We start from the raw sequence: 57,428 nt of genomic DNA on the forward strand, positions 1-57,428 counted from the left end.
ATGCCTTGGAAAACGTCCCTGTCTGGTATGGGCTTTAGCCTCCCAGAGGGTAAAAATGTTGACAACGCAAATAGCTCATATTTACAGTAAAGTTTACTTCTTTCCGGGATTGTGCTAAAATAAAACCGCTAAGCCTCCCGCGTATGGGGAAGGGAGACTTTTTAAATGGGGGTTCCCAGGTTGGATTCTCCTGACGAGGAGATCAAAAAATGGCTCAATCACATCGCCCTGATTTGTTTGAGCGAGGAATTTCAGGAACTCAAAAAGGAACTGGAGCAAATTTATCGCCAGTGCCAGGTAGAAAACTACACCCTTGTGGCCTTTGTTGACGCGTTATACGCGTTTGTCGCACAGGAAGAGGATAGCCGGATCTATCAGTCCGGGGTCTTCTAAATACGGTTGGGGACATGCGGATTATCATTACTGAGCACGCCAAAAAGCGCCTCAAGGATTTGCGGCAGGAAGGCATAACCATAGCCGATATTACGGCCGCTGCAACTAACATTCCCGGGCGCATACCAACAGCAACCCGCTTTCGCGGCTTTATTGCCCGGTCGGGCCGGGTTTTCGATATTGTGGCCAAAGATATCCCAGGCGGACGCCTGGTGATTACTATAATCGGGAAATAAATTTCCCGTGAACTGTTGGCTAGGGAACTCGTTTCTCCGGCGGTTAGCTTGGCCAGCAGCGATTACAGTTAAGGAGGAGGTGACTTCTCGGTGGCGCTGACATCTGAAAAGAAACAGGCCCTCATTGCCGAACACAGACTGCATGAAACCGACACCGGGTCTCCAGAAGTGCAGATTGCCATCCTGACCGAACGGATCAACAGTCTGACGGAGCACCTGCGGGTTCATAAGAAGGATCACCATTCCCGGCGCGGTCTGTTAAAAATGGTCGGCCAAAGACGGGCCTTGCTCAACTATCTAAAAGACAGGAATTTCGACCGCTACCGGGCACTGATTGAAAAACTGGGCCTGCGGAAGTAAAAAGGGCGGGGTACCTAACCCGCCCTTTTTCACTATAGGCCCACCGGAGCATTCGAGTCGACGTCGTACCTTTGGGCAGGTTCGCTTACCCTAAAAAGACAGTGGTATTTTTTACTTCGCTAGCAGGAAATAATATTTACTATGTAGAAGAACTATCAGTTATGAAAATTTAGGTAGGTAAACAGGAGGTTGGGTAGCTTTACATGGCAGAGAAACCCATTTTAATTAAAGAAATGGAAGTCGGCGGCCGCAGCCTGCAGCTGGAAACAGGCCGGGTTGCCGGGCAGGCCGGCGGGGCGGTCCTGGTACGCTACGGCGACACGGTGGTGCTGGTCACAGCTACCATGTCCAAAACGGTGCGGGAGGGGATTGATTTCTTCCCCCTCACGGTGGATTACGAGGAAAGGCTATATGCCGTAGGAAAAATCCCCGGCGGTTTCATAAAGCGTGAGGGCCGCCCCAGTGAAAAGGCTATTCTTTCCGGACGGTTGATTGACCGGCCCATACGGCCCCTTTTTCCCAAGGGCTGTCGCAATGAGGTGCAGGTGGTGGCCACCATTTTATCCGTGGATCAGGATAATGCTCCCGAAATTGCCGCCATGATCGGGGCATCCGCTGCCCTGCACATCAGTGAAATTCCCTTTCAAGGTCCCATTGGCGGTGTGATTGTGGGGCTGGTGGATGGGGAATATGTGATCAACCCCACGCTGGCTCAAGCGGAAAAAAGTTTAATGCACCTGGTGGTGGCCGGAACGCGTGACGCGGTGATGATGGTGGAAGCCGGTGCCAGGGAAGTGCCCGAAGACCAGATATTAGGGGGAATTGCCTTTGGGCACGAAAAAGTGAAAGAGATAGTTGAGTTTATCGAAAATTTCCGGGAAGAAGCCCTGGCTCTCGGCCTGGCCAAAGAGAAGATCACCCCCGTCCTGGCCCAGGTGGATCCCCAGGTAGAAGAGGCGGTTAGCGGGCCGGCGACTGAGGAATTGACGGCGGCCGTGCGGCAGTGCATTGAGCGGCGACTGGACAAACAGGCCCGGGAAGCCTTTCTGGATGAAGTGAAGGCTAAACTGGTGGAATCCTTCCGGGAAACCTTCCCCGAGCAGGAGCAATCCATCCTGGCCGTCATTGAGGCGGTAGAGAAAAAGATCGTGCGCCGTTTCATCCTGGAGGAAGGAATTCGCATTGACGGGCGCGCTTTAGATGAAATACGGCCCATCAGTGTAGAGGCGGGGATTCTGCCCCGCACCCACGGCTCAGGACTTTTTACCCGGGGGCAGACGCAGGTGCTTTCGGTGGTCACCCTGGGCGCCATTTCCGATGAACAGATTTTAGACGATCTGGGCATTGAGGAAGCCAAACGGTTTATGCACCATTATAACTTCCCTCCCTACAGCACAGGGGAAACACGGCCCATGCGCTCCCCCGGGCGGCGGGAAATTGGTCACGGCGCCCTGGCAGAACGGGCTTTAGAACCGGTAATTCCCGGAGAGGAGACTTTCCCCTACACCATCCGCCTGGTTTCCGAGGTCCTTTCTTCCAACGGTTCCACGTCCATGGGGAGCGTGTGCGGCAGTTGCGTGGCTCTGATGGATGCCGGAATTCCCATTAAAGCGCCGGTGGCCGGTGTGGCTATGGGACTGGTTAAGGAGGAGGACAAGGTTGCCATCCTCACCGATATTCAGGGCATCGAAGACCATCTGGGAGATATGGATTTCAAGGTGGCCGGAACGGCCAGGGGAATTACCGCCCTGCAGATGGACATCAAAATTCCCGGCATAAATGCGGATATTCTCGAAAAAGCGCTGGCCCAGGCCCGCGAGGGACGCCTGTATATTTTAAATAAGATCCTGGAGGTTATTCCTGCACCCAGACCGGAATTATCACCCTACGCGCCCCGCATTATTCATACCACCATAGATCCGGACAAGATCAGGGAAGTCATCGGCCCGGGCGGCAAGGTGATCAAGAAAATTATCGATGAAACGGGTGTGGAAATCGATATTGAAGACGACGGCCGGGTCTATATTGCAGCCGTAGATCCCGCGGCAGCCAAACGGGCCCTGGAGATCATTGAAAACATCACCAAAGATGTGGTGGTCGGAGAGATTTATACCGGTAAAGTAACCAGGGTCACCGACTTTGGTGCTTTTGTCGAAGTGGTACCCGGTGTATTTGGTATGCCGGGCAAAGAGGGACTGGTGCATATTTCCCATCTGGCCCACCACCGGGTGAACCGGGTGGAAGATGTGGTGAAAGAGGGAGACACCATTGTGGTGAAAGCCATCGGGTTTGACAACCAGGGACGTTTAAAGCTTTCCCGTAAGGAAGCTCTGCCCCCGGAGCCCAGGGAAGCAGCCCCTCATCACCGGCGTTCCAGGGGCCGCCAGGGCCGCCACTAAACCAAAAAATTCTTAACAAACTCCCCTACCATGGTTTACCTCGTGGAGGGGTTTTATTATTATTACTGGTGGGGTGTAGGGTCGTGTGGCGGCGTAATTTTGGGAAAAAAAGAGGCGATATAAAACCCTTTCCCGGCATATAAATGTGGTGATGAACTGGGAAAGGGTGGCAGGGGTGCGCGTTTATTTTTTTAGCCGGCATCGATTAATACGGGGCTTTTGGCTCGTAATGCTGTGTTTTTCCCTCCTGGCCTGGGGATACTGGTATAACCTCTCCTTGCAGGCGTTACCGGCGGTACAGCCGCAACCCATTTACCAGGGCAGCAGCCGGGAAAAGGAAATTGCTCTCACGGTAAATGTGTTTTGGGGCGAAGAGTACCTGCCCCAGATGCTGGATATATTGGAAAAAGAAAAGGTGCAGGCTACCTTTTTTATTGGCGGGCAGTGGGCGGAACAGTTTCCTGGGCTTACCCGGAAGATCCACCAAAAGGGTCACGAAATTGGCAGTCACGGCTATGCCCATCCCCACCCGGACCAGCTTTCCGTAAGCGGTAACCTGCAGGATATCCGCCGGGCGGAGGAGGTGCTGGTTAAAATAACCGGGGAGCGTCCGAAGTTATTTGCTCCTCCTTACGGCGAACACGGCCCGGCAGTGCTCCAGGCAGCCTGGGAAGCGGGATACCGGACCATCCTCTGGAGTGTGGATACCGTGGACTGGCAGCGTCCCGAACCCCAGGTCATCAGCAGCCGGGTGCTGGAAAAGGCCCATAACGGGGCTATTGTGCTTATGCATCCCACGGCTCCCACCGTAGAAGCATTGCCGGTAATTATTAAAGAATTAAAGGCCCGCGGCTACCGGCTGATAACCGTGTCCCATTTGCTGCGCCACCTGGAGGGTGATCAGCAGCCTGGTACGACAAACAAAACATAAACTGTTCCAAAACCGGGAAGTTTAGAGCTTGGACAGACTGGATTTAGAGGTGAAAAAGCTGTGCTTTCCCGGTTGATTTTTTCTTTGCTCCTGCTGTGTTGTTTTGGAGGATTTGGCATTCCAGTTGCACTGGCCGCTCCGTCCCAACCTGCTCTCCCGGTGTTTTTAAATCTAGGGGAATTACCTGTTTCTTCTTTTTCCGGGCAGGATCCTCCCCGGGTGACTGCCGATGCGGCGGTGCTTATGGAAGCCTCCACCGGACAGGTACTCTTCGCTAAAAATGCCCATCAGCCGCGCCCGCCGGCCAGCACCACCAAGATTCTCACTGCCCTGCTGGCTATCGAAGGAGGCCGGCTGGATCAGGTGGTTACAGTCAGCCCCCGGGCGGCGGCGGTGGGGGAGAGCAGCATGCACCTGTTCCCCGGCCAGCGCCTTACCCTGGAGCAGCTCCTGTACGGGGCCCTCTTGCGCTCGGGAAATGATGCCTGTGTGGCTATTGCCGAACATATCGCCGGCAGTGAAGGGAATTTTGTTTTCTTCATGAACCAGAAGGCCCGGGATCTGGGCGCCCGCCATAGCCATTTTTGCAACCCCCATGGCTTACCAGCCCAGGGCCATTTATCATCAGCCTATGATCTGGCCCTGTTGACCAGGTATGCCCTAAAAAATCCCACCTTTAGGGCACTGGTGTCCACCCGTTACCGCGGTTTTTTAAACCCTCCCTGGGGGGAATATCACCTGCACAATACCAATCGCCTGCTGTGGAGCTACCAGGGGGCCGACGGGGTAAAAACCGGCACTACCAGTGAGGCGGGCATGTGCCTGGTTGCCTCGGCCAGCCGGGAAGGCCGGCGGTTAATCAGCGTGGTGTTGCACAGCGATGATCGCTATGGCGATACCATGGCCCTTTTGGATTACGGGTTCACCTGCTTTAAAAACATGACCGTGGCAAAGGCCGGCCAGGCTTGCCGGCGTGTTCAGGTAACCGGTGGTGTTGTTTCTGCAGTACCCCTGGTCAGCGACCGTACCATTGCGGTAGCTGTGCCGGTGCACCGTCCACCGGCCGTGGAAAAGCGTTTTAACGTGCCGGCCGGCTTTACTGCACCGCTTCCTAAAGCCTTACCGGTGGGTAGTTTGGAGGTTTGGGTGGAGGGTGAACCGGTGGCCCGGGCCCGCCTTTTAACCGGTCGTTCCGTGGAAAGGCTGCCCGCTTACAAGCTGTGGTGGAAAAAACTGTGCGTAATGCCCCAAGACGCTCATGCGCAAGACAAGCGGCAGCTATAGAGGGTAAAAATTTGCTTGCGTCAGCCTTAAAGGATTTTAGCTCCAGGTGGCGAAGAGTTACACATGGTATGGCGTGCCAAACCAAGTTGATGTTGGAGGTGCGGCTGGTTGTTTCAAACCGTCAGGCTGGAGAACGGAGTCACTATTCTTACCGAAGATATTCCCCATGTACGCTCAGTAGTCTTGGGGATATGGGTAAATGTGGGTTCCCGGGATGAAAGCCCGGCTGTAGCGGGCATTTCCCATTTTATCGAACACCTGATGTTCAAAGGCACCGAGCGCCGTACGGCCCGGGACATCGCGGAGGCCCTGGATGCCGTGGGGGGGCAGCTAAACGCCTTTACCACCAAAGAATACACCTGTTATTACGCCCGGGTCCTGGATGAGCATTTTGACCTGGCTCTGGATATTTTGCAGGACATGTTGTTTCATTCCCGCTTTGCCGCCGTTGATATTGACCGGGAGCGCAACGTGATTCTGGAAGAGATCAAGATGTATGAAGATGCCCCGGACGAGCTGGTCCATGATGTTTTTGCCACCACCATCTGGCAGGGGCACGATTTGGGGCGGCCGGTTATCGGTACCGCCGAGGTTATTTGCCGGCTTTCCCGGCAAGAAATTCTGGACTACTACCGGCTCCACTACCAGCCGCAGAATCTGGTGGTGGCCGTGGCGGGGAACATTGATCATGACCGGGTCGTGGAAAAGTTGCGACCCATTTTTGAACCGTTAAGGGGAGAGCAGGTAACCCGCAAGCTGGTGCGCCCCGTTCCCCAGCGGCAGATTACCTGCCGGACCAAGGATACGGAACAGGTTCACCTGTGTGTGGGTGTACCCGGGCTGCCTCTAAATAACGAACGGGTCTACGTGTTTCAGGTGGTTAATACCATCCTCGGCGGGGGCATCAGTTCCCGTTTGTTTCAGGAAATAAGGGAACAGCGGGGGCTGGTGTATTCCATTTATTCCTATCACAGTTCCTATCATGATGCGGGGCTGTTTTGTATTTACGCCGGATTGAGCAAGGAAAACGTACCTGCGGTCATGGACATGATCTTCAAGGAAATCAGGGATATCCGGCAAAACGGGGTTAAAAGCGAAGAGCTGCACCGGGCCAAGGAGCAGATTATCGGTAATCTCTGGTTGAGCCTGGAAAGTGTGAGCACCCGGATGAGCAGGCTGGCCAAATCCCAGCTTTACCTGGGTAAAGTGGTGCCGCCGGAGGAAGTAGCTGACCGGGTGAAGAGGGTCGGTCTGGAGGATGTCCGGGAACTAGCCCGTGAAATGCTCAATCCCGAATCCTTTGCCATTGCCACTGTGGGCCCCTGGGAAGACTGCAGTATCCTGGAAGCGGCCGTGAAAAGGGTTGCGTGCTAGAGCTTTTGTCAAACTGCTCCCTGTTCTAAAACATGTCCCACTCCCATATAATGCTAGCGGGGGTGGGATATAATGTTAGTACTGGTCTTTGCGCTCCTGGCCATATTAATCATCCTTTCCATCCGGGAGAGAATGCGTCTGGCCGGCGTAAGAAATAAAGCGTGGGATGTATCTGAAATCAGCACGCCTTCTCCCCTTTCCCAGGCTTTGACCGGTCTGGTGGGCACGGCGGGAGGGATCTATCTTTCTTTAGTTCTGTTATTTACTTTTCTGGGCCTGCAGTTGCCCGAACGGGTTTACCTGGGGGAAGTGCAGATGGAGCCTCTGGCAGCCGTATCTATCGTCCTGGCCATTGTGCAACCGTTCATCATGAAGTTGTTTCAATTAAGACGCAGGATTTAAAAGGGGTGAGGTATAATGAGATTAAGCGAACTGGCCGGCAAGGAAATAGTAAATATTTATGACGGCGCCCGTTTGGGCATAGTGGGGGAAAGCGATGTGGCCATCGATATTGAGACCGGGCAGGTGCAATCCATTATTTTGCCCCGCCGGAGCAATCCCATCAGCTTCTGGTTTGATCGCCAGAGTCTAGTAATTCCCTGGGAGGCCGTGCGCAAAATTGGCAGCGAGGTTATTATCGTCGACCTGGATCAGGCCAACCTCAACCTGCGCCGGTATTCACTGTGAGTTTAAGTCCATTCCCGTTTGGACTTTTTTGTTTTTCATGGTATTTTTTAATGGTATGATCAAGGATCGGGCAGCAGGAAATAGCAAGATTAATGTTCATATTTTGAAGCAGGGATGCAAGACCATCTTGTAGAAAGGAAAATAAGGGCATGGTGACCGTTTGTAGAAGAACCGGGTCATTTGTACAATTATAAGGCAGGTCAACCATTTCATCTTGACATTGGCCAGGTTATATGGTTTAAATTTTAACAAACAACAGGAGGGAGGAAACTGGTTTTGCAGGGATAGGGGATGGGAAGCATCCCCATCCCCCAAAGCGTAAACCGGGTCTAACATTGATTAGAGTTGTCGTTACAGGTGCGTGCGGCCGGATGGGCCGGGAAGTCTTGAAGACCGTTTGGCAGGCTGAGGATATGGTCCTGGTGGGAGCAGTGGATGTGCGGGGGGAAGGCCAGGATGTGGGCCCCCTGTGGGGTGCTCCGGAGGTGGGGGTAACCCTGCAGGCGGATCTGGAAAAGGTGCTGGCGGAAACCCGCCCAGACGTAATGGTTGACTTTACCACCCCCGACGTGGCGGCGGAGAATATCAAAACGGCCCTTCATCACGGCGTGCGTCCGGTGGTGGGTACCACCGGAATGAGCACCAGGGAACTGGAAGAAATCCGTGCCCTGGCCGAAGAACTCAAGTTGGGTTGCGTGATTGCCCCCAACTTTGCCATCGGGGCAGTTTTGATGATCCGTTTTGCCGCTGAAGCGGCCAGGTACCTGCCCCATGTGGAAATCATTGAATTGCACCACGATCAAAAGCTGGATGCCCCTTCGGGTACCGCCATTAAAACTGCCGAAGTGGTGGCGGCTGCGCGGGGAGATTTCCGTCAGGGTTTGCCCACGGAAGTGGAAAAAATCCCCGGTGCCCGTGGCGGCTCCTTTGACGGGGGTATCCGTATCCATAGTGTGCGCCTGCCGGGGCTGGTGGCCCATCAGGAGGTCATCTTCGGCGGCCTGGGGCAAACCTTGAGCATCAGGCATGACTCCATTTCCCGGGAATCCTTTATGCCCGGTGTGCTGTTAGCCATTCGCCGGGTGATGCATCTGGAAGGAGTGGTTTACGGGCTGGAGAACCTGCTTTTCGAATAACCCATGACAAGCACCTCCCCTTTCGGTTCCTCATATATTGGTGGTAAATACGAGAAGCCCAAGGAGGGTTTGCCGGCCATGCAGCCAGATCTGCACGGGGTGACATTGGCCGTACTTGGCGGTGATGCCAGGGAGAAGATCCTGGTTGAACGGCTGGCGGTATTAGGGGCACACCTGAAAGTGGTAGGAGTACCAGTTGAGGGGAAGAATATCACTCCCTGCGGGGGAATCGCCCAGGCACTGGCCGGAGCTGACGCTTTGATTTTGCCCGTGCCCGGGATCGACAACCAGGGTCGTATTCACACGGCATACCTGGACCAGCCACTGGTTTTGTTGGAGGAACATCTAACCTTGTTAGTCCCTGGTTCGCCGGTTTTGGTAGGCATGGCCAGGCCAAAGCTCAGGGAAATGACGGGCCGGGTAAACCTCCGTCTAATTGAGCTAATGGACATAGATGAAGTGGCCATATTAAACTCCATTCCTTCTGCCGAAGGGGCTATCCAGGTGGCCATGGAGAAGCTGCCCATCACTATTCACGGCAGTAACTCCGTAGTGCTGGGTTTTGGGCGTACCGGTACCACTCTGGCCCGCATGTTGCATGCCCTGGGGGCCCGTACCGTGGTGGTAGCCCGTAATCCTGCCCAGCGGGCCAGGGCCTTTGAGATGGGACTGGGAACTGCCGATTTACCTGAACTTCCGGCCATAGCAGCAGAGGCAGACGTTATTTTCAATACCATACCGGCTCTGGTGTTAGATGAGCAGATCCTTTTGCGGGTACGGCCCGGCACTTTAATTCTGGATCTGGCCTCTTCCCCCGGCGGTACCGATTTTGAAGTTGCCCGGCGGCTTGGTATTACTGCTCTTTTGCTTCCCGGATTACCCGGCAGGGTAGCACCGCAGACCGCCGGGGAAATCCTGGCCCGGGTTGTTCCCCGGCTGCTGGCCGAACAATTGGCCCTCTAGCTTTCGGCTCTCCAGCGGAGGTGCTAGTCATGCGCTTGAAAGATGTACGGGTGGGTTTTGCCGTTACCGGTTCCCACTGTACTCTGGATGAAGTTATGGTCCAGGTCGAGAACCTGGTCAAGGAAGGTGCTATTGTTTACCCCGTCATCAGCGCGGTGGTGGATGGCACTGATACCAAATATGGTCCAGCCCAGAAGTGGAAGGATCTTCTTGGAAAAATCACCGGTCATGCGCCCATAAACAGTATTACAGGGGCTGAACCTATCGGGCCGGGCAAGCTTTTAGACGTGCTGGTGGTGGCGCCGTGTACGGGGAATACGCTGGCCAAGCTGGCCAACGGTATTACCGACGGCCCGGTGCTGATGGCCATCAAAGCTCACCTGCGCAACCTGCGTCCAGTAGTTCTGGCCATTTCTACCAACGACGGGCTGGGTATGAACGCCAGGAATCTGGGTTTGCTTTTAAATACCAAGAATATTTACCTGGTTCCTTTTGGCCAGGATAATCCCCTTGAGAAACCCAATTCCCTGAAGGCAAGGATGGACCTCATTGTTGATACAGTTCTTCTTGCTCTGGAGGGAAAGCAGATACAGCCTGTGCTCGTGAATGTGTCGTGATGACTGGTTACGGGGTAGCCAAAAAGAGATTTTTTTACATGAGGCCCGTACCTGAACCGATCGGGCCGGTTTTTTGATTTTAAAGTGGACGTGCCATTTAATGGTGTCAGGTCCATTTATGACGATTTTCTGTGACTGTTTTCGAAAGGAGGAATTTTTCTTTGTACAATGTAGTGGTTGTTGGGGCCTCCGGCGCGGTGGGGCAGGAAATTTTAAAGGTACTGGAAGAAAGAAACTTTCCCGTGGGAGAACTGAAACTGTGTGCCACCAGCCGTTCGGCCGGAAAGCAAATGGTTTTCCGGGGCAGGACTTACACGGTCCAGGAAACCAGGGTTGACTCCTTTGCCGGTATGGATATCGCCCTTTTCGCCGGCGGAGCCGCCAGTAAAGAGTTCGGCCCGGCGGCGGTAGAACAGGGCTGTGTGGTGATTGACAACAGCAGCAATTTCCGGCTGGATCCCCGGGTTCCCCTGGTGGTGCCCGAGGTGAATCCGGAAGATGTAAAGTGGCACCAGGGGATTATTGCCAACCCGAACTGTTCCACTATCATCATGGTAGTTCCTCTAAAGGCAATTAAAGATGTGGCGGGAATCAAGCGTGTAGTGGTTTCCACCTATCAAGCCGTTTCCGGTGCCGGTATGGAGGCCATCGAGGAGCTGACCGCTCAAACCAGGGCCGTACTGGATGGCGTTGATTACCCACCGAAAGTTTTTCCTTATCAAATAGCTTTTAACCTCATTCCCCACATTGATGTATTTCAGGAGATGGACTATACTAAAGAAGAGTGGAAGATGGTAAAGGAAACCCGGAAGATTCTCCATGACGACCAGCTGGCCATTACGGCTACTACTGTACGGGTTCCGGTTTACCGCAGTCATTCCGAATCGGTCAATGTGGAAACCATGGAGAAGCTGACCGCCCAGAAAGCCAGGGAGGTGCTGGCCAGTTTCCCGGGCATTGTGGTCCTGGATAACCCGGCCCGGAAAGAATATCCCATGCCCCTCTTCTGTTCCCACCGGGATGAAATCTTTGTAGGCCGCATCCGGGAGGATAACTCCATCGAGCGGGGGCTTAACCTCTGGGTGGTGGCAGATCAGCTGCGCAAGGGTGCAGCCACCAATGCGGTGCAAATTGCTGAATTGCTGATTAAATACCGTTGTCTTCGGGGGAGGCAGTAAATGAAGTTTTTAGTGCAAAAATTTGGTGGTACATCCGTAGCCACGCCACAAGGGCGGGAGATGGTGGCCGCCAAAGTGGTGGCGGCGAAGGAAGAGGGTTATATGCCGGTAGTGGTGGTCTCGGCCATGGGGCGCAATGGGGATCCCTATGCTACCGATACCCTGATCAATACGGTCAAGCAAATCAACCGGAATGTTTCTCCCCGGGAAATGGATTTGCTGATGTCCTGTGGTGAGATTATTTCCGGTGTGGTAATGGTGGCCACCCTGGAAAAAATGGGTCACCCGGCAGTCTTTCTTACCGGTGCCCAGGCGGGAATTATTACCGATAACAACTTTACCGAGGCAAGAATCCTGCGGGTTAAACCCGAAGCCGTCTTAAAACACGCCCGGGAGGGCAAGATAGTGGTGGTGGCCGGTTTCCAGGGGATCAGCGAGGAAGGTGAGATTACCACCCTGGGCCGGGGGGGCAGTGATACCACCGCTGCAGCCCTGGGAGTGGCCCTTAATGCCGAGTATGTTGATATTTATACCGATGTAGATGGGATTATGACTGCCGATCCCCGCATCGTGAGCGATGCCGTGGCCAGAGAGATGGTCACCTACGACGAAATCTGCCAGCTGGCCCATGAAGGGGCCAAAGTGGTGCATCCCCGGGCGGTGGAAATAGTGATGCAAAAAAATATCCCTTTACGAGTGAAATCTACTTTTAGCGATGCCCCCGGTACACTGGTGACCAGTTCCGGTGAAGTGTATAAGGGAACTATTGATATCACCAGGGACCGGACGATTACGGGCATCACCCAGATTCCCAACGTAGTCCAGTTTAAAGTAAATACAAACGGAGGGGAAGGTTTAAAACAGCAGCGCCGGTTGTTTAAGGGCTTGGCCCTGGCGGGCATCAGCCTTGATTTTATCAACGTTTATCCTGACCAGGTGGTGTTTACCGTTAAGGAGGAGGTGGCCGAGAAAGCCACCCAGGTGCTGGAAAATACGGGATTTGTAGCGGAAATTATACCGGGTTGTGCTAAAGTAGCAGCTGTGGGTGCTGGTATGACCGGTGTTCCCGGAGTGATGGCCTCAATCGTGGATGCCCTGGCCAAAGAAAATATTCCCATTTTGCAGTCCAGTGATTCCCACACTACCATCTGGGTACTGGTCAGGCAGGAGGATATGGAAAGGGCTGTGCGGGCACTGCATCGTCAGTTTATCAGTGGCGCATAGGTAGTGGGTAAAGCGGTACGCCTTAATACGGAAGAAGGAAGGTGAATATTTTGGCCGTTGATTTTGGGCGTGTGCTCACCGCCATGGTAACGCCCTTTGGTAAGGATCTGGCGGTGGATTTCCAGCAAGCCAGAAAGCTGGCCCGTTTTCTGGTACAATCCGGTTCCGATGGATTGGTAGTCTGCGGTACTACCGGTGAATCTCCCACCCTGACCAGGGACGAAAAGATCGAGCTCTTCCGGGTGGTGGTGGAAGAGGTTGGCGGGCAGGCTACGGTAATTGCCGGAACCGGGAGCTACAACACTGCCGAGAGTATCACCCTCACCCAGATGGCCGAAAAGGTGGGCGTGGACGGCGTAATGCTCGTGGCGCCTTATTACAACAAGCCGTCCCAGGACGGGTTATATGAACATTTTAAGGCCGTTGCCAACAGTACCAATCTTCCAGTAATGCTTTACAACATTCCCGGCCGGACCGGGGTCAACGTTCTGCCGGCAACGGTGGCCCGGCTGGCCCAAATCGAGAACATTGTAGCGATCAAAGAAGCATCCGGCAGCCTGGATCAGGTCAGTGAATTGCGCCGGTCTCTACCCGATGATTTTGCCATTTACAGCGGCGATGATTCCCTGACCCTGCCCATGATGGCTTTAGGGGCTAGGGGTGTGGTCAGCGTTTGCTCCCATGTGGTGGGGCCGCGGATTAAGGAGATGGTCAATGCTTTTACGGCCGGGAACACGACCCTGGCTACGCAGATTCACCTGGAACTTTTCCCGGTGTTCAAGACCATGTTCATCACTACCAGCCCGGTGCCCATAAAAGCCGCCCTCAATTTGCTGGGTTATCAGGTGGGCGCACCCCGTTTGCCCCTGGTCGAAGCCACGGCCCAGGAAAAGGAAATCATTAAAAACGTGCTGGCCAGCTTGAAGTTGATTTAACTCTCCTGCCGGGACGTCTCTCGCGTTAGAGCGGGCGGAGGCGGTGCAGGGGATTGCCAGGAGGGCGGTCGTCGCTAAGGAGCATGGAGCGACCCAGCACTCACTAGAACAACGGCTCGTTAAAATAGCTATTAAGCATATGTGACTAATGTACTCAAAAGAACTACCTTACCAGTGAGTGCTGGGCCGCCCAACTGGTTATGCGACAGTATCTATTAAAGAGCGTTTATGGGGAAAGTCATGCCCCATTTTTTTTATCGGGTTTATGGGGCAGGCTTTCTGGCAATTATTTTATTAGAGACGGCAGCGGCCCTTGTATAGCGGGAGGGAATCCAGTATAATTAGCATCGGGAACAATTGAGTTATCAGCAAGGCATACGTTAACAACGGAATATTTTCCCCGCCTTCTCCTGTTTTTTCTCACCGGAACTTGAGACTCAGTGATTTTTTGAAAAACAGGTTAGGAGGTGCGTTTTTGGCCAAGGAACCAAAACTGGCTCTGATCCCCCTCGGGGGACTTGGTGAGATCGGGAAAAACATGATGGCGGTGAGATTCGGGGAAAATATTCTGGTTATAGACTGCGGTTTAATGTTTCCGGAGGAAGAGATGTTGGGGATCGACGTGGTGATCCCCGATATCACTTATCTCCTGGAAAATAAAGATGCTGTGCGCGGTATAGTGCTTACCCACGGACACGAGGATCACATCGGTGCCCTGCCTTATGTACTTAAGCAGTTGAACGTGCCCATCTATGGGACCAGGCTTACCCTGGGTTTGCTCCAGGGTAAGCTAAAGGAGCAAGAAGTGGCCGGCGAGGCAAATTTGCAGGTGGTTAAGCCCCGGGATACGGTGACGATCGGTCCTTTTAAAGTAGAATTTATCCGGGTGTCCCACAGTATCCCCGATGCGGTAGCCGTGGCCGTTCACACGCCGGTGGGAGTTATTGTGCACACCGGGGATTTTAAAATCGATCAAACCCCCGTGGACGGAGAGGTTACCGACTTTTATCGTTTCGCCCAATTAGGGGAACGGGGCGTGCTGGTGTTGCTTTCCGACAGCACCAACGTGGAGCGGCCCGGCTATACCATGTCGGAACGGGTTGTTGGGGCCACCTTTGATGAGACCTTCCGGCAGGCTAAAGAGCGCATTATTGTAGCCTCCTTTGCTTCCAATGTGCACCGCTTGCAGCAGGCCATTACCACCGCCCACCGTTACGACCGTAAGGTGGCGGTGATTGGCCGCAGCATGATTAATGTGATCAATATAGCTCACGAACTGGGTTATCTTCATATTCCCGAAGGAACCCTGGTAGAACTGGAAGAGGCCAACCGTCTACCGAAAAATAAAGTGGTCTTCTTGTGTACGGGTAGCCAGGGTGAGCCCATGTCGGCCCTTACCAGGATGGCCCTGGGGGACCACCGGCAGGTGGAAATTCTTCCCGGTGATACCATCATTATTTCCGCCATTCCCATTCCAGGCAACGAAAAGCTGGTGGCGCGGATTATCGATCAACTGTTCAAACAGGGTGCCCATGTTATCTATGAGGCGGTTTCAGGCATTCATGTGAGCGGCCACCCCAGCCAGGAAGAACTTAAACTGATGATCAACCTGGTCAAGCCCCGGTTTTTCGTGCCGGTGCATGGTGAGTACCGCATGTTGATCAAACATGCGGATCTGGCCCGCAGTATGGGTATTCCAGCGGAGAATATTTTTGTGGCTGAAAACGGCCAGGTACTGGAGTTTACCCGTCGTTCCGGGCGTATTGCCGGGCGGGTAACGGCCGGGCGCGTGCTGGTGGACGGTTTGGGCGTGGGTGATGTGGGTAACATTGTACTGCGGGACCGCAGGCAGCTTTCCCAGGACGGGATCCTGATCGTGGTCGTAACCATCAATCGCGAACTGGGGCAGGTTATGGCCGGGCCAGATATTGTTTCCAGGGGCTTTGTTTATGTACGGGAGTCAGAGCAATTGATGGAAGAAGCCCGGCAAAGGGTAAAGGAGGCCCTGGAAAAATGCAACGATCGGGGTCTTTCTGAATGGGCGTCAATTAAAGCACAGGTAAGAGACGTGTTAGGGAAGTTCCTCTATGAAAAAACAAGGAGAAGGCCCATGATTTTACCCATCATCATGGAAGTATGATCACCGAATACCAAAAAGAGCCGGAAAGCCATGGATAAAGGCCTTCCGGCTTATTTTGTTTGCATGCGCGGGGCCTGCCTGGTGAAAACATGCTCCGCTTCACGCATAAAGTGGCAAGTTGTTTGGAAGCGAACCCCGCGTGGATTATCACGCGGGTTTTTCGTCCGTGTCAAGATCCAGTAGGCATCTCCACAAAATTTTTCCCGTTATGGATGTTCTGTGTAGATCTTATATTTTATTCGTAACATAGCCATACTAGAGAAGAGAAAAAACTAACGAGAGGATGGATAAAAGTGTCTGGTGATCAGAATATATGGGGTCACGAGGGAGAATATCCCTGCACGCCTCCGGACCCCCCCCCGGGAGAGCCCAATACAACCCCTCAGCGGGAACCCGGTAACCCCGGGTCTACCCCAACACCCCACCGGGTACAGGGGCGTACTAAAGAAAGCATGGAATCCATCAAAGAGCTGGGAGCCAGTCCCGTGCCCGAAGTTAAAAGCAACATTCACTGTTTAACTATTGTCGGCCAAATTGAAGGCCACCTGGTGTTGCCCCCCCAGAACAAGACCACCAAGTATGAACACCTCATTCCGCAGTTGGTTGCCCTGGAGCAGAGCCCGGAGGTGGAAGGGGTGCTGGTAGTCTTAAACACGGTAGGGGGAGATGTGGAAGCCGGCCTGGCTATTGCAGAAATGATTGCCAGCCTCTCCAAACCCACGGTATCCATCGTACTGGGCGGGGGACACAGCATCGGAGTGCCGATAGTACCCATGTCGCTACCCCAAATTTTAACCCGTTTTTGAAAGAGACGGAAGATGTTTTTAGCTTTTTTTTACGAGCAAACGCCCCATGGGAGATAGCTGCAACTGGTTGACCAGGTGGCGGCGCAATCTTTAGCAGCGCTATAAGTGTTCCGGCTTGTTGAGACAATATCCTGTCAGCGTGAGCGATGACGAGCGGTGGGCCGAAAGCCACCGCTTTTTTATTGGGAGGTGACGTATTGTGAAAGAAACGATTCCATTGATGTCTGCCCGGAATAATGGAGCTTTTCCAGGCCGGGGGAAATTGGTTGAAGTAACGGGGCGTTCAGACACTGATCATTTCGGACCCCATTTAAAAAAATGTGTTAACTTCACAACTTTTAAAAGGAAAAACTTGCTTGACGGAGAAATCTCTCATTTTGAGTATCAAAAGGTTTATGTCCATCAAACCCTTGATTTTTCACTTTCGTTTGACATGCGTTCCAAGAATGAGGATGTGGTCGGGTACGGGGGTGTTACATTGAAAATACTGGCCGGTGGAAAACCCCCATTGACTTTTGAAGAAGAATTTACCGCGGTGGATCTTTATTGCGGTTGCGGGGGGGTGACCGAGGGACTGAAGCAATCCGGTTTCCGCGTCGTTGCCGCAGTGGACAATGACCCGGTTGCGTGTAAAACCTATAGGAAAAACCATCCCGAGGTCAACCTGTATGAAAGCGACATAGAAAATGTCGACCCAATGATCATAAGAAGGGAAGACTTGAAAGGTTGTGACGTGGACCTGTTGGTGGTATGCGCCCCGTGTCAACCATTCAGCAGCTTGAATAGAAACAAGGGGAGGGATGGGAGGGCCGACTTGATTCTTCAGACGGTTAGGTTCGCCCGGGTTCTTCGTCCCGCGGTCATATTTTTGGAGAATGTCCCCGGGTTGACGCGTTACGATGAAATTATCAGCAAATTGAAAGAAGAATTGAGGGAATTGGGCTATCGCGTTGGAGGTCCCCACAAAATCAACGCGGCGGATTACATGGTTCCCCAAAGACGAACCAGATGCATTTTAATGGTTACAAGACTGATTGATCCTCCGCAACCGCCGCCGCCGCTCACCCCGGAGGGTTCGAGGATTACCGTGAGAGCGACAATAGGAAAGTTGCGTCCCCTTAAGTCGGGGGAGAAAGATCCGTGCGATCCCCTCCACGCCGCACGAAAACACAATGAACTCACGATTAAAAGATTGTCTCATATTCCGAAAGACGGAGGAAGCAGAAGCTCCCTGCCGTCCGAACTTCAGCTGAAGTGTCACAAGGGCCATGACGGACATCCGGACGTCTACGGCAGGATGGCATGGGACTCGTTAGCCCCGACTTTGACGACGGGTTGCACGGATGTAACCAAGGGACGGTTCGCCCATCCCGAGCAGGACAGGGCCATCACCTTGAGGGAGGCGGCCCTGCTTCAGACGTTTCCGAAGACTTACGAGTTCGCGGGGGGACCCACCGCCATAGCAAGGCAGATAGGAAACGCCGTTCCGGTTGAAATGGTCAAGGCGTTGGCTCCGACTTTTAAAAAGAGCATAAGGGAGATCAGGGAGAGGGAGAAAAGTGAGGTATACCGAGAAGCAGTTGGAGGCTATCAATCACAGAGGGGGCAATCTCCTGATCCTGGCCTGCGCGGGTAGCGGCAAAACCGAAGTCATTGCCAGAAGGATCGCCATGCTCGTGAGCGAGGGGGTGCCTCGGGATTCGATCGTGGCCTTCACCTTCACGGAAAGGGCCGCCGGTGAGTTGAAGGCCCGCATCAGAAGGCATCTCGACGAGCTTCGCCGTGAAGGACGGCTGGACGATGCCGCTTTGGGATCGATGTACGTGGGCACCATTCATAGTTTCTGTTTGCAACTATTGAAAGAGATGGACCCCCGATACCGTAATTTCGAAATTTTGGATGATGTAAAGCAGGTCGCCTTTATAGTGTCCAATTACCTCGATTACGGAGGACGCGGTTTGGGTTTGGAACGCCTGGAAAACGGAAGGAGCAGAATAGAGACGGTGGAGGCGTTCTTGAACACCCTCAACAGGATGTACATCGAAAATATACCCGTGGCTTCCGTTCGAAACCCGGTTTTAAGGGATGTCTTGATCCGGTATCACAACTTGACCAGAAGCAGGCCCAACTACTTTTTGGATTTCGATTCCATCATCGCGGAAACCTTGGAGTTCCTCCACTCCAATCCTTCCGTCAGGAAGGAGGTGCAGGAAAAATTCCGGCACATCGTTGTCGACGAATACCAGGACGTGGACCCGCGACAGGAGGAACTGATCCGGTTGCTTTCCACGGACGGAACCGGTGCCGAAGTATGTGTAGTGGGCGACGACGACCAGTCGATATACGCCTGGAGGGGGGCCGACATATCAAACATTCTAACATTTGAGGAACGCTATCCCCGCGTCAAAAAAATAGAACTGACGGACAACTTTCGTTCCACCCACTGTATTGTGGAGATTGCAAATCGCGCGGTAAGGGGTGATTCCAGACGCGGCCATGCGGTACGGGGGCTTTCAAGGCGTCTCGACAAGGATATGCGCGCCCGTAAATACGATCCGGAGTCGGATCGGTTCGTGGAAACAATGGCCGAACTCGGCGACGTGCACAGACTGGTTTTCGGATCCGAGGAAGAGGAGGCGTCGTTCATAGCCGCGGAGATAGAGAGACTCCGCGGGTTGCAAATCGAGGACAGGGACGGCGTCAGGGGATTGGACTACGGTGACATCGCGGTTCTATACAGGAGTGTAAAAAACGGTGTCCGCACATTGATGCGGGAGTTGGACGCCAAGGGCATACCATATGTGGTGCGCGGGACCACGGGACTGTTCGATCACTCGGAAGTCCGCCTGTTCCAAGCAGCTTTTTGTTTTCTGGCGAGGATGAGATGCAGCTTCAGAGATTCCGAAACCGGCGAAGTAACAAACTTGAACGAAGCAGATATCAGAGATTTTATCAGAAAAACCGTTGAAGAAATGCGGGACAGGGGAATCATGCCCCACGCCAACCCCGCTATTTTCCTGGAGTGGCTGGCGTCGAAGAGACGCGAGCTCGGATTGAGTGCTCTTCCCAGAGGACGCAGACCCCGGGGGGTCGGACGACGCATCTATCCCCAGGATTTGTTCCAGGAAATGCTTGAAATACTGGGGGCCAACAGAGGACCGGAACCGTGGCCCGACAATGTATTGTATAATTTGGGCAGGTTCAGCGATCTGATTACGAGGTTTGAATCGGTGCACCAGTGGGTGACGCCGCAGGACTTGTGGGATCTCAACTATTTTTTGGGGACCTGGGCCTCCAGGAAGTCGGAGGAGGGGGGGCTGGACGACCCCAGTCTTCAAAATGCGGTTCAGATCATGACCGTTCACCAATCGAAGGGGTTGGAATGGCCGGTGGTGTTTTTGCCGGGGCTGACAAGCCGGCGTTTTCCCTCACAGAAGCGCTATTCAGGTCAGGAAGTCCTGTTGGAGGATGACGAATATATCGGAAGGAGAAGCCTGGGAAAAAATGACCCCGATCGTATTTTGAGGGACGACGAGGAGAGAAGACTTTGGTATGTGGCGGTGACCAGGTGCAGGAAATTCCTTTATTTGACCTGCTTTACCAGAAGAGGTACGGGGCCCTCGCCTTACTTCGCGGAAATAGAACACGACTATGTTCTCGATGAGAACACCGATCCTTCCTCGCCCCGTCCTCGTACGGTACCGCGCCGTCCCGCGAATACCGAACTGCTCCCCACGACCTACAGCGACCTCAACTATTACTGGGCCTGCCCCTACGATTACAAACTGCGCAGGCTGATGGGGTTCAGTCCGGGCGTCAGGGAGGATTACGGTTACGGCCAGCAGATACACAATCTGCTGGCGTTGATACACGAAAGGGCGAAAAAGGGCGGGGTCGACGAGGAATGGGTCAAGGAAGAGGTGGGAAGGAGATTCAATCTGAGGTACACCACGGGAGATCCCTTTGAAAAAATGAAAAACGCGGCCGAGAGAACTTTGGTCAGGTATGTAACAGAATTCCCCGACATTGAACATTATGTTTTCGAAGCGGAAAAACCATTCGAGTTCATCATGGGGGACGCCATGATAAGCGGTACCATAGATTTGCTCAACCGTGTGGAAAACGTGGATCAAAACGAAGAAAGTTCCAGAACACCCGTTGAAGTGGTCGATTTCAAGACCAAGAGGAACGGTGACGATCTCCCGTTGGAGGACAGACTGAAAGACGCTTCAATGCAGGTTGTCCTTTATGCCATAGCCGCTGAGGAGTCGCTGGGTTACGATGCAAGGGAGGGGTCGGTCCACTTCCTTTACGCCGACAGGCCCCAGGACAGGGTGTCGGTGGATATTTCCGAAACGGCCCGGAACAAGGTGCGGGAAGCCGTGGCAAATGCGGTAAACGGCATCAAGGAGGGGCGGTTTCCGAGAACCGGGATTGAAACAGGCCGGTGCAAGGAATGTGATTATAAAAGTTTGTGTCCCGGTTCGGCGGCTTGCGGGAAGAACGAGGGCGAGAAAGGGTAAAAAGTGTAGTGTCGTGTTCGCGGGGACATGCAACCGTGAGCGATTTGCAGGCGAGTGCCGGTATAGGGGTGGCGGTTTTAATGGTGGACGTGTTCGATCGGGCAAAGAGATCGGAAGTGATGTCCAAGGTCAAATCCAAGGATACAAAGCCGGAAATGACCTTGAGGAAGGCATTGTACAAGGCCGGTCTCCGGGGATACAGGGTCAAAACCAAATTGCCGGGGTCCCCCGATATCGTTTTCACCCGGGTGAAGGTGGCCGTTTTCGTGGACGGTTGCTTCTGGCACGGTTGTCCGGAGTGCTATTCGGAGCCGGGGACCAATGTAACGTTTTGGCGAAAAAAATTGGCCGAGAACCGGGAGAGGGATGCCAGGGTGAACAAAATGCTGGCGGATATGGGTTGGAAAGTGCTTCGTCTTTGGGAACATCAAATAGAGAAGGATTTGAACGGTTGCATAGATGCGATCAAAGCGTCGATTTCCGGGGACGGGCATGTCCCCTCCGAGTACAACGCCGGTTCGAGTGGGGAAAACGCCAAGTCATTGACCAAAACGGGGCGACAAGGCCGGCGGACGGTGTTGTCGGTCGAACCGTCGAGCGGGGGTGATTTTGGTGGATGACAGGTTGGTTATGCAGGTGCAGATGACTGTGATAGATCATTTGGGAATACAGCTTTATTCCCATTTGGCTCCGGTTATCTGTGAACTGATCGCCAACAGTTGGGATGCCGACGCCAACAACGTATGGGTATCCGTTCCCGAAGTTGCGGTGGACGAGAGTTCCGAGATCGTAATCCGGGACGACGGGGAAGGTATGACGTTTCAAGAAATAAACGAATACTATCTGCAGATAGGTAGAAATCGTAGAAAAAATTTGGGCAAGGACAGGACAAAAGGCGGACGCAAGGTTATCGGCAGAAAGGGACTCGGGAAGCTGTCCGCGTTCGGTGTCGCCGACGAGGTCATGGTGGAAACAGTCAAAGAGGGTCGGCGGGTGGCTTTTGTTTTAAACATTCACGACATACGGCGTTCCGAGGGACTTTACGAACCTCCCGTGTTGGTTGACGAACCGACCGACGACCCCCCGGGTACCACCGTGACACTAAGAAAGCTGAAACGGAAAAGGCCCGTAGACATCGAGAGTTTGAGACGGCAGATTGCAAGGCGTTTTACAATATTGGGCCAAAGTTTCAATGTTTATCTGAACAATGTCGAAATAACCCTCGATGACCGCGGTTACAAGCTCCAGTACAAATGGGAAATAGATGAATGGGTGGATCCGGGCAAACAACGACGAATCAAGGGTTGGATAGGTACGCTGGAGAAACCGGTGCGGGAGGATTTCGGCAAGGGAATAGTTGTAACGGCCCGGGGGAAGTTGATTCACGAGCCGACTTTTTTCGGTGCGAGCGGCGGCAAGCAGGTCGCATATTCGTATATGGTCGGTGTTTTGGAGGCGGATTACCTGGATGATGATCCGGACAAAGACCTGGTTTCCACTGACAGGTCGAGTATTATAACGGACTCGGAGGAAGCTCAGGAACTATTCGAGTGGGCACGAAAGAAAATTGCGGAGATATCGGAGGAATGGTCCGATAAACGAGCCAGGGAGAGGGAGCAGGTTATAAAGAGTCTGGAAATAGTGGACAGCTGGTACCGGAAACTCGGAACCCACGAAAAAAGACTTGCCGACAGGGTTTTTCGCGCAATTGCGTCCGTTCCCGATCTTCCGGATGAGAAAGCGCAGGAGTTCATCGAGTACGTGATAGACTCCATAGACCACCGGGCCTTTAAAGATTTGATCGCCGATTTCAAGGGCACGGAGGACGAATTGAAACTCCTTGAGTTGTTCAGGGAATGGGAAGTGCTCGAGGCAAAGGAAATGTTGCGCGTCATGGAGGGACGTTTCGCGACCATTGAGAAATTTGAAACCTTGGTAAGGGAAAATGCAAAGGAGGTACCCACTCTTCACAATTTTTTCAAGGAATTTCCGTGGATGCTGGACCCGCGATGGACCGTTTGGAAGGACGAGGCCACTTATTCCAATCTGCTGAAGGAACGTTTTCCGGAAGGTGACGATGTTCCGGAGGAAAACAGGCGCATTGATTTTCTGGCCGTCGGTTTCGGGCACACCCTTAACATAATCGAACTGAAGAGACCCCGCGCAAAAGCGGGGAAGAAGGAGTTCAGCCAGGTCCAGGAATATCTGGAGTTTATACAGACGTATGTACGTGAAGAGGGACGGTTTTCCGATGTTATCGCCTATTTGGTTTGCGGGGGGATAGTGGATAAGGCCGAAGTCAGAACCAAACGCGACATTGCGAGAAGAGTGGGGATACATGTTTTGTTCTATTCGGAGCTTATGGACAGGGCCAAGGCATTGCACCAGGAACTGATTGAAAAGTACCAATCGTTGAAAGAGCGGAAGAAGACGGCCGAACAGGTCGGTGAGACCAGGAGTCTTGTGGCGGTGGGCAAATCCGGCGATTGATATTTCTTCAATAACATTGACGGCGGAGGTGCCGGGCCTGGTTACAGGTGTGATCATGGGACATTTGCAATGAGTTTGTCCCTTACAAAATTCGTTAACATCAGAAAAGAATAATTCGGGAATTATGCCATAACCAGAGGACTTCGTTTTAAAAGCCAATCCCGCGTGACAAATCACGCGGGTTTTTTTTGTGGGCTTCCGGGAGGGAGGTTCAAAACAAAAATGCCATGCGCTCATGCAAGCGAATGGCAAAAGAAAGGAGTTCTTAAGGCTATGATAGTGGAAACCCCGGGCGTTGTCAAGCAGGAAAATGGAAATCCAAACCGTTTTTACGAACTTTACGGCAGGACAATTGCCGAGCAGGGTGTGGCTCCCATTCCCACCGCTTTGTTCCGTTATCAGAGGGAATTGGGACTTTCCTTCCAGGAGGTGGCTTTTATCTGCCACCTTTTGAGCTACCGGTGGACCGTTAAGGATCCTTATCCCTCCATCAGGGAACTCAGCAAGTTAACCGGCGTGAGTGAAAAGACCCTGCATTCCTATAAAAAAAGCCTGGTTGAAAAGGGACTGATCATTGTCCGCAACAGGTACGATTCCAGCAACGGCCAGCTGAGCAATGAATATGACCTGGCGCCTGTCTTTGAAAAACTGCAGCAGATTATTCAAAACGAGGGGGAAGAAACCCCTGATTCCGGACAGGGGTGTGTAAAAAATACAGACCCCCCTCTTACCCGGGTGGATCATGCCGGGGGGTGTGAAAAAATTTCATACCCCCCACTTTCCGAATTTCAGAGGGGGGTCTGTAAAAATTTCACCCCCCCTCTTACCATGGGTTCAGACGAATTAAATAATAATTTTGTTGTTGTTGATGTTGATGTTGATCGTGACATCGTTGATTACCAAAAACCGGGAGAGAATATGCCCGCAGACAACCGCGGCGAAACGCCGGACGAACCTGTAACGAGCGCCCATCCCTGCCTTAACACCGCTGTTTTGGGGGAGTTGCAGGCGGCGGTGCTGGTGGCCACCGGCGCCCGGGTGCCTTCAGAGTTCCTGGAGGAACTCCTGCTGGAATTTCCAAAAGAAAAGATCAGGGAAAAAATCAAACTTATCAGTGAAATGGGCAGCGGTACGGAAATCAGGAACGTCCCCGGCCTGCTGGTTGCCGCTCTCAGGGAGGATTACAGGCACGAACCCGGGCGGCCGCAGGGCCGGGTCGAGAAGAATAAATCAAAAACAAAGAAAGCGGAAAGTAAAACGGATTCTGAGGAACACGAGAAGCTGAAAAAACGGGAATTGCTGAAATCCCTTTATCTCTCTTGAGTTATCAGGCTTTTTCGTCAGTTTCTGGATTTTTCCGTGTGCTACCATAACTTTTCACCCCCATGGTAACATTTCCCTTGCATCAGAACGGGTTTTGTTTTATAATCCCTTAAAACATATGTTTGGGGGTGCGCGAAATGGCAAGAGCGGAGAAAGATAAGCCGGCCACCAGGGAGGAAGTGCTTGAAAACGCTTTAAAGGGGATCAGGCAGAAATATGGTGATGGATCCATCATGCGTCTCGGTGAAAACCCGAGAATGAACGTGGAAGCGATACCCACCGGGATACTGTCTTTGGATATTGCAACCGGCATTGGTGGCCTGCCGCGCGGACGCATTGTTGAATTGTTCGGACCGGAGTCCTCGGGTAAGACCACCGTTGCCCTGCATGCCATAGCCGAAGCGCAGAAAGCGGGAGGTACCGCGGTATTTATAGACGCGGAACATTCGCTTGACCCGCTGTACGCCAGGAAACTCGGGGTGGACATTGAGAACTTGCTCGTTTCACAGCCCGATTATGGGGAGCAGGCTCTGAACATTTGCGAGGATCTCATCGAAAGCGGCGCGATAGACGTGATAGCGATAGATTCCGTGGCGGCCCTGGTGCCAAAGGCGGAAATAGAAGGGGAAATGGGTGAACTCCAGGTCGGCCTGCAAGCCCGTCTGATGTCTCAGGCATTGCGCAAACTCGCCGCCATTGTCAACAAGACAAGGACTTTGGTTATATTCATCAATCAGTTGCGGGAAAAAGTGGGCGGGGGACACGGCAACTTCAACTCCATTCAGGAGACGACACCAGGCGGCAGGGCGCTCAAATTTTACGCCTCCATGCGCCTGGAGGTGAGGAAGAAGGAAAACATCAAAGACAAGGAAGGAATAATCGGGAGCAGAACCTTGATCAGGGTGGTCAAAAACAAACTTGCGCCGCCATTTAAGGAAACGACCGTAAGCATGATCCATGGTGAAGGGATTTCCAGGGAGTGGGATGTGCTGGAAATGGCGGAAAAGTTGCACATCATACAAAAATCCGGCACGTGGTACTCTTTCAACGGCGAGCAACTGGGCCAGGGCATGGAGAACGCGAGGAAGTTCTTAAAATCGTACCCGGAAGTAACGGCCCAGATAGTTGAAAAAATAAAAGCCGCTATTGTCGGCGGTAATGAAATGAAGCCTTTAGAAAACAAGGTTATCCCGTTGGTAAAAGACCCGGAGTAGCTCCGGGTTCCTTTTTACGGTTCAAACTCCACTTTTATCACCCTTCCGAGTATTCGTACCTCATCAATCCTGTATATCTGCGGCTGATATTTGGGATTATCCGGGTAAAGAATGACGGCTTCCTCAAGAAACTTTACCCGCTTAAGGGTGGCTTCCTCATCATTCACAAGGACAACGGCTATCTGGCCGTTGTCCACCGTTTCCTGGCGGCGTACAAGCACTATGTCTCCGGGATAGATGCGGCTGCCGATCATGCTGTCACCTTTAACCCGGAGATAAAAATATTCCCCGTTTTTTACTTCTTCGGCCGGCACTTCCACCCAGTCGATAATGTTCTCGTCGGCGTATATGGGCTCCCCGGCCCGGATTACGCCGAGGATGGGTATTGATACCGTAGGGCCACGAGGCCAGCCATCTATGTCTTCGATGATTTTATCCACCGGCCGGGGGTCATTGGTTCTTCCGAGCAAGTAATCAATAGATACACCGAAAAAATCGGCCATCTGTCTTAGGGTCTGTTGACTGGGCTGCTTTCGCCCTGCTTCGTAATGAGCGATCATACTTTGGCTTAAATGAAAAAGCTTTCCTAATGCTTCTTGAGAAAGGTTTTTTTTCTCTCGAAGCTCTCTTAACCTCTTACCAAAAATGGTCACAATAATCACCTATACAAATTCTAGTATTACCATTCGTCATGGTAAAGTCATATTACCATTAGAAATATTATTGTAAAAAGGCATTGACTAAATTACCCAAGGTAATTATAATTTAGACCAAGAGGGTATTACCTTGAGTCATAACAAAGGCAGGTGAAAAGATTTTGAAAAATGAACGATTGATAGATTTAAGAGTAAAAGCTGGTCTCACACAAGAACAAGTGGCTGAAGCGATAGGCATTTCTCAAAGTATGATTGCTCACATTGAGGCCGGAAGACGGGAACCAAGGAAACATATCAAAATTAGACTGGCAAAATTTTTCGGAGTGTCCGTGGAATGGCTTTTTTATGAGCAGTTTGATTACCTTAAGTCATGTTCAACGGGCACGTAAATAATACTTCTGTGAAAACATGGAATAACCTTCCAGAGAGCAAAGAAATATAGTCTCCTGTCCCCGGCCGCTGTAAAGATGGCGGCAAGGGAGAGGGGATTACCCTGACCCAGGAGCGCAGTGCAACGCAGTTAACCAGTTAACTAGACCCGGCGGAGGGAAAACGCCGGGAGGATGCACCAGCTAAAAATTATCGCTGAGGAGCCTAAACAACCTGCATCGCAGTGAATAAGAGGTGGACATGACCGGGGTGAATAAGAGGTGGACATGACCGGGCAGGAAACACGCACCTACTTCGCCAGCTTCTCCAGCCTTGCGACCCTGGCAACGAGATAACGGGTGTCTGTTTCGATGCTGTCCAGGCGTTCATCGAGGTGTTTTTGCAGTCGTTCGATCTGGTCGCCCCTCAATGCGAAACCGTCAAAGAGGGCACGCACCTTGTCGATAACTTCGTTTTCGAGGCGAAGCCCTAGCTTGTCCACCTTGTTGTCCACGTTGTCGAGGCGGGTTGCTAGATGGAGCTGGCCCTCTTCAAGAGAATCGAGACGTTTATTAATCTTTCCAAGCTGCTGAAGCACGAGGCTCTGGAATTCCTCATTGGTCATGGCTATTCTCCTTTCGCTTACGATTTGTGGCTTTTGGGGTTGTCAGTCCGGCCAAGCAAGAAATCGATGCTGACGTCAAAGAAGTCGGCGAGGCGGATGGCCGCGTCAAAGCTGATGGGTTGTTTGCAGTTTTCTATGTCACTCAGCGAACTTTTACGCATACCGATGGCTTGACCAACTTGCTCAAGGGTGAGATTGTTAGCTTTCCTTAATTGCCTGAGTCGCGCCGAAAAAACTTTGGAAATCATGGAACAACCTCTTGACAGTTCGGATATCCCGAACTACAATAAAGTTAGGGTGGTTCGGAATATCCGAACTAACTGGAGTGGTACTATGGGACTTCGTCATAATCTCATTAAAGCTAGAACAAATAAAAATCTAAAACAGGTAGATGTAGCAAGATATCTCGGTTTGGCTAAATCAACTTATTGCGAAATCGAGCATGGCCACCATAATCCCTCCTGGGAGGTGGCCCAGCGCCTGGAGAAATTCTTCGGTATTCCCGTCGGCGAGTTGCTGGCGATAAGCCGGGACGAAACCGGACCCGGTGGAGAATGAAACCGACCTATTTGGCCCGCTTTAATTCCTGGATTACAAACTCTTGCTGAGCTGTTTTTCTCACCAGGTAGTTGATGTCCAGAGCTATAGCATCCAGGCGTTCATCGAGGTGTTTCCTTAAGTTCTCAATTTCATCGCCTCTAAGGTTGTAACCGTCGAAGAGGGCGCGGATCTTGTCGGTAATTTCGTTTTCGATAAGGGCTTCCATTCGTTCCATGCGCCCGGAGAGCTCCTGCTGGCCCTGCTCCAGGTCGCCGATGCGCTGCTCCATGTTGCCGACGCGTTGCTCTATATTGCCGACACGCTGATTCAGGGCCTTCAGTTCAACAAGGATTTCTTTCAACAGTTGCTCTGACACGGATTATTCCCCTCCCGTTTGATTTTCTTTCACCATCTCCTTCATGACGGAGATGATCAATTCGCGTTGCAAAGGGGTAAGTTTTCGAGCTACGTCTATCATCTGGCGGATGTCCGGCGGCAGCTCCGGGGCCTGGTCGGCGAAAAACTCGGCCAGGGTGATGCCCAGGGCGGAGCAGATTTTTTCGAGGGTTTCAATAGATGGGACTTTAATTCCGCGTTCTATCTCACTGATGAACGGCTGTGAAAGTCCCGTTTGTTGCGATATGTTAAGTAACTTTTGATTGTTTGCTTTTCTAATCTCCCTGATTCTTCGGCCTATATCCATAAGAATATATTCCCTTCGTTAGCTATGAGCTAATTTTATCAACTCAACGACTCAGAAAGCAAAGAGCTTTTGTTAGCTAATGGTTAAATTTTTATTGACGAAAACTTAGCTGTTAGCTAAACTTATAACAAAGGGAGTGAGCCGCGTGTTAAAAAATGGTATCAGCTTTAAGATAAAAACACTAAGGGAGTCAAGAGGCGTAAGCCAAGTAAAGCTGGCAAGTGACAGCAAAATTACGGCAGCTTACCTCTGTGAGCTAGAAAGTGGTGTCAAGACAAATCCGAGCATTGATGTACTATCCCGGATTGCCGCCGCCCTGGGGGTAACCGTAGCCGAATTGCTGGACGAGCAACAGGCAAAGGCAGCGGGAGAGTGACTCAAAACAATATTTCTGTGAAAACATGGAATAACCTTCCAGAGAGCAAAACAAATTCTTGGCTCTCGAAAGAAGCGTTATCTCCTGTCCCGGACCGCCGGCAATGTGGCGGCGCGGGAGAGGGGATGGTGCGGCTACGATAACTACTTAGCCCTTAATTTTACGATCATATTGGCCAGGGCCTCCACCTGCTCCCGGTTCAGGTCCCGGGCGGCATCAATCAAGGGGCGAAGGTGGGGAGGGATCGGCGTGACGAAAGCACCCTCTGCAAAAAACTCGGGTAAGGTTATCCCCAGAATGGTACAAAATCGTTCAAGGGTTGAAAGGGGAATCTCGTTCTGACCCTTTTCGTAACGGGACACCTGGGCCTGGCTTACGCCAAGCAGTTCGCCGAGCTCACTGGCCGTCAGGCCGTACCTTTTTCGAAGCTCTCTAATCCTTTCTCCTACATTCATGAATTCTACCTCGGGATGATATACGGATTACGTATAATATTATCTCTGAAATATTATCGCCTAATAGTTGAATTTGCAAACACGCAATTCGTATAAAATATGTTGACTAAAATACGTATAACGAATATAATAAATCTGGAGGTTAAAATGCCATGGTCCCGGTAGGAAGCAAAATACGTATGTTGCGCCAAAAAAGCAAGCTGACCCAGGCGGAACTGGCTGCCAAACTGGGCATTTCCCAGGCCGAGGTAAGCCGTATGGAGCGCGGACGTACTGCCGTAACGGTTCAAGACCTTTATAAAATTTCCTCAGCACTTGACGTACCCGTAACCGCCCTGTTGGACGAAGCTGACTTCCATAAAGCTTGATTACTTTTAGTTCTCCCGGTAAACAGATTTTTCCTGCAGACACGAAATTGTAAAGTTATGAGGAAATGTCTCTGTTTTCATTAATTACGCATTATCTCCTGTCCCTGGCCGTCAAGCTCTTGACGGCATGGGAGAGGGGATAATCCGGAAGCCCCTCTGCAAGTCCTGCCGCATCGCCTCCTGATACAGTGGCCCGTAGGGGCGTGGGAGAGTGGTTGCGGCAGTAAAACCAGGGGTGCAGCGCAACGCAGTCCACTTGACCCGGCCGGCGGGGGGTGAAACCGCCGGGAGGACGACGACGGTCCGGGAAACAGTCGTACCCGCCAGCGAGGGTTAAACCTGGGGGAAGGCGGCCGCCCTAAAGAGCCGCGCCCGCGGCGGGGATGGCGTCCCGTCCGGGTAAAGCCCTCCACAGACGTGCAGGCTGGTGCACGAATTCTGTGGCGATGTTCCTTGACATAGCCCTTCCCCCCAGCGGCGGTTCGGCCCTGCCGAGCAGGCACCGCGGCGCAGTCGGTTGCCGCCGGGCCACCGGATCGAAAAACGGGGACCCCTGTGGGGATAACTGGGAGTATTCTGCGCGACGGTGCATCCCGTAACCCTGAAACCAGGGAGCCGTGCGAGGGGGCTGCTTTCCCCATTCCCGTTTGGCGCACCCCGGGCGGGAAAGTGTGAGGGCGGTCTGCTCCACGGTGCGTGAGCTCAGCTCCGGGCAAGGTACCGTACCGGCGCGAATTACCGCTGCCTCCACGTGGCGCGCCGGGGGCGCACGCATGCTCTCTTTCTGCGTGCGGCGAAAAGCGGGAGAAAGGGTGGGTCTTTTGTCTTTGAGCGAACTGAGAAGATATGCCTGGGAATACCGGCGGCAGTCAACCCCGGGAGCCAGGCGAGAAATCATAAGGATTGTGTGGAGACATGAGAAGGCGGAAGGACTGCGGCTGCTGGCCGGGATGCTGGGTGTTACATATGATTCTTTATACAGTGAAGGGGACATAAGGGAATTCAAGAGGCAACGGAATATGGCACGGCGGCAACGATCAGCCAGGAAAACCGGGAACATAAATGCTAAGGACGTTTCAAGACTGGCCGCGGCGGAGGCCGGCGGGGGTACAATCGCGAATTGTGGTGGAAAGCGGACGAAGTGGAAGAACAGCTCCGGCCGCATAAAGAGTGCAGCCGTAGGGCAGGCATGGAACGCAAAGCTGGGGGGACTGGGTTAGGGTATGGCAGATCTTCAATATTAAGATGAGTTAAAATGAGTCAAATTTTTTCAATTAGGAGTCCCCCATGCCGCTAATATGCGGCACCACGAAGGATGAAAATGGTTAGGAAGCGAACTTCTGGTGTACCAGCCCTAGGGTACAAGGTTACTCTGGAGAAGAAAGAGGATGAGACTGCGGCTTAGGGTAAAGTAGATTTTCGAAGGAGGGTTGTACTTTTTCAAAAGGTGCAAAGCAGGTCGCACATGTCGTTGAAGGTAAGGGGTTTCGATGATAACGAATTCCTCTACCTTCTCGATGGATAACTTGCTGTTCCTAAACGTTTCATGGAGTAGAGAAGCAAGAGTTCGATGGTGAATCTCATCTCCATCAAATATGGATAATTGGCCAGTGTATTTAAGGTTCTCGTAAGCCGAAAAGCAAAAGTAACCGCTTTGATCTACCTTCCACATAGCATTTTTCATTTCTTTTAATCCTTCGATGCGATTTGTAGCAAAAAAGAGAAAATATTTTGTTCGGTTATTTTTATCCCGAATTTCAAGAGAACGTACGAATCGAGCACCGGCAATTTCTTTTAATTGGCGGAGATAAAGGTTGGTCAAGAAATCCCTTCGTTTTTCAGACTCATTTATGGAGAGGGCTTTTTTCCATTCATCAGTGTCGAACAAGAGATTAGTCTTAGGTTCGTGTGTTTCACACCATCTGTTAACGGCGTCATACATGAAGTTAAACAAAACTTCACAGCTCTGGTATTGGAGAATTTTAGCTATTAACTCTAAAGGTACGCCGGAAATTCCAAATGGATCAATAAAGACAAATGACGGTGCCAGTCTTTTCCCTTGCTTTTTTAGCTCGGAAAGAACTTGTTCCATGACATTTTCAAAGGAAGTGGGAATCACTTCGTAAAAGATTCTCTTCCTCTTCAATGCTGCACTGGGGAATCTTTCCTGGCATAAACTTTTTAGGAATGTAGCTCTTTCTTTATCGCTTTCAATAAAAAACATTCTGATTTCGGCCTTAAAATTGCGTTGAAGGGAATGTTCGGAGGCTATCCGGAGTGCAATTAATGGAGAACCTTCTTCACCAGTACTGTATAGCCCAGGTCCGGCAAAGCCATCGATATATAGTATCCTGGAAAAAGATTGTCCCAGGATCGGAAACCATGCTTTAAGATATTCCCGAAGCACAGTATGTTTCGCTCTTGAGTGTTCCTTAAGAGGCCAAATAATATTTTTCATTGAAAAACCTCCCCGGTTGATGTTACTGCTAATATTCGTCTTTTTTGGTAAAATCCCTCCTTTATCAAGATAATGTTAAGACTTTTTACTTGCGCCAAACAAGGGGGAACTGTAGTTGGGGCTGGATGGGTTCGTTGAGTACTTGAAGAACCGGAATTGTTCTTCAAAAACCATAACAGCATATACAGGGGCCCTGCGCTGCTTTATGAAATGGCTGGAGGATACGACCGGTTCTCCATTCGACCCGGCTTCCGTTACGCCGCTGGACGTGGCCGACTATCGCCGGTACCTGCTGAACGGGAACCGCAGGCCGGCCACAGTGAACCTTCACCTGGATGCCCTGTCGTCCTTTTTTTCGTGGGCTGCGTCCAGCGGCGTGGTCCCTTCCGACCCGACGGAAGATATCAGGAGGGTGCCGGAGCAGCGCGGGGCTCCCAGGTGGCTCACGAGGCAGGAGTTAGGGGCGCTGGTGAGGGCCGTGCAGAAGTACGGCATTCCCAGGGACCGGGCACTGCTGGCGATTCTGCTTCATACCGGCCTGCGGGTCTCCGAGGCGGTATCACTGCATGTTGAGGACCTGGTGATCCGGGAACGTTCAGGCTGGGTGACGGTCCGTGAGGGCAAGGGTGAAAAACGCAGGGAAGTGCCGTTGAACGTCACGGCCCGGAGAATAATCCAGGAGTGGCTTACCGTCCATCCCGGCGGCGACTGGCTCTTTCCCGGGCGAAAGGGACACATGACTGCCCGGGCTGCCGAAAAGATCCTGGAGAAGTACGCCCGGCTGGCGGGGGTGGAGGTTACGCCTCACCAGTTGAGGCACACCTTCTGCAAGATGTTGGTGGACGCGGGGGAGAGCCTGGACCGGGTGGCGGTTTTAGCGGGTCATTCTAATTTGAACACGACAGCGCGGTACACCAGGCCCGGAGTGCAGGACCTGGAGAAGGCCGTGGAGAAACTGAGCTGGGAGTAGGGGGCGCGTGTCCCCTATTTTTTATGGAAGCTGCCGTTTTCGGGAGGGGCGGCGGGGCGGTTTGACCTCCCGGTTTTGCGGCCCGCGGAAACGCGGGCTTTTGTTGTTGATTATTATCTTGTAAAGCCACCGGAGAGGGTTGCCTTAATGCTGAATGAAGGGATGTTTTCTTCGCGAACCGGGGAATGGGAAACTCCGCAAACCTTCTTTGAGGCGCTGAATGCCGAATTTCGTTTCACCCTGGATGTTTGCGCCCGTCCGGAAAACGCCAAATGTCTGCGATATTTCACGCCCGAACAGAACGGCCTTTTGCAACCATGGGCACCGGAAACCTGTTGGATGAACCCGCCCTATGGCCGCGAAATCGGGCGTTGGGTAGAAAAGGCGTACAACGAAGCCCGGAGAGGCGCTGTCGTAGTGGCCTTGCTTCCGGCCCGGACGGACACGCGGTGGTGGCACCGGTACGTCATGCGGGCTGCGGAGATCAGGTTCGTTAAAGGCCGGTTAAAATTCGGTGGTGCGGAGAACAGCGCACCATTTCCATCGGCGGTGGTGGTGTTTACTCCGGGGAAAACAGCGTCGGATGGGCCGGTTGTGAGAACCATGCGGGTGAAATAGTGTGGCGCTCAACGCGGTAGAAGAAGCGCTGAATAAAATTAAGCAGGCCGGGGACGATGTTGATAAGCTTTACACGGTGGCTGACATGCTCGACCGGGCCATGCACCGGGTGAGATGCGCGATAAACGGGCTTTGGCTTCCTAAGAAGAAGGTGGGGTAAATGCTCTGGCGTACGCGCTTCCTAGTCGGATTTTGTGCGGTTTGCTGGCCTGGTGGGCCGGATAGGGATTTCGCTGGCCCGTTCGCGACGGATAACCGGGGCCTGAAGCCCCGGCCCGGATGGACGGCGGGCCGGCTTCCCCCAAAAATTCCTCCCCTTTCCTTTCGCCCGGCTCAGTGCCGGGCTTTTTTGTACAACCCGGGCGCGGCTGGAAAATCTCCCGGGGAGGAAGGAGGGGACGTTTTCTGTACCCCGTGTCCGGCTGCGCTACAAACAGAAAGGAGCTGTTTTTTGTGAAAAACCCCGGACTTGCGGCGGTGCTGAGTTTTTTGATCTGCGGCCTGGGTCAAATCTACAACGGCCAGGTCGGCAAGGGCATTGCGCTTTTCGTAGCGGCAGGTATTTCCGGCCTGCTCTGCGCGGTGGTAATCGGATTCATTCTGCTACCGGTCGTCTGGCTGTACGGCATCTACGATGCCTACAGGACGGCTGAGAAAGTTAACAAGGGGGCTGGTGAAAATGTTGCCGGGTAAAGCCGGAATCACCCTTCTGCTGGTTGCCATGCTGTTTGTCCTGGCAACACCCGCGATCGCGGACGACCAGCAGGTTCCGGCAGCGGAGTCCGGCGGGATCCAGCCGGTGAGCCCGGACCAGTTTGCGCAGAAGGTCAACACTATGATTGACGGTGCCTACAAAGCGGCCGGTCCCGTGACTGACGCCGTGGCCAAGATCATGCTGGCCGTGGCGGGCGTAGCCGCGCTGCTGGTACTCTTCAGCGGCATGAAACTATTTCAAAAAGTCGTCGGTGCAGTTTTGTCCATAGGTTTCGGTTTGTTGCTCTTCTATGGAGCGCCATACATCGTGGGTCTGGTCAAGGGTCTGGCCCAGTATGTTACAAGATAGAGGAGGGTTGGGTTATGAACTATGTGCGTCCACTGGAAGCTATAAACCGCATTCGCTCGCTGGTTACAAGGCTGGTCGGTATTCCTGTTTTTCTGGGCTCCTGGCTGGCCGCTACTGAAGCCTGGGCCGCCGGGGGTATAGTTGAGCGTACGGCTGAAGATGTGGCTACAAAGCTGGTTAATATCTTCAAAGAAATTCTCATGCCGATTGGTGCCTTCGTTATTTTCATTGCTGTTGCATGGACTGCTTTCCTTATCATCACCACGGCAAACAGGCCCGAGAAACGGGCCGAAGCAATGGGATCCCTGCCCTACATACTGGGCGGCGGCGTCCTCCTTGGTGGATCTATGCTGGTGGCGGGTTTTATCGTCGGCCTTATGGCCAAAGCCGGGCAGTAGAGGGTGGTGTTCATGCGGCGTTACCCCGTGCCCGTACAGATAACCGAGCCGGAACGGATCTTTGGTGGCCTGCTAAGCTTCAAGCAGTTCGTGTACATCGTGGCCGGAGCCTCATTAGGGGGCATGGCGGGGGCGGCAGCGGTATTCTTTCCCGTCCCCGTACGCTTCGCACTCTTTGGATTGGGCTGTGCGGCGGGTATGGCTATAGCTTTCGTAAAGCTGTATCACACTCCCATGGACGTATTCCTGTGGCACTGGTTCTGCTGGAAACGGAGCGGGAGGGCGTTTTACCTTAAGGGGGATGAGTAGAGTGGGAGCCTGGTTTACCGCGACCTTCCTGGTACTTTCGGCTGCCGTGGGCATGCTGGCCTGGTTCTATGCGCGGCCCCGCCGTACAACGGAGTCCCGCGCCGGGGCCGGGCGACCCGCCTCCCCGGGCCCCCGCCGGGCATCAAGTGGCCTGAAAGATTTCTGGGAGGTTAAGGACGTCCGGCGAAGCCTCCTGATCCTGACCGGGGATCGCTACCGCATGGTGTGCCGTATTACAGCGGCGGACTACTGGCTTCTATCCGAGAACGAGCAGAATAACGTCGAGGACGCCCTGCGGGGCGCGCTGCGGCAGCTGAACTATCCGGTGCAGTTCCTGGTTACCTCGGAGGCGGTGGACACCAGGGCCGCCGTGGAGGAACTGCGTGAGATGGCTCCAAGCCTGCCGGGTACACTGGCGGACATGGCCCTGGCCCGTGCCAACTGGTTAACCGGCTTGATGCAGGAGCGTGCGGTATCGGCCCGGCGGGCCTACGTAGTGCTCTCCTATAACACCGTGAAGGGCTTCGACCATGCTCTGGAAGAATTACAGGCCAGGGCAAATACCCTTGCGGTGGCCCTGGCGGGAGCGAAGATACGCCTGGAGCCGCTTTCTTCCGAGGCCCTTGTGGACCTGCTGGCGCACCTGTTGAACAGAGGACGCGCCTGGCGGCCTTCGGAGGCGGTTAAAGCCGGGGTATTGTGCCTGTATCACGTGGGCGAAAGGGATGTGTATGAGGATGCGGTTCCTGCAGCGTAGGCGTAAACAAGAATCGGTGGAGAAAGATCCCCTGACCCGGCACGTCCTGCGGGTGCAGAACCTTTTCAGTCCGTCGGGGCTTATTGATGAGTTCGACTGCCTTGCTTTAGGCGACCGCTGGTGTAAAGTTTACGGCGTATTAGGGCTGCCCCGCGAAGTGACGGTGGGTTTTCTTGATGAAATCTTTTTTGCGGGGGACGTGGATCTGTCCATCCACCTGGAGCCCGTGCCGGACGGGGAAGTATTGAAAAACCTGACCCGCCGCGAGACACAGGCCAGGGCGCAGTACGACCTGGATCGCAAGGCGGGGAGCATTTACCGCCTGCCGGAACTGGAGGCCCAGATCCGGGACTACCGCAGCCTCCGGGAGGCCGTGCAGTTCGGCCAGGACAGGCTATTTCACGGCACACTGTTCATAGCCGTCCATGGCCATACCAAAGATGAGCTCCGCAGGCGCTGCGACCTGGTGGAATCGGTGCTGGCCCGGCGCGGCGTGCTGGCCCACCCCCTGGTGTTGCGGCAGGCGGCGGGGCTGAAGAGCGTTCTGCCCTTTGCTTCCAACCGGGTGGAAGACTTCGCCAGGAACATGACCACCGGCGTGGGGGCCTGCTGCCTCCCCGTAACGGCTTCCGGGAGCGGCCACACGAAAGGCATAATGCTGGGGTTCAACTATTTCACCGGGTCCCCCGTCCTGCTCGACCGGTTTGCCGGGGAAAAAATTATCCCCAACCAGCACCTGTTCATTTCCGGCGAGTCCGGTTCGGGCAAGTCCGTATCGAAACGGCACATCGCCCTCCTGGAAGGCTACCGGGGGGTAAGGACGGCCTTTGTGGACCCGGAAAACGAGTACATTCGCTTCACGGAGGCTTTGGGCGGCCCGGTGGTGCGCTTGAAACCCGGTGTGTTTTCCGGAATGAACCCCCTGGAGCTGGAGCCGGAACAACAGGAAGACGGAACCTGGCGGGTGAATGTACTGGATAAAGTTGCCGACGTGCGAGGTCTTGTAGGGGCCGTTTTCCGGTACTTTTCCGGGGACGGCCTCACGGCGCGGGAGGCGGCCCTGCTGGAAGAAGCCGTGCTGGAGGAATACCGGGCGAGGGGCGTAACGCACGACCCGGGAAGCCTTTACGAAGGCGGCATAAAAAAGCCCATGCCCACCCTTTCGGATATACAGAAACGCCTGGCGGCCAAGCCCGGCGGGGAAAGGGTGGCGGACGGCATGAAACCGCTTCTTTCCGGCGGTTCCCTGGGGATGTTCGACGGCCAGACCACCTTGACCCTTAAGGAAGCGCCATATATATGTTTTGCCCTCAAGGGTCTGGGCGACGACCTGGCGCGCTTCGTGGGCGTATACGCCGTGCTTTCCTGGCTCTGGCAGATGTTCGCCCAGCGGGGCGGCAGGGAGGTGCCCAAGTGCGTGGCCGTGGATGAAGCCTGGATGTTTCTCAGACACCCCGACGCGGCGCTTTACCTGGAAACCCTGGCCCGGAGGGGCCGCAAGCACGGTTGCGCCCTGACCATCGCCACCCAGCGGTTTGAAGAATTCGCCTCCAGGGAGGCGGGCCGGGCGGTGATCGAGTCCTGCGCGACAATTCTGGTGTTGAGGCAGGAGGAGCATGCGGTCAAAGCTGTCATAGAATACTTCCACCTCTCCGAAGGGTGCCGCAAGATTCTCTCGGGGGAACATGCCCGGCCCGGCCTGGGCATCCTGCGGGTTTCCGGGCAGACCTTTGCCGTGCAGGTTACGCCCGCACCGTTCGAGTGGGAATACGTTGAAACGAAGGTGGGGGGATAGCATGCAAGACGACCACGAATACAACCCGGTGACCCCGTTGTTGCCCATGTTCCTGGGTTTGTTTATTGGCCTGGCCGTCACCGTAGTGTCCTATGTGGTCTGGCTCGTTTGGTGCATCTGGCGTGCGAAGAAGCTGAACCGCCAACCCACCGGGTTCCCGGAGGCAATCAAAGCCCGCATGAGGAAGTGGGGGCCATGAAGCGGGCGGCGGCTTTGTTTTTCGCCCTGCTCCTGCTCCTTTTTCCCCTGGCCCCTGCACTGGCGCAGGTTGATTTAATACAAGATCAGCCGGAAGACGCAGCCGGAGACCCGTGGGCGCCGGAGGACCGGGGAGGCACCTTCGAGAAAATCGTGGCCTCCCTGATAACTTTTCCCATTCGGATTTCCGAAGGTGCGCTGAAGGCCGCCGGGTTCAAATCCATAGACCAACTGGTGTTCCTGGAGGGGGTTCCGGACGACCAGAAGCGTTTCGTCCCCTGGGAGACTGAGGGCGAAAGGGGTAACCTGCGAGAATGGTTCGTCGCCTTATGCTCGATAGCCGCTCCTTTTTACCTTATCGTTATAGCGGTCACCGCGTTCAAGTTTTTCTACGCGGCGGCCAACCCGGGGGCCAGGCGGGAGGCAATGGAGTCCATCCAACGCTGGTTTTTGGCCGTCGGTATCATCGTGCTCGCACCCTTCGTCCTGGAAACCTTCATGTGGCTTTCATCGGTCCTGCTGGACGGAGTTGAGGGGGCTTTCCAGTACGTGGTCCAGGGTACGGGCAGAAGTGTGGGCGATTGGGGAGTTAACTTCGGCGGGGTGAACGTCAGTACGGGCTCCGTTCTGGCCACGGCCGTGGTCAAGCTGGCGTTCTTCCTGTTCTTCTGTTACCTGAACGTCATCTACCTGGTGCGCAAGCTGGCCCTGACGGTGTTCTATGTGTTCACCCCCTTGATGGCCCTCATGTGGGCCGGCAACAAAAACGTTACCGCTGCGGCCGTCTGGCTGGGGGAGTTGGCGTCCAACGCTTTCATGCCCGTGGCCCACGCCCTGGTGCTGGGTACCATCCTCATCCTGGCGGACGTAAAAAACCTGGAGGCCTCCTGGCTGGCCGTACTGATATACCTGTACACGGTCGTACCGCTGTCGGAGGTCCTGCGCAATTCCATGATGGGTATTTTCACCAGAGCGGCGGGGTTGAACGAGAAGGCCGTGGCCACCGGCGCGATGGCCGCCCTGGGCCTGGGCGGGGTGGTGTCCCTTGCCCGGCTGGGTGCGGCGACTTTCGCCTCCCGACCCCTCCCGCTGGAAGGGGAAAGCCCCGCTTCCGGCGGAGGCGAAGCACCAGAGGGCCCGCCTCCGGGCGGGTGGGGCGGCACGCCCGGCGGGATTCAACCTGCTCCCCGGCGGCAGGCCGGGTTTACCTCCCCGGATCTGCGCGGCGAAATGCCTGCCGGCTCTTCCGGCAGCCCGCCGGTGGCGGCCAGAGGAATGGGTTCGTCCTACGGGATGTTAGGTACACACTCCGCAGTTGGTCAGACGACGCACCCGGTAACCGGGTCGGAAGTCATTCCGCCCGGGTCACCGCTGAAAGGACGGGTTCAAAACCCGTCAATAACGGGACTTCTGGCGGCAACCGACACCGCCTCGCGGGCCGGTGAGTTCGCCCGCACCGGGGCGAGCATCGCCGGCGGCTTTGTCGGCGGTGTAGTGCCCGGCGGTGAAGCCATTGTGAAAACCGGGGCGTCCCTGGCGGCAGCCATGACCAGGGGCGCTTCTGTGGTAGCCGGCACCACCCTGCAGGCGGCCCGGCGGTCAAAAGAAGAAAAAGTGGGCTTCGGGGAGGCTTTAAAGGCCGAGACCGGGGCGGGCAGCGTCACCGGGGCCGCCGGCAGGGTGCTTTCCACGGCGGCCATGAGCGCCTGGAACCCGGCCCTGGGGCAGCGGCAGGCGAAGCTTTACGCGGCATATGACGCGGCGCAAAGAGGACTGGACGGATTAAGGTATAGGAATTAATGATTACTGCGGGTACCGGAAAGGTGCCCGTTTTTGTTTTTTGAGGTGATTAAACTTTGAGCTACCGCAGAATGGGACGTGGTCTGGCGCAGCAGGCTTTGAAAAGGGCCGCACTAAAGCTGCTCAAAAAGTCCGGGTCGAAGCTGGTGGCCGTAATCATCGGTACGCTGGGACCGCCCCTGATCATCTTTTTTATTGCGGTGGCCCTGGCCCTCTTCCTCTTCGCGGCGGTCTACGCGGCCATGCCGGGGGACCAGCACCTGACCGGCGTGAAGCCGTCCCAAGCGGACGCGGCCATCCGGGACTTCGCGAAGTCGCGGGTGGCGGAAATGAACGTGAAAGAAACCTGGCTCGTCCCCGGTGATGGCGCGTGGTACCCGGGTAAAGGCGAGTACACGTTCGGACGCCTGGTGGACCGCTACGGGCAGGACACGAAGCTGGTCAACGAATGGGGGGACGCCTACGCGCCGGTGCTGTACCGGGCGCTACAAACGGCGGGGACGGACCGTATGGCCGACCGGGCCTGGGTGGAGGCAAAAATCCGGGAAGCGGCGAAGGAATTACGCCCCTGGTTTTATTACAAGGAAAGCAAAGTCACCTACTGCGGCAAGGATGGGTGAACTGCAGAAACGGTTTACCTCCTGGTGGAGGCTTACACGATCAGGGGCCACAATCTTTACCGCTACCGATGGGTGACAAAAACCTACGGTGACGGTGGTTCGGTGACTTACGAAGAACTTGCAGGCATCGAGACCCTGGACAACGGCAGGAAGTACCTGGAGGCTTACTTGGCGAAAGCGCTCGGACTGCCGTCTGGTTCAACAGACATTGAGCTGGCCGGGGACATGGTCTTTAACGCGGGTATAGCCTTCACACAGGCCAGGAAAGAATGGCTGGCCTGGCTGGATCATGCCTTCGGTGTGACCTACGCCTGGGCCTCCGGTGCGGGGATCCCTGCCGAGTTCCGGACATTTCTGGAAGAGGCTGAAAAGCTCACGGGTATACCCGCCTGGTTTCTGGCAGGGTTGATTCAAAAGGAATCAGACTGGAATCCTCTGGCCGTTAACGACAGGACCGGGTGTTTCGGGTTGACCCAGCAGCACCCGGACTACTGGCCTGAACGGGCGCGGGCCGCCGGGTTCGACCCGGAGCGGGATAAGTGGAATCCCAGGGCGCAGATTATCGTCGGTGCGCTGTACCTGGTCTCCCTCTTTGACGCCCGGGGACTGGAATGGGAGGGTGATGGTTGGAAAAATGATTCAGACTTACATGCAGCTCTTGCACGTTATGGTGGTTATGGAGCGGACGTTGTGGGAGCGAAGCCTTATATAGATAAGGTCGTCACGGCGGCGCAAGCCTACCGCACCCCGGCGGTGTGGCCGGTGCCGGGGACGGGCAGGGGCGACATCACCAGTTACTTCGGCATGAGGTACCACCCGACCCTGCATATATGGAGGATGCACAACGGTATTGACATCGCCGCGCCGGAGGGGACACCGGTCGTATCGGTGTCGGGCGGTGTGGTCACGACCGGGTACGACAGTGAATCGGGTAATTTCGTGGTCGTCCGGGACGGCACTTATGAGTACGTCTACTGCCATTTGTCCCGGATATTGGCCGTAGACGGCCAGGCCGTAAGGCCCGGCGACCAGATTGGCCTGGTGGGGGCCACCGGTGAAGCCACCGGTCCGCACCTGCACTTCGGGGTAAAGAAGCTAAATACCAATAGCTGGATAGACCCGTTGTTGGTTTTAAGTTAATATTCTCCCCCGGGCTTGAAGGTCGGGGTATCCGACGCAGAAAGGACGGTGAGCTGTCGTGTTGTCCCTTGCTGTACTTTATGCGGTGGGGTGCCTATTAAATTGCACCTTTTACCTCATCGCCCGTTTGGTGGGAGCACAGCATGTTGCGGACAATCGGGCGCTGGCGTCGGTGTGGTGGATGCTCGGCGCCTGGAGCTGGTTCATACTGGCAATGGTGCTTTTTTAGAAAGGACAGACCTCTCCCACAGCGAATCGGATCAGGAAAACGTCGTTTTGGGAGGGGGTGGGACAAATGGGTTCTCTGTCGGTGTTAGTTTTCGGCTTTTCAATGATTATGATTGGAGTGGTGTCGTTGTTGTTAATGAGGTCGTACTTTTCGAAGCTTTTCAGGCGGATTAAAGAAAGCCATTTGGCGGCTGAAATTAAAGGACCCCTCGACAACTTTGGAGTCGTTGCTGAATTGGTCGGGAACGTAAGAGCTGTCTATTCCCCGGTTGGGGGAGGGCGGTACATTTCGCGAGAAAAGACGGTCCTCCTGAGTTACCCCCCGGGGAGCAAAGGTCTGTGGGCACTTTTGGAAGCAGCTCACGAAGCGGGGCACGCGGCTAAACCGCATCCCCTTACCGAATTGCTGGCATCAACCCCGTTAAGGCTCGCGATCAGCATGGTGGCTCCCGTGGCCATATCTTTTTTTGTGGGCTGGCGGGTGCCGCACCAGGCAATTTCTTTAGCTCTGCTGGCCGTTTTACTGAGCTTTCCTTTAATTGCCCTGGCGGCCATCACGCAGGAGGAGGTTGGAGCCTGCCTTTTTTCGAGGCGCTGGATGTGTTCCTATCTTGATGGGCAGGGCTACGAGACCTATCAGGGTGCTGTTGCTAAAATGATACATGCCGAGGTGGCTTTTGAAATTTTGGACGGGTTTGCCCTGCTTTTGTTTTTCGAGGGTGCAATCGTTTTATTTTGGGGCTTGGGGAGGACGTTAATATGAGCGCAGGCACGCGGTGGATAAAAGAAGAAATGCTGGTTGCCGTTGCGGCGATAAGCGCCCTTTTGTTATTGACGGTAGTCGGGAAAATGTTGTTCCTTTTCTGATTGGATGGGGTGGTGGCAAATCATGCTCGTTCTCCTGGCGCATCCGGATCCAGAAGTCCTGGCAGGCTACCTTCGGGGTGCGGATCACGAAGTCAGGGAGCTGTACGTGAACGACCTGGCCGTTCAGGCAGCCGTGAAGTTTGGTGCTGACGCCGTAATTTACTCCGACAGCCTGGAACCGGTTGTGCCCCACGAGGAGGCACTGAAGGCTCTCCTCGACGCCGGCCTGCGCGTGGTGCTCCTGGCCCGGCGGGATAGCCCTCTGGTACCCTATGCTGGCGCCCTGGGAATCCGGGACTTAGTTTTCCTTCCTGCTTCCCCGGCCCAGGTCCTGTACCGCCTGGAAAACCCCGCATCTCCCCAGGAAGCGGCTGAGTTGGTGAGGGGGCTTATGGTAACCGGAGGCGTAGCGAGTCCGCTGAACCCGGCCACACTGGCCGAGGCGGGCCTGGAGCCCGACGAAGCAGCGGTGGGGGAAGTGGAAGCAGGTGAGGCAAAGAGAAAAAAAGCGGGGCTGCTTGGAAAGCTGAACCAGCTCCGTCCGGTTAGCATCAATCAAGCCGGTAAACCTGAACAGGAAAAAATGCAGGCCGGAAACGACCCGGAGCCGGAAAGATCAACTCCGGGAGGAGAAGACGCCGTAGAGCCGGACTACAAACCCCCGCAGGATACGGGTAGCGGTATTCCTGTTCTAAACAGGGTGGTTTCGGGCACCCCTAAAGTGCTCCTGGGACTTGGCAGCGACCAGCTGGAAGAATGGTTCCAGGGGGTATTTGACGGCGTTCTGGAAGTAATCCACGCTTCCAGGACGCCGGAAGATTTTAAAGAAGCCGTTGAAAACGCCGCCCCGGATATAGCCGTACTGATGCGTCCGGGGCCGGCCGGAGGCATAGCCGACGCTCACAAGCTCGCCGCATGGGCGGTAACCAGGGTGCCGGCCGTTCTGTTCATTGCCGGGGAGCTGGACGATGCAGGCAGGGAAATGGCGGAAGAGGCCGCCAGTGCGGGGGTGCGCCACATACTTACCTGCCCGCCCGGCGGTTTCGTCTCCGGGGAAGAACTGGTCTTCCTGGTCAACTTCCTGATCCGTGAGCTGAAGCCCGGGCAAGCCGGACCGGCGGCGGTGCAAAAGCCCGAGCCGAAAAAGAAACAGAAACCCCGGAAGAGCGGGCGGCCGGAAAAAAAGTTCCGGTTCGTACTGCCCGGGGCATCTGTTAAAGAATCCGTGCCGCTGGAGGAGGTAACCCCGGAAGACGAAGCGGAAAAGGATGTGCCCCTTCATGAGGCACAAGGGAAAAATCCGGCATCCGTAGTCCCCGGGGGACTTCTGGCGGTCGTATCGCCCTGGCGTCCGGGTCTTGCGGGCAGAATCGCCGCTCAGGCGGCGAGGATGTTCGCGGCCACCGGAAACGAAGTGGCCTTTATATGCGCGGCGAAGGAGAGCACGGGTGCGGTCTGGCTGGACGTGAGCGACGAGGAACTCATCATGTGTGACTGGCGTGTGCCCGGGTCGGCCGTTCCCCTGGTGCGTGACAGGCTAAAGCTCTGGCCGGTGGACCCGGCAAAAGACCTGGACTGCGGCAGGGACGGCGTGATCGAGCTCATAAAGCAGGCACGCAGGACTGCCGTCTACACGGTGGTCGACTTCGGCGGTGACGTCAGCCTGGCCGGTAAAGCGGTATTCCTCGGGCGCTCGGTAGTGATGTGCGTCGTCCCCGGCGGGGACCCGGTGGAGCTGAAGACGGCCCTGCTCTGGTTCCGGCAATTGAAAGAGGGGAGGGAAAACGTGGTGGCGGGCATAGACCTCAGGGGGGTGCCGCCGGTCGTGCCGGAACAGCTGAACCCCGTGCTGACCATCCGCCACAACCCGGCGGACGCCCTTTCCGAAGCCCTGGTGCGGGGGGTGGAAGGAGAGTTTTACTGGGAAAGGATGAGGAGCATTGCCAAAAAACAAACTGGTTAACGTTTTAACAGCCCTGGTCCTGGTCGTACTGTCCGGCGCTCTTGTCTGGTACATCATCGGGATTACCGCGCCGACGGTGCCGGTGGTCAAGGCCCAGAAGAAAATACCGGTGGGTACTATTATCACCGGCGACATGGTGAAGGTCCAGCCCATGGCCAGGGTGGACGTACCTCCCGACGCCGTGTCGGACGTCCGGGAGGTAATCGGCAAAACCGTAACCCTCGGCACCCTTCTGCCGGGTGACCCCGTCAGGAAGGCGCACGTAAAGGCGGGAGTGGGGAGCCTGCAGGCCCGTCTCAACGCCCTGGCCCCCGGAAGGGTGGCCGTGGACCTGCCCGCCGAAAGTGGGCTGAAGGGGCTTTCCGCAGGGGATAAAGTGATGGTCTTTGGGGAAGTGCCGGTCGGGGATGCAGCCTCGAAAACGGCGGCCACGGTCGTGGAACTCATAGCCCGTGATGCCGTGGTTCTCGAGGTGCCCGGGGACAGGCCGCAGGGCGAGGGCGTATTCGGCGGCACCGGGGGCGCCAAGGGGCCGGTGGTGGTGGCGGTAACGCCCGAGGAGGCCAAAAAAATCGCCAACTCCATCGTCAGGGGCAAAAGGACGGCGATAGCCCTCCTGCCCCGGGAGGGGGTCAGGTAAATGTTCGGGTTGGGCAGGAAAAAGAAGAAGGATATGCAGGAACCCGGGGAGAGCCTGATCCTGTGGGGGCCTGCAGCGGGAACGGAGCATGCGGAGCAGGAGGAACGGGAACGGGAAAAGGAAAACCCCGGGATGATCGACGGCATTCCGGTCTCCCCCGGGGCCCTGCCGGGGCGGGGGAAGATAGTAACCTTCCACTCTCCCAAGGGTGGGGACGGCGTGAGCACCGTGGCGGCAAACGTAGCCGCCCTGCTGGCCAGGCATGCCGGGACGGTGCTGGTGGACCTCAACGGGGTGGGCGCGGTGAGATCCAGGTTCGGGCTGCCTTCCGACTGTCCGGTGAACATCCTGGACTGGGAGAGTGCTGAAGACAGGCGGCACATATCGGTTTACGAGCACCAGTGCGGGTTGGCCCTGGTGCCCGGCGTGGTGCACTACGACGATCTGGAGCGGGTCAATCCCGCTCTTGTTTTCCGGGTCCTCGGAATCCTGAAAGATGCCTACGAGTACGTGGTGGTGGACGCACCGCCGGTAAACGGGGCCAACCCGGCCTGGGCCGCCGCGGTGGTTTCCGACAGGGTGTTCACCGTCATCACTCCCGACCGGGCAAGCATCGACATGCTCGGGGGTACCGTGAACTACCTGGAAAGGCTCGGGTGCGAAGATCGCTCGGCGGTAATGCTGAACAAGGCCGGTGTGCCCGGGGGTATACGTGTCGCCGACCTGGTGGACAAAAATCCCCTGGGGGTGGAATTCAAGGCTATCCTGCCGTACAGCGATGCGGTGATGGAATATAACAACCGGAGACAGGTGGTAGCGCTCGCCAGACCCAAAGACCCCTTCTCCCGGGCGGTGTCCGCTTTCACGGAGGAGGTGTTTGACTGAATGGATATAGAGCTGATCAGGAAACTGGCCGGTAACTTGAACGAGGTCGTGCCGCTGGAAATTGCCACCGCCGATACTGAACAGGGCCAGGACGCGGCTATCTCCCAGGAGAACCTTTCCCGGCTGAGGGGTTACGTGCAGCTGGCTTTGAGGCAACAGCTGAAGCCGGAGGAACTGGGGAAGTCCCGGGACCCGCTGGTGCGCTCGCGGCTGAGGAGCATAGTGATGCGTGCCCTGGTGGAGCTGGACATCCCCATAGGCAGCGGTGCGGCGGCGGCCCTGGCCGAGGAGCTTGCGGACGACCTCCTCGGTTTCGGCCCCATCGAGCAGTTCTTTTACGACCCGGAAGTTACCGAGATCAAGGTGATCCGGTACGACCTGATCCGGGTTGAAAAGCACGGTATTGAGCGGGTGGCGGAGGGGGTGCGCTTCCGGGACGAGCAGCACTGCCGCGACATACTGGAGCGTATGCTGGCCCCCACGGGGCGGCGTATCGACATCAGCAGTCCCCGGGTGAACGCCAGGCTTTTCGACGGCTCCCGGCTGATCGCCCACATCCCCCCGGTGGCCGTGGAGGGCACTACCATCACCATCCGGCGGTTCCGCCAGGACATGACGGTGGAAAACCTGCTCAAGCGGGGGGTGCTCACCCCGGAGGTGCTGGAGTTCCTCAAGGCGGCCGTTCTGGCCCGGATGAACATCGTGATATGCGGCGGTACCAGTTCCGGCAAGACGACCCTCCTGAACTGCATCGCTTCCTTCATTCCCGACGAGGAGAGCATCATCACCATCGAGGACCCTGCGGAACTGCAGCTGCAGCACAGGAACGTCAGGCGCCTTGAGGCAAAACCGCCCAACCAGGAGGGAAAGGGGGCAGTCACCCAGCGGGACCTGATGGTTGACGCCCTGCGCATGGCCCCCAAGCGGATCATCATCGGGGAGTGCCGCGCGGGGGAGGCCTTTGACATGCTGCAGGCTATGAACACCGGCCACCTGGGGAGCATGACGACCATCCACGCCAACTCGGCCCGTCACGGCACCCGGCGCCTGGTCAACATGGTCCAGATGGCCGAACTCGACCTGCCCTACGAGGCCATTATCGAGCAGATAGCCGACGCGGTGGACATCTTCATCCACGTCCTCAAAGACCGGTCGGGACGGCGGCGGCTGGACCACATCGTGGAGGTGACCGGCGTCGAGCGCACGCCCGAGGGAGTGCTCAACGTGGGGCTGAACCCCCTCTGGCAGTACGACCGTTCTGCCGAAAGGCTGGTCTGGGTGGCGTCAAAATTCACCCGGGAGCGGATTTTCCGGGAAGAGGGGGGCTGGACGTGCTGACGCTTTTGAGCATTGCCGCCGCCGGAGCCACCGTTCTGGCCCTGCTTGTACTCATCTTCGGCCCGAATCTTTCCGGCCGCACCCGTTCCGTAAGGCTTAAAGAACGCAGGACGGCCGTGAAACAGGATCTTCCCGTGCTGCTCGCAGGGGCTGCCGGGTGTGCCCTCCTGGCTTACGCGGTGACCGGGACGGTTTATTTTGCTGCCGCCGCCTCGCTGGGCGGCTTTTACGTGTCCAGGTGGTGGCGTGGCGTGCAGGAAGCCCGGAGAAAAGAACTCCTGCGGGTGCAGTTCGCCGACGTGCTGCAGCAGTTGGCCAGCGCGGTACGGGGCGGCCTGAATCCCTACCAGGCCCTGGAGGACGCCGTGCCGAACATGCCCCGGCCGGCCAGGGACGTTTTCTTTGAAGTGCTGCGCAGGACCAGGACCGGGCAGACCATTGTCCAGGCCCTCGATACTGTGCGCCAGGAAACGGGCTGGGAAGACCTGCGGGTCCTCACCGTCGGCCTGAGCCTGTACAGCAGGACGGGTAGTGACCTGGCGGCCATATGCGACCACGCCCTGGAAGCCTACTACGAGAGGGAAAGCTTCCGGGCGTTCATCGACGCGGTTACCGCCGACAGCCGCATGACGCTGAAAATACTGTCCGGTTTGCCCTTCCTGGTGGTGGGGTTTGCCCGGGCGGTGAACCCGGAGTTCGCCGGGCCGCTCTTCCACACGCTGCCCGGGAGCGCGGTATTTATAATGTGCTGCGCGATGATCTTCCTGGGCAATGTGGTGGTTAAGAAGATGATGGCCGGGGTATCGCAGTAGGGAGGGGGAAATATGGATCTGCGTCTCATGGCGGCTCTGCTGGCGTCGGCGGGTATAGCCGCTTTAATGTTGAAGAAGCCGTCTCTTTTTTCGGAAGACGTCCGGGGGAGGGCGGAGGAACTGCTGGCCCGCACGGGGAAAAGGTTCTCTTCCGGCGATTCCCGCACCCTGCTGGAAAGGAAAATCGTCCAGGCGAACCTGGACATCCGGCCGGAGGTGTTTGCGGGTTTGCGTATAGCCCTTCCCCTGGCCTGCATGGCCCTGTTCGTCCCGCCGGCGTTGTTCGGGTTCCTGGACATATACTGGGGGATCGTCCCGGCGCTGGCGCTCTGGTTCCTGCCCGGCTGGTGGCTCAACAACCGGGTGAAAAGCCGGGTGGCCGCCATCAGGCGGGACCTGCCGGACTTCTCCATCATGTTTTCCACGGCGCTGGCCGCCGGGGCGGACATCCTGACTGCCCTGGAACAGGTGGCCTCCTCGCTGAAGGGGGAGCTGGGGGCCGAGATCCAGCGTGCCTGCCGCGACATGGCTGTGGGGAAGAGGCGCACAGACGCCCTGGCGGAGATGGCGGCCCGGTGCGGGGTGGACGAGTTGACCGCTCTGGTCAGGGTCATCGAGCAGGCCCAGCGTTACGGCTCACCCCTGGCCGAAACGGTGAAGCAGCACGCCGCCCAGATGCAGCTCCTCCGCCGTTACGAGGCCCAGCGGGTGGCCGGGGAACTGGGGGTCAAGATCATCTTCCCGATCATCATGTTCATCCTGTTCCCCATGCTGGTTCTGGTGGGGTTCCCCGTCGTCTGGCACCTGGTTGCCGCCCTGGGCAACTAATTGAAGGAGGTGATATCCGGTGCTGAATAAAGTCAAAACCCTGGCGGTCAGGTTTCACCGCGACCGGTCGGGAGCCGGAATTGCCGAGTACGGCCTGATCCTGGCCCTGGTGGCGGTGGTATGCATCGCGGCTCTCACCGCTCTGGGCGTTGCCCTGGTGAACAAGTTCAACAGGGTCAAGGAAGCCCTGGACAGCACGGGCTAGTCAAGATCCCCGGGTTACCAAACCCGGGGATTTTTCTTGAGGAGGTGTTGCCGCCGTTGTGGCTGTGGTTGTGGGCTTTCATGGTTTTCGCGCACATTTTTTTCTTATTCTGCTTGGGCATTTGTTTCCACCGCGCCGGGCCGGAGTTCCCGTACGGAATTGACCAAAGCGAGTACATCATCAGGTGTCAGAGAAAAAGCATAATACTTCGCAAACAAAACCCTGAAATCGGGAGGTTTTCTTTCAAGAAGGTTTTTGCCCGTTTTCGTGGAGAGAAGAAGCGTGGTAACGGCGAGGACCGTACGCCGGATCGTGCGGACGGGAACCCCGGAAATGCCGGTGCCCGGTATCTGCCCATCCCGGAAGAGCCAGGTTTGAAATTTGACTTTGACCCCCGCTTCATCCGAGTTCTTCGAAACGAGGAAGGCGGCGGTTGCAAGTTCGTATTTAATGCTTACGCTGGGATCTTTCGTACTTTCGTAGACGCGGTACGCGAGAGGCGACATGTGAAGTTCCCATGCATCCTTCTTCCGGAGAGCATATATCATGGGGGTGACCTGAACGCTTCGGGCAAGGAAATAGCAATTCACAAGTTTCCAGATCAGGAGGAAGATCGCGAAAAAGGAGAAGAAAAGGCCAACCCACATTGCTATAGAAGTGATTCCCTGCAGCAGGAAGGCGGTGAAAAAGCCGGAGCAAGCAGTGACGGCCACAATGCTTACGCAGGAAAAGCCGACCACAAGTACGTGCCGGCATGTTACCGCGGGAGCGCAGCGGAGCCCGGCACGCAGGAGCTCCCTCTCAGGGAAGCAGCTGTACAGTTTTTTCTCATTCCGAAGAGGCTTATAGTCGTGCTTTTCTGGATTTTTCGTTCCTTGTGGTACGTGATGCTCCTTCATGACCTGGTGTTCCTGCCCCTGTTTATATTTCTTTTTCTGCGATTTGTAGGCATCGAATGGAAAAGTTGCCCCGCCGGGCCGGTACCTCACGGCTACGTGGAACCGGTTTTGTGGCTTCAATTTCTGAGTGACTGGAACCGTTTTGGGGAAACCGGTCAGGTGGCCGGTGTTTTCCGCGTCTGCCTGACTTTTTATCTTCTTCTCCTTGGCGCGGACTTTATCCTCCCGGCAGTACTGGTTCCTTTTGCGCGGGCGCTCGGCAGGTGGGTCAAATCCATGCCTGCTTCCGTGTACCTCGACTGTCTTACGGGGTGCAGTTTCATCCTGGTGCCCCTGCTGGGAGGTTACGCAGCGGCGGCGTGGTTTGCAACGACATCTCTTACCGGCCTGGTGGTGACGGAGGGCAACCGGGCATTACTGCTGCTCTGGGCGTGCTTTTTTGCGTTCTACACCCTGCTGGTGCCTTACAACCGCAAGGTTTACCACTGGCACGCCGGCCTCTGGTGGCGTTTCATCACAGTTTGAACCGCTATCCCTTAAAGGGGGTCATACTACGGAACGATTTGCCGCGGAACTCGCCGACCGGGCCTTCTACTTCGGGCTGGGCCTGCTCGCTTATGCCGTTTTTCGCTCGGTCATCACTTTAACCATTGCGACCGCATACAGCTTTTGGGAACTATTCAGAAGCAGGGGGTGTTAGTGAATGTCGATTGAATTTCCTGTCATCATCGCTGCCATCGTAGCTCTTGCGGCGGCTTATACGGACGCCAGGTGGGAAATGACCATCCCCAACTGGTTGACGTACCCGACCGCTCTCGGCGGGGTGCTCCTGGATTTATGGCTGGGGAGGTATGATTACCTTATCGGTGCACTGGTAGTGTTCGTGGCCATGTTTTTATGCTGGATATTCGGCTGGATAGGGGGCGGGGATATGAAGCTCGCCCCGGGGCTGGCGCTCTTCCTGGGACCCCTGCCGGTACTGTACGGGGTGGCCCTGGCGTCCGCCATCTTCGCCATATGGGGCGGCTTTAAAGCCTGGCGCGGTACGGGCCGGCCGGCGGCCTTCCTGATGGTCCTGGTGGGGAGAATGCCCGGCGGGGCTGTGCCCCTGGCGGTGTTGATGGGTCCGCTGGCGGTGGGGTTGAAAGTGCTGGGGGTATGAGAAATAGCTGTCAAAATTGCGGAAAACAACAGCATTTGCTAAAATAAGACAAGGAATACCATAACTGCGGGCCTCACCTGCCGGGGGAGATTCTTCTCCGAAAGGGGGTGGGGCAGGGATGATTACCGCACAAGACGTAATACAGATCGTGCAGGCAACCATCCAATTGCTCACCCTCGTGGTGCTCATCACCTACCGCAGGGAATAAGGTAAAAACCCTCTAAACTGTGCCAGCAGTTTAGAGGGCAACCGAAAAACCTCGGCAGGTCGAGGCACCAACGCCGTTTGTTATGGTATTCCTGCTTTTAATCTAACATATAGCCCCCATAATGTCAAGGGAAGTTGACTGCCCGGCTTTGCCGGGCTTTTTGTTTGTAGGAACGGTTGTAATTTCTGCCTTATAGAGTATATAATAAGAGAAACTCTGAAAGGTGGAATTCCGTATGTCTGAAAGGATAGCAACAAAGCGAAGCTACCCCGTTGTTAAAAAGGTGCGTGTTTGGGGAAAGGGTCAATTTACCATCCCGTCCGAGATGAGAGAACGCCTGGGAATCAACGAAAACACAATCCTGGAAGTTTTTCAGGCCGGTAAGGCTATTGTGGCTACCCCGGAAAAGATAACGGTCAAGGAACTGGCTGCTTCCGTCCGTAAGGAAATGGCCAGAAACGGTATCGACCTGGAAAAACTTTTAGCTGAGTTGAGAGAGGGTAGCCATGAGTATAAGACAGATTAAAGTGTTTCTGGATAGCAGCGTTATTATAGCTGCCCTTGCCTCAAGTACGGGCGGTTCACATGAAGTGCTGGCCCTGGCCGAGTTAGGGATAATTGTTCCCTGTATATCCGAAGACGTAGTGGGCGAGGTCCTGAGGAACATTCAAAAGAAGCTGCCAGGTTGCATGGACAGCTACTACGTCCTGTTTAAGACACTGCCGTTCGAGATAGTGGACGCAACCAGTGAGGATCTGGAATACGCCAGTTCATTGATCAACGAAAAGGATGCTCCAATACTGGCGGCGGCCATATCCGGTAAGGTAGATTGGCTGTTAAGCCTGGACAAGCATTTCCTGAACAGCGATTTGAAAGGGAAGGTAAACTTTGCTATCGGTACACCCGGGGATTTTCTACAAGAGCTGGTGTCCTTTCTGAAAGGAGATGGTTAACCAGGAACCTGCCCGGCCCTGCCGGGCTTTTTTTATTTTTGGGGCTGTTTTTGCCCTGCCCGTGCTATAATATTCCAGAAGGTGGTGGTTCCTGGAACAAAAGTTTTCGTTCATGCGTCGAATATATATAAAAGGAGTGGTATCATCTGCTGAGATTTTTCTGGTTCATCATCATATTGGCGCTTTTCGTGATCTTCGTGCCGGGAATGCGCCCGGTGTAGGTATGGACAAACTTTCCAAAAGGAGAGATGTTTATGCGTAAAGCGGCTGTGCTGTTTATTGCAGCTCTGATGCTCCTGAGCTTTGCTACCTTCGCGTGGGCGGAAGCGCAGGATGGCGGTGGCGGACCATCTAACTTAGACGCTGCGACGCACGGGGTAGATAACGGTTTCATCGACGGTTCAGTGCCCGTATATGGAGGAGGCGGGGGTTCGGGTAACGTTGCCAAACCTATCACCATTGTTGTCAACGGCAATGAGATCCGTCCCGACGTTGCACCGTTCATCAAGGACGGGCGCACCTTCGTACCCTACCGGTTCATAGCGGAAGCCCTGGGCTGCAGGGTGGACTGGGACGGTAAAGACCAGAAAGTGACCGCCGAGAAGGACGGCCTGAAGGTAGTCATGTACGTCGGCAGGAAGGCCGCCTACGTCAACGGTATGGAGAAGCAGATGGACGTGGCCCCGATGGTGAAGTCCGGGCGCACCTTCGTCCCGGTGAGGTTCATCAGCGAAGGATTGGGGTACAACGTCAGGTGGGAGAACGACACCTGGACGGTAATCATAAATTCTCAGGATTACGACCCCGGCCAGGGCTTCCAGAAGGTCAGCTATAACCACAATGAGCCCAGGCTGGGCATAGTCACCGACGGCGTGTTCTGGAAGGGAGGTTATGACCCTATCAAAAGGTCGTGGATCAATTAGAGAATTAAGTAAAAAGGGCTCAGGAATATTCGGTCCAGACAAACGTTCAGGCTCACTCGCCTGACGTTTTTATTTTTTTGAGAAAAACTTGGGAGAGCAAAGGGGGAATGCACGTGCGCAGGGTTATCGTCGCGTTTCTGGTTCTGGTGTTCCTGTTTACTTCGGCGTTTCCGGCGCTCGCGGCAACGACGTCCGGGTGGGGTTTGTGGAAGGACGTGACCACCTTCGGATTCGACGATTATCACACCAGGGTGGGGGACAATACGAACTTCCCGGTGATGTGGCCCGCCTGGTACGCCTTCCAGAACCCGCCCGAAACTTCCTACTCCCAGCCGCTGATCCTGGACGGGGACTACTTCGGCAAAGACCGCCCGGTGATCATCGCGGCCATAGGAAAAGCACTATGCGGGTTTGTTTCCAAACAGGCCAAACCCGACGGGAAATTTCAGCCCAACCCGCCGGTCTGGTCCCTGCCCCTGAAGGGCGACGGCCCGACCAAGAGCCACCCGACGCTGGTGGACCTCAACGGCAGGAAGCTGGTATTCGTAGGCACCGAGCACGACAGCACAGTGGGCGGGGCATGGCTCCAGGTGTTCGACGTGACGGACTTCGACCACCCGAAGGAAGTGTTCCGCGACTGGTCGAAACAAGTTCATGACATTGTCTCTGCTCCGGTTGTTTACGATTGGAACGGTCGCCTGATAGTAATAACTACAACCGGTGATACACAACGGATAGCTCTCTGGGTTAACATGGACAAGCTAAAGGAAACTGGAAAGCTAAATCCGGGAGAGGAAACGGTTTACTACCTCGATCTCCTCGGCCGCACATCGTCCACGCCGAGCATCGTGAAGCTCGCCGACGGGTCCGACGGCTTCGCCGTGGGCGTGGACCAGGGGCTGTACAGCGGCAAGCTTGCAATCTATAAATTCAACGATATCCTGGGAGAGAACAATGGAAAACCGTATTTAAAGAGCAAAGAGCCATACAGGACAGCAAACCTCCCCTCCGGCCTGGTGGCCAGCTTCTCGGTCAGCGGGGACCGTACGAAGCTGTACTTCGGAGACTGCCGGAGCCGGGTGTACTGCTACGACACGCGGGCACTGAAAGGCGCGTGGGTGAACACCGCTGTCGCCGGCACCTTCTCCAACCGTTCCCCGGCCCTGCTCCCGGGTACGGTCTTCTTCCCGGCAGTGGGCGGTACCAGCTCGGGTGACGTGAACTCCCCGGGCAAAGTGATCGCCGTGGACCGCAACACCGGGAAGACGATGTGGGTGGCGAATTTCGACTCCCGGGCTCAAACAGCCCCGGCGGTCTGGGCGGTCAACGGGCACGGCAGCATTGTCCTCGAAGGTACGCGCGGCATTTCCGGCAAATCCTCCCCGGCACTGGCCATGCTGGGCGCGGGCACCGGTGAGAAATACGGGTACGTCAACCTGCCCGTGTCCAGCGGCGGCGGGTCCTACGCCGCCGGTGTTTCGGGTGAAATCTCCGTAGCCCACGACCACCTGGTGGTCACCACGAACGAGGGCATATTCGCCTGGAACGCCATCCCCATCGACCTGGAGGCTGTCTCCATCGACTCCGGCGTGCCCAGGGGTCAGAAGGCGAAAGTGGGGCAGAAATACACCGCCACCGTGGTCTTCAAGTACAGGCAGGATCCCGGTGTCGAGTGGCCGCTTGACCTGATACCCGTGGCGGCGTTCCACGTAATCGGCGACACAATCAATAAAGCGAGTTTAAAGGACGAAGCGGGCGCACCGCTGCCGGTTTACGAGGGCAACAAGCAGCAGGTCATCTCCCTCAACAAGCAGGGTGACACGGTGACGGTCACGTTCGACTGGACAGCCCAGCCGGGCTCGAAGAAGCTGGTCGCCGCCCTGAACACGTTCTACCCGGACATCATGAACCCGAAGCTGGTGCGGTACTACCCCGAACTGACCGAAAAGAACAACGTGGTGTCCGTCAATATCGAGGTTGAGGGCCTGCACGACGTCAAGGCCACCCTCCTGCCCGCCAAGACTGTCTGGAAGACGCTCCCCGGGCGGGACGTGAAGATAATCGTAACCGGCAGGGCGACCAGGAAGGACGACAGCAGCGGTGAGATCCCGGTGAGGTTCACGGTGAGCGGCCCGGGCGGGCCCGTAACGAAGACGGTGCGGCTCGGACCGAAGGACAGCGAGAGGACGATTTACACCTTCACCACGTCCACCCCGGGGACGTACAGGTTCCGTGCGGAAGCGTGGCCGGCGGACGGCTCCTGGGAGGACGCCTACCCGCCGGACAACGTGGCCGAGACCACGGTGAGGGTGGAGGTCGTGCAACTGCCGCCGAAGGACAGCAAGATCCATGCGGAGTTGATTGGGGATTAGATTGTAGATCTGGTTCAGGGGCCGGGGTTGACCCGGCCCTGTCGTTTTTCAGAAGAGTTTTCGTGTGCTGCTAAATTCCCACCTGTATTTTGTACCGGTTTGCGAAAAGAAGGAGGTGGCAACAAAGGAGTTGATTATTTTCCGACCCATATACAACCTCTGGTTCAGGTTTGCCAAAAAAAGAATTCTGGAAACCCAAAGCGTTTACGAATACGGCTATGCGGATTTTAGAGTATCGTCGCTTTTCACCTCCATAACCGCCGTAATAGGCGGTCTAATGTTTTACCCATATTATCTGAGAGGGGATATTGGGAATTATGAAGCTTTTTTGCTCATGCTGGTATTTGTTGTAATCAAGTTTGGCTTAACGCATATTGTGGGCATATCACTTCAAGAAACTGTGTTTATTTTGGACTTGCCCAGTCATTTAAAAGGGAGGGTTGTTTATGGTTGTTATAATTTCGCCAAGAAAGAAGCGGTAGAAAAGAAAGACAATCAAAATAGCGCGGACAATACTGGCAAACAAAAACGAAACGTTTTTCTTTCTGTATGTAGGTTTGTAAACCATGCGTTCAAACTCACAATAGCCCAATTTTTTAGCAAAACAATAAAGACCGATGGCAGCTTGTCTCATATCTGTAAACTGAACTTTAACACCCAATCCCAATAAAACCCCGGAAAATCAAGGCTTCCGGGACATAACGAGTTGGCGTG

The 57,428-nt window shown here is 55.2% G+C and carries 63 protein-coding genes and 1 pseudogene; 56 read left to right on the forward strand and 8 right to left on the reverse strand.

Annotated features, from left to right (window positions below):
* Positions 1–165: 165 nt before the first annotated feature.
* The 23 genes and pseudogenes from D7024_RS04810 to recA all read left to right on the forward strand — a co-directional run bounded on the left by D7024_RS04810 (position 166) and on the right by recA (position 26,213).
* The gene (locus D7024_RS04810; RefSeq protein ID WP_121450766.1) at positions 166–393 is read left to right on the forward strand and encodes a hypothetical protein; all 228 of its coding nucleotides are present in this window, start codon (positions 166–168) and stop codon (positions 391–393) included.
* 14 nt (positions 394–407) lie between these two features.
* Positions 408–629 (forward strand): hypothetical protein, encoded by a 222-nt coding sequence (locus tag D7024_RS04815; RefSeq protein ID WP_121450767.1) that lies wholly within the window; start codon positions 408–410, stop codon positions 627–629.
* A 90-nt stretch (positions 630–719) separates the two neighbouring features.
* Positions 720–989 carry a 30S ribosomal protein S15 gene (gene rpsO / locus D7024_RS04820; RefSeq protein WP_013823572.1) on the forward strand — a complete coding sequence of 90 codons (270 nt, stop codon included), beginning with the start codon at positions 720–722 and terminating at the stop codon, positions 987–989.
* A gap of 203 nt (positions 990–1,192) precedes the next feature.
* The gene (locus D7024_RS04825; protein WP_121450768.1) at positions 1,193–3,388 is read left to right on the forward strand and encodes a polyribonucleotide nucleotidyltransferase; all 2,196 of its coding nucleotides are present in this window, start codon (positions 1,193–1,195) and stop codon (positions 3,386–3,388) included.
* A gap of 229 nt (positions 3,389–3,617) precedes the next feature.
* Positions 3,618–4,319: a polysaccharide deacetylase family protein gene (locus tag D7024_RS04830; protein WP_243113695.1), complete on the forward strand. Its 702-nt coding sequence runs from the start codon at positions 3,618–3,620 to the stop codon at positions 4,317–4,319.
* 60 nt (positions 4,320–4,379) lie between these two features.
* On the forward strand, positions 4,380–5,603 hold the full coding sequence (locus D7024_RS04835; protein WP_121450769.1) for a D-alanyl-D-alanine carboxypeptidase family protein: 1,224 nt from the start codon (positions 4,380–4,382) through the stop codon (positions 5,601–5,603).
* Between the two features lie 108 nt (positions 5,604–5,711).
* A complete protein-coding gene (locus D7024_RS04840) occupies positions 5,712–6,977 on the forward strand; it encodes a M16 family metallopeptidase (protein ID WP_121450770.1) in 1,266 nt (421 codons plus the stop codon).
* Between the two features lie 72 nt (positions 6,978–7,049).
* Complete coding sequence (locus D7024_RS04845; RefSeq protein ID WP_121450771.1) at positions 7,050–7,379, forward strand: hypothetical protein; 330 nt, start codon at positions 7,050–7,052, stop codon at positions 7,377–7,379.
* A gap of 15 nt (positions 7,380–7,394) precedes the next feature.
* Positions 7,395–7,664, forward strand: coding sequence for a YlmC/YmxH family sporulation protein (locus tag D7024_RS04850; protein ID WP_121450772.1), 270 nt, complete (start codon positions 7,395–7,397; stop codon positions 7,662–7,664).
* A gap of 335 nt (positions 7,665–7,999) precedes the next feature.
* The gene (gene dapB, locus D7024_RS04855; protein WP_121450773.1) at positions 8,000–8,800 is read left to right on the forward strand and encodes a 4-hydroxy-tetrahydrodipicolinate reductase; all 801 of its coding nucleotides are present in this window, start codon (positions 8,000–8,002) and stop codon (positions 8,798–8,800) included.
* Positions 8,801–8,878: 78 nt separating this feature from the next.
* Positions 8,879–9,763 carry a dipicolinate synthase subunit DpsA gene (gene dpsA / locus D7024_RS04860; RefSeq protein ID WP_121450774.1) on the forward strand — a complete coding sequence of 295 codons (885 nt, stop codon included), beginning with the start codon at positions 8,879–8,881 and terminating at the stop codon, positions 9,761–9,763.
* 29 nt (positions 9,764–9,792) lie between these two features.
* Positions 9,793–10,380, forward strand: coding sequence for a dipicolinate synthase subunit B (locus D7024_RS04865; protein ID WP_121450775.1), 588 nt, complete (start codon positions 9,793–9,795; stop codon positions 10,378–10,380).
* 161 nt (positions 10,381–10,541) lie between these two features.
* On the forward strand, positions 10,542–11,558 hold the full coding sequence (locus tag D7024_RS04870; RefSeq protein ID WP_121450776.1) for an aspartate-semialdehyde dehydrogenase: 1,017 nt from the start codon (positions 10,542–10,544) through the stop codon (positions 11,556–11,558).
* Entirely contained in the window at positions 11,559–12,782 is a 1,224-nt protein-coding gene (gene dapG, locus D7024_RS04875; RefSeq protein ID WP_121450777.1) for an aspartate kinase, read from the forward strand.
* Positions 12,783–12,832: 50 nt separating this feature from the next.
* Entirely contained in the window at positions 12,833–13,717 is an 885-nt protein-coding gene (dapA, locus tag D7024_RS04880) for a 4-hydroxy-tetrahydrodipicolinate synthase (protein ID WP_121452468.1), read from the forward strand.
* Positions 13,718–14,192: 475 nt separating this feature from the next.
* Positions 14,193–15,857: a ribonuclease J gene (locus D7024_RS04885; protein WP_121450778.1), complete on the forward strand. Its 1,665-nt coding sequence runs from the start codon at positions 14,193–14,195 to the stop codon at positions 15,855–15,857.
* A gap of 311 nt (positions 15,858–16,168) precedes the next feature.
* Positions 16,169–16,624: pseudogene (locus D7024_RS04890) on the forward strand (ClpP family protease); the annotation flags it as partial.
* Between the two features lie 238 nt (positions 16,625–16,862).
* Positions 16,863–18,299, forward strand: coding sequence for a DNA cytosine methyltransferase (locus tag D7024_RS04895; RefSeq protein ID WP_207666893.1), 1,437 nt, complete (start codon positions 16,863–16,865; stop codon positions 18,297–18,299).
* Positions 18,223–21,186 carry an ATP-dependent helicase gene (locus D7024_RS04900; RefSeq protein WP_121450779.1) on the forward strand — a complete coding sequence of 988 codons (2,964 nt, stop codon included), beginning with the start codon at positions 18,223–18,225 and terminating at the stop codon, positions 21,184–21,186. The genes D7024_RS04895 and D7024_RS04900 overlap by 77 nt, the downstream gene beginning before the upstream one ends.
* A gap of 35 nt (positions 21,187–21,221) precedes the next feature.
* Positions 21,222–21,806, forward strand: a complete 585-nt coding sequence (locus D7024_RS04905; protein WP_243113696.1) for a very short patch repair endonuclease — start codon at positions 21,222–21,224, stop codon at positions 21,804–21,806.
* Entirely contained in the window at positions 21,799–23,676 is a 1,878-nt protein-coding gene (locus D7024_RS04910; protein ID WP_121450781.1) for an ATP-binding protein, read from the forward strand. The genes D7024_RS04905 and D7024_RS04910 overlap by 8 nt, the downstream gene beginning before the upstream one ends.
* A 273-nt stretch (positions 23,677–23,949) precedes the next feature.
* Entirely contained in the window at positions 23,950–24,999 is a 1,050-nt protein-coding gene (locus tag D7024_RS04915; protein WP_165859268.1) for a helix-turn-helix domain-containing protein, read from the forward strand.
* Between the two features lie 137 nt (positions 25,000–25,136).
* Entirely contained in the window at positions 25,137–26,213 is a 1,077-nt protein-coding gene (recA, locus tag D7024_RS04920) for a recombinase RecA (RefSeq protein WP_121450783.1), read from the forward strand.
* Positions 26,214–26,227: 14 nt separating this feature from the next.
* Here the strand turns inward: recA and D7024_RS04925 are convergent, their stop codons facing one another.
* Complete coding sequence (locus D7024_RS04925) at positions 26,228–26,875, reverse strand: LexA family protein (protein WP_121450784.1); 648 nt, start codon at positions 26,873–26,875, stop codon at positions 26,228–26,230.
* 155 nt (positions 26,876–27,030) lie between these two features.
* Between D7024_RS04925 and D7024_RS04930 the strand changes: the two genes are divergently transcribed.
* Complete coding sequence (locus D7024_RS04930; RefSeq protein WP_121450785.1) at positions 27,031–27,258, forward strand: helix-turn-helix transcriptional regulator; 228 nt, start codon at positions 27,031–27,033, stop codon at positions 27,256–27,258.
* A 290-nt stretch (positions 27,259–27,548) separates the two neighbouring features.
* Here the strand turns inward: D7024_RS04930 and D7024_RS04935 are convergent, their stop codons facing one another.
* Both D7024_RS04935 and D7024_RS04940 read right to left on the reverse strand, forming a co-directional pair.
* Positions 27,549–27,863 carry a hypothetical protein gene (locus D7024_RS04935; protein WP_121450786.1) on the reverse strand — a complete coding sequence of 105 codons (315 nt, stop codon included), beginning with the start codon at positions 27,861–27,863 and terminating at the stop codon, positions 27,549–27,551.
* Positions 27,864–27,880: 17 nt separating this feature from the next.
* Positions 27,881–28,111 carry a helix-turn-helix domain-containing protein gene (locus D7024_RS04940; protein ID WP_121450787.1) on the reverse strand — a complete coding sequence of 77 codons (231 nt, stop codon included), beginning with the start codon at positions 28,109–28,111 and terminating at the stop codon, positions 27,881–27,883.
* A gap of 85 nt (positions 28,112–28,196) precedes the next feature.
* On the opposite strand from D7024_RS04940, the gene D7024_RS04945 reads away from it, so the two are divergent.
* Positions 28,197–28,421 (forward strand): helix-turn-helix transcriptional regulator, encoded by a 225-nt coding sequence (locus D7024_RS04945; protein WP_121450788.1) that lies wholly within the window; start codon positions 28,197–28,199, stop codon positions 28,419–28,421.
* Between the two features lie 7 nt (positions 28,422–28,428).
* Here the strand turns inward: D7024_RS04945 and D7024_RS04950 are convergent, their stop codons facing one another.
* Positions 28,429–28,779 carry a hypothetical protein gene (locus D7024_RS04950; RefSeq protein ID WP_121450789.1) on the reverse strand — a complete coding sequence of 117 codons (351 nt, stop codon included), beginning with the start codon at positions 28,777–28,779 and terminating at the stop codon, positions 28,429–28,431.
* 3 nt (positions 28,780–28,782) lie between these two features.
* On the reverse strand, positions 28,783–29,106 hold the full coding sequence (locus tag D7024_RS04955) for a helix-turn-helix domain-containing protein (RefSeq protein ID WP_121450790.1): 324 nt from the start codon (positions 29,104–29,106) through the stop codon (positions 28,783–28,785).
* Between the two features lie 145 nt (positions 29,107–29,251).
* Here D7024_RS04955 and D7024_RS04960 point away from each other — a divergent pair, with 145 nt between their 5' ends.
* On the forward strand, positions 29,252–29,482 hold the full coding sequence (locus D7024_RS04960) for a helix-turn-helix domain-containing protein (RefSeq protein WP_165859270.1): 231 nt from the start codon (positions 29,252–29,254) through the stop codon (positions 29,480–29,482).
* 143 nt (positions 29,483–29,625) lie between these two features.
* Here D7024_RS04960 and D7024_RS04965 read toward each other — a convergent pair whose 3' ends face one another.
* Positions 29,626–29,937, reverse strand: a complete 312-nt coding sequence (locus tag D7024_RS04965) for a helix-turn-helix domain-containing protein (protein WP_121450792.1) — start codon at positions 29,935–29,937, stop codon at positions 29,626–29,628.
* A gap of 152 nt (positions 29,938–30,089) precedes the next feature.
* Between D7024_RS04965 and D7024_RS04970 the strand changes: the two genes are divergently transcribed.
* Positions 30,090–30,305 (forward strand): helix-turn-helix domain-containing protein, encoded by a 216-nt coding sequence (locus tag D7024_RS04970; protein WP_121450793.1) that lies wholly within the window; start codon positions 30,090–30,092, stop codon positions 30,303–30,305.
* A 773-nt stretch (positions 30,306–31,078) separates the two neighbouring features.
* Positions 31,079–31,525 carry a hypothetical protein gene (locus D7024_RS04975; RefSeq protein ID WP_121450794.1) on the forward strand — a complete coding sequence of 149 codons (447 nt, stop codon included), beginning with the start codon at positions 31,079–31,081 and terminating at the stop codon, positions 31,523–31,525.
* A 134-nt stretch (positions 31,526–31,659) separates the two neighbouring features.
* Here D7024_RS04975 and D7024_RS04980 read toward each other — a convergent pair whose 3' ends face one another.
* Positions 31,660–32,763 (reverse strand): three-Cys-motif partner protein TcmP, encoded by a 1,104-nt coding sequence (locus D7024_RS04980; RefSeq protein ID WP_121450795.1) that lies wholly within the window; start codon positions 32,761–32,763, stop codon positions 31,660–31,662.
* A gap of 115 nt (positions 32,764–32,878) precedes the next feature.
* Between D7024_RS04980 and D7024_RS04985 the strand changes: the two genes are divergently transcribed.
* The 21 genes from D7024_RS04985 (at position 32,879) to D7024_RS05080 (ending at position 50,197) form a co-directional block, all read left to right on the forward strand.
* Complete coding sequence (locus tag D7024_RS04985; RefSeq protein WP_121450796.1) at positions 32,879–33,733, forward strand: tyrosine-type recombinase/integrase; 855 nt, start codon at positions 32,879–32,881, stop codon at positions 33,731–33,733.
* A 147-nt stretch (positions 33,734–33,880) separates the two neighbouring features.
* Complete coding sequence (locus tag D7024_RS04990) at positions 33,881–34,351, forward strand: DNA N-6-adenine-methyltransferase (RefSeq protein WP_121452470.1); 471 nt, start codon at positions 33,881–33,883, stop codon at positions 34,349–34,351.
* Position 34,352: 1 nt separating this feature from the next.
* Positions 34,353–34,511 (forward strand): hypothetical protein, encoded by a 159-nt coding sequence (locus D7024_RS14725; protein WP_165859271.1) that lies wholly within the window; start codon positions 34,353–34,355, stop codon positions 34,509–34,511.
* Between the two features lie 293 nt (positions 34,512–34,804).
* Positions 34,805–35,044, forward strand: coding sequence for a hypothetical protein (locus tag D7024_RS04995; RefSeq protein WP_121452471.1), 240 nt, complete (start codon positions 34,805–34,807; stop codon positions 35,042–35,044).
* Positions 35,031–35,414 (forward strand): hypothetical protein, encoded by a 384-nt coding sequence (locus tag D7024_RS05000; RefSeq protein ID WP_121450797.1) that lies wholly within the window; start codon positions 35,031–35,033, stop codon positions 35,412–35,414. Before D7024_RS04995 ends, D7024_RS05000 begins: the two co-directional genes overlap by 14 nt.
* Before the next feature lie 14 nt (positions 35,415–35,428).
* Entirely contained in the window at positions 35,429–35,812 is a 384-nt protein-coding gene (locus D7024_RS05005) for a hypothetical protein (RefSeq protein ID WP_121450798.1), read from the forward strand.
* A gap of 12 nt (positions 35,813–35,824) precedes the next feature.
* Entirely contained in the window at positions 35,825–36,121 is a 297-nt protein-coding gene (locus D7024_RS05010; RefSeq protein ID WP_121450799.1) for a PrgI family mobile element protein, read from the forward strand.
* Positions 36,114–36,878 carry a TraC family protein gene (locus tag D7024_RS05015; protein WP_121450800.1) on the forward strand — a complete coding sequence of 255 codons (765 nt, stop codon included), beginning with the start codon at positions 36,114–36,116 and terminating at the stop codon, positions 36,876–36,878. The genes D7024_RS05010 and D7024_RS05015 overlap by 8 nt, the downstream gene beginning before the upstream one ends.
* Complete coding sequence (locus tag D7024_RS05020) at positions 36,859–38,673, forward strand: VirB4 family type IV secretion system protein (protein ID WP_165859272.1); 1,815 nt, start codon at positions 36,859–36,861, stop codon at positions 38,671–38,673. Before D7024_RS05015 ends, D7024_RS05020 begins: the two co-directional genes overlap by 20 nt.
* A 1-nt stretch (position 38,674) precedes the next feature.
* Positions 38,675–38,872 (forward strand): hypothetical protein, encoded by a 198-nt coding sequence (locus tag D7024_RS05025; RefSeq protein ID WP_121450802.1) that lies wholly within the window; start codon positions 38,675–38,677, stop codon positions 38,870–38,872.
* Positions 38,869–40,671: a hypothetical protein gene (locus tag D7024_RS05030; protein WP_121450803.1), complete on the forward strand. Its 1,803-nt coding sequence runs from the start codon at positions 38,869–38,871 to the stop codon at positions 40,669–40,671. The genes D7024_RS05025 and D7024_RS05030 overlap by 4 nt, the downstream gene beginning before the upstream one ends.
* A 56-nt stretch (positions 40,672–40,727) precedes the next feature.
* Positions 40,728–41,291, forward strand: coding sequence for a hypothetical protein (locus tag D7024_RS05035; RefSeq protein WP_121450804.1), 564 nt, complete (start codon positions 40,728–40,730; stop codon positions 41,289–41,291).
* A gap of 24 nt (positions 41,292–41,315) precedes the next feature.
* Positions 41,316–42,431, forward strand: coding sequence for a M23 family metallopeptidase (locus D7024_RS05040; RefSeq protein ID WP_121450805.1), 1,116 nt, complete (start codon positions 41,316–41,318; stop codon positions 42,429–42,431).
* Positions 42,432–43,008: 577 nt separating this feature from the next.
* Positions 43,009–43,422 (forward strand): hypothetical protein, encoded by a 414-nt coding sequence (locus D7024_RS14565; protein WP_125185620.1) that lies wholly within the window; start codon positions 43,009–43,011, stop codon positions 43,420–43,422.
* 126 nt (positions 43,423–43,548) lie between these two features.
* A complete protein-coding gene (locus D7024_RS05050) occupies positions 43,549–45,489 on the forward strand; it encodes a hypothetical protein (RefSeq protein ID WP_121450807.1) in 1,941 nt (646 codons plus the stop codon).
* Entirely contained in the window at positions 45,467–46,129 is a 663-nt protein-coding gene (locus D7024_RS05055) for an SAF domain-containing protein (RefSeq protein WP_121450808.1), read from the forward strand. Before D7024_RS05050 ends, D7024_RS05055 begins: the two co-directional genes overlap by 23 nt.
* Positions 46,130–47,014 carry a CpaE/TadZ family protein gene (locus tag D7024_RS05060; protein ID WP_121450809.1) on the forward strand — a complete coding sequence of 295 codons (885 nt, stop codon included), beginning with the start codon at positions 46,130–46,132 and terminating at the stop codon, positions 47,012–47,014.
* Complete coding sequence (locus D7024_RS05065; RefSeq protein ID WP_121450810.1) at positions 47,015–48,352, forward strand: TadA family conjugal transfer-associated ATPase; 1,338 nt, start codon at positions 47,015–47,017, stop codon at positions 48,350–48,352. It begins immediately after the preceding gene.
* Positions 48,346–49,164, forward strand: coding sequence for a type II secretion system F family protein (locus D7024_RS05070; protein ID WP_165859273.1), 819 nt, complete (start codon positions 48,346–48,348; stop codon positions 49,162–49,164). Before D7024_RS05065 ends, D7024_RS05070 begins: the two co-directional genes overlap by 7 nt.
* Before the next feature lie 12 nt (positions 49,165–49,176).
* Positions 49,177–49,992: a type II secretion system F family protein gene (locus tag D7024_RS05075; protein ID WP_121450812.1), complete on the forward strand. Its 816-nt coding sequence runs from the start codon at positions 49,177–49,179 to the stop codon at positions 49,990–49,992.
* Between the two features lie 19 nt (positions 49,993–50,011).
* On the forward strand, positions 50,012–50,197 hold the full coding sequence (locus D7024_RS05080) for a Flp family type IVb pilin (protein WP_243113698.1): 186 nt from the start codon (positions 50,012–50,014) through the stop codon (positions 50,195–50,197).
* A gap of 104 nt (positions 50,198–50,301) precedes the next feature.
* Here D7024_RS05080 and D7024_RS14570 read toward each other — a convergent pair whose 3' ends face one another.
* Entirely contained in the window at positions 50,302–51,096 is a 795-nt protein-coding gene (locus tag D7024_RS14570; protein WP_125185621.1) for a hypothetical protein, read from the reverse strand.
* On the opposite strand from D7024_RS14570, the gene D7024_RS14575 reads away from it, so the two are divergent.
* The 7 genes from D7024_RS14575 to D7024_RS05115 all read left to right on the forward strand — a co-directional run bounded on the left by D7024_RS14575 (position 51,049) and on the right by D7024_RS05115 (position 57,384).
* Entirely contained in the window at positions 51,049–51,621 is a 573-nt protein-coding gene (locus tag D7024_RS14575; protein ID WP_165859274.1) for a hypothetical protein, read from the forward strand. The two genes, D7024_RS14570 and D7024_RS14575, sit on opposite strands and share 48 nt — an antisense overlap.
* A 178-nt stretch (positions 51,622–51,799) precedes the next feature.
* Positions 51,800–52,258 carry a prepilin peptidase gene (locus D7024_RS05090; protein ID WP_121450814.1) on the forward strand — a complete coding sequence of 153 codons (459 nt, stop codon included), beginning with the start codon at positions 51,800–51,802 and terminating at the stop codon, positions 52,256–52,258.
* A gap of 443 nt (positions 52,259–52,701) precedes the next feature.
* A complete protein-coding gene (locus D7024_RS05095) occupies positions 52,702–52,992 on the forward strand; it encodes an AbrB/MazE/SpoVT family DNA-binding domain-containing protein (protein WP_121450815.1) in 291 nt (96 codons plus the stop codon).
* The gene (locus D7024_RS05100; protein ID WP_121450816.1) at positions 52,973–53,419 is read left to right on the forward strand and encodes a PIN domain-containing protein; all 447 of its coding nucleotides are present in this window, start codon (positions 52,973–52,975) and stop codon (positions 53,417–53,419) included. Before D7024_RS05095 ends, D7024_RS05100 begins: the two co-directional genes overlap by 20 nt.
* A 404-nt stretch (positions 53,420–53,823) precedes the next feature.
* Positions 53,824–54,342, forward strand: a complete 519-nt coding sequence (locus D7024_RS05105; RefSeq protein WP_165859275.1) for a copper amine oxidase N-terminal domain-containing protein — start codon at positions 53,824–53,826, stop codon at positions 54,340–54,342.
* A gap of 113 nt (positions 54,343–54,455) precedes the next feature.
* Complete coding sequence (locus D7024_RS05110) at positions 54,456–56,714, forward strand: PQQ-binding-like beta-propeller repeat protein (protein ID WP_121450818.1); 2,259 nt, start codon at positions 54,456–54,458, stop codon at positions 56,712–56,714.
* A 115-nt stretch (positions 56,715–56,829) separates the two neighbouring features.
* Positions 56,830–57,384, forward strand: coding sequence for a hypothetical protein (locus tag D7024_RS05115; protein WP_125185623.1), 555 nt, complete (start codon positions 56,830–56,832; stop codon positions 57,382–57,384).
* Positions 57,385–57,428: the final 44 nt, after the last annotated feature.

The organism is Desulfofundulus salinus (assembly GCF_003627965.1).
In the GTDB taxonomy this organism is placed as follows: domain Bacteria; phylum Bacillota; class Desulfotomaculia; order Desulfotomaculales; family Desulfovirgulaceae; genus Desulfofundulus; species Desulfofundulus salinus.

Excerpts from the sequence above, each read along its gene's own strand:
- D7024_RS04810 (WP_121450766.1), top strand. The coding sequence starts at position 166 with ATGGGGGTTCCCAGGTTGGATTCTCCTGACGAGGAGATCAAAAAATGG.
- D7024_RS04815 (WP_121450767.1), top strand. The coding sequence starts at position 408 with ATGCGGATTATCATTACTGAGCACGCCAAAAAGCGCCTCAAGGATTTG.
- D7024_RS04825 (WP_121450768.1), top strand. The coding sequence starts at position 1,193 with ATGGCAGAGAAACCCATTTTAATTAAAGAAATGGAAGTCGGCGGCCGC.
- D7024_RS04830 (WP_243113695.1), top strand. The coding sequence starts at position 3,618 with ATGCTGTGTTTTTCCCTCCTGGCCTGGGGATACTGGTATAACCTCTCC.
- D7024_RS04845 (WP_121450771.1), top strand. The coding sequence starts at position 7,050 with ATGTTAGTACTGGTCTTTGCGCTCCTGGCCATATTAATCATCCTTTCC.
- D7024_RS04850 (WP_121450772.1), top strand. The coding sequence starts at position 7,395 with ATGAGATTAAGCGAACTGGCCGGCAAGGAAATAGTAAATATTTATGAC.
- dpsA (WP_121450774.1), top strand. The coding sequence starts at position 8,879 with ATGCAGCCAGATCTGCACGGGGTGACATTGGCCGTACTTGGCGGTGAT.
- D7024_RS04865 (WP_121450775.1), top strand. The coding sequence starts at position 9,793 with ATGCGCTTGAAAGATGTACGGGTGGGTTTTGCCGTTACCGGTTCCCAC.
- dapG (WP_121450777.1), top strand. The coding sequence starts at position 11,559 with ATGAAGTTTTTAGTGCAAAAATTTGGTGGTACATCCGTAGCCACGCCA.
- D7024_RS04915 (WP_165859268.1), top strand. The coding sequence starts at position 23,950 with ATGATAGTGGAAACCCCGGGCGTTGTCAAGCAGGAAAATGGAAATCCA.
- recA (WP_121450783.1), top strand. The coding sequence starts at position 25,137 with ATGGCAAGAGCGGAGAAAGATAAGCCGGCCACCAGGGAGGAAGTGCTT.
- D7024_RS04935 (WP_121450786.1), bottom strand. The coding sequence starts at position 27,863 with ATGACCAATGAGGAATTCCAGAGCCTCGTGCTTCAGCAGCTTGGAAAG.
- D7024_RS04940 (WP_121450787.1), bottom strand. The coding sequence starts at position 28,111 with ATGATTTCCAAAGTTTTTTCGGCGCGACTCAGGCAATTAAGGAAAGCT.
- D7024_RS04945 (WP_121450788.1), top strand. The coding sequence starts at position 28,197 with ATGGGACTTCGTCATAATCTCATTAAAGCTAGAACAAATAAAAATCTA.
- D7024_RS04955 (WP_121450790.1), bottom strand. The coding sequence starts at position 29,106 with ATGGATATAGGCCGAAGAATCAGGGAGATTAGAAAAGCAAACAATCAA.
- D7024_RS04965 (WP_121450792.1), bottom strand. The coding sequence starts at position 29,937 with ATGAATGTAGGAGAAAGGATTAGAGAGCTTCGAAAAAGGTACGGCCTG.
- D7024_RS04970 (WP_121450793.1), top strand. The coding sequence starts at position 30,090 with ATGGTCCCGGTAGGAAGCAAAATACGTATGTTGCGCCAAAAAAGCAAG.
- D7024_RS04975 (WP_121450794.1), top strand. The coding sequence starts at position 31,079 with ATGCTCTCTTTCTGCGTGCGGCGAAAAGCGGGAGAAAGGGTGGGTCTT.
- D7024_RS04980 (WP_121450795.1), bottom strand. The coding sequence starts at position 32,763 with ATGAAAAATATTATTTGGCCTCTTAAGGAACACTCAAGAGCGAAACAT.
- D7024_RS04990 (WP_121452470.1), top strand. The coding sequence starts at position 33,881 with ATGCTGAATGAAGGGATGTTTTCTTCGCGAACCGGGGAATGGGAAACT.
- D7024_RS05000 (WP_121450797.1), top strand. The coding sequence starts at position 35,031 with ATGTTGCCGGGTAAAGCCGGAATCACCCTTCTGCTGGTTGCCATGCTG.
- D7024_RS05005 (WP_121450798.1), top strand. The coding sequence starts at position 35,429 with ATGAACTATGTGCGTCCACTGGAAGCTATAAACCGCATTCGCTCGCTG.
- D7024_RS05010 (WP_121450799.1), top strand. The coding sequence starts at position 35,825 with ATGCGGCGTTACCCCGTGCCCGTACAGATAACCGAGCCGGAACGGATC.
- D7024_RS05015 (WP_121450800.1), top strand. The coding sequence starts at position 36,114 with ATGAGTAGAGTGGGAGCCTGGTTTACCGCGACCTTCCTGGTACTTTCG.
- D7024_RS05020 (WP_165859272.1), top strand. The coding sequence starts at position 36,859 with ATGCGGTTCCTGCAGCGTAGGCGTAAACAAGAATCGGTGGAGAAAGAT.
- D7024_RS05025 (WP_121450802.1), top strand. The coding sequence starts at position 38,675 with ATGCAAGACGACCACGAATACAACCCGGTGACCCCGTTGTTGCCCATG.
- D7024_RS05030 (WP_121450803.1), top strand. The coding sequence starts at position 38,869 with ATGAAGCGGGCGGCGGCTTTGTTTTTCGCCCTGCTCCTGCTCCTTTTT.
- D7024_RS05050 (WP_121450807.1), top strand. The coding sequence starts at position 43,549 with ATGCTCGTTCTCCTGGCGCATCCGGATCCAGAAGTCCTGGCAGGCTAC.
- D7024_RS05060 (WP_121450809.1), top strand. The coding sequence starts at position 46,130 with ATGTTCGGGTTGGGCAGGAAAAAGAAGAAGGATATGCAGGAACCCGGG.
- D7024_RS05065 (WP_121450810.1), top strand. The coding sequence starts at position 47,015 with ATGGATATAGAGCTGATCAGGAAACTGGCCGGTAACTTGAACGAGGTC.
- D7024_RS05075 (WP_121450812.1), top strand. The coding sequence starts at position 49,177 with ATGGATCTGCGTCTCATGGCGGCTCTGCTGGCGTCGGCGGGTATAGCC.
- D7024_RS14570 (WP_125185621.1), bottom strand. The coding sequence starts at position 51,096 with ATGAAGGAGCATCACGTACCACAAGGAACGAAAAATCCAGAAAAGCAC.
- D7024_RS05090 (WP_121450814.1), top strand. The coding sequence starts at position 51,800 with ATGTCGATTGAATTTCCTGTCATCATCGCTGCCATCGTAGCTCTTGCG.
- D7024_RS05095 (WP_121450815.1), top strand. The coding sequence starts at position 52,702 with ATGTCTGAAAGGATAGCAACAAAGCGAAGCTACCCCGTTGTTAAAAAG.
- D7024_RS05100 (WP_121450816.1), top strand. The coding sequence starts at position 52,973 with ATGAGTATAAGACAGATTAAAGTGTTTCTGGATAGCAGCGTTATTATA.